This window comes from Mesorhizobium sp. WSM4845 (genome assembly GCF_055811455.1).
The window spans coordinates 40,553-97,057 of record NZ_JBVVQA010000004.1; the positions used below are offsets into that span (position 1 = coordinate 40,553).

Here is a 56,505-nt window from a genome sequence, read left to right on the forward strand (position 1 = left end):
TGGGGGGTGGTGCGCGGGCGGCGCCCCCCCCGCGGGCCCCGCCCCGGCGTTGGTCCTTGGTGGGGGGGGCCGCCGCCCCCCCCGCGGCGCCCGGCGGCCCCCCCCCTGACGGTGACGAAGACGATGACCACGTCCTGCAGCGTCGCCGGCAGGGCGCTCTCAAAAATGTCCTTCAGCACGTCGCGGCGGTGGCGCAGGCCAAGATCGTTGAGCAGCGCCTTCATGATCGCGGCGTGGCCGGGGTAGCGGATGGTGCGATAGTTCAGCGTGCGCACCTTGCCCTTCAGCGTTTCGGCCAGCGTGCCGAGCCCACCCGAGGTGTTGAACGCCTCGTAGGTGACGCCGTCGAGCGAGAATTCCTCGCGCTCCTCCAGCGGCGGCACCTCGATCAGCTCGCCTTCGACGATCGCCTCGCAAGGCTCGCAATATTCGTTGATGACGCCGTCCGTGCTCCATGTCAGATTGTAGTTCAGCGCATTCGACGGGTACTGCGGCAGCGCGCCGACCCGCATGCGCACGCTTTCCAGCGTGTCGAAGCGGCTGGCGAGATCGTTGGCGACGATCGAGATGAAGCCCGGCGCCAGCCCGCATTGCGGGATGAAGGCGCTGTCGGCGGTACGCGCCAATTGCCTGACGCGCCGGGTCGCGACGACATCCTCGGTCAGGTCGAGATAATGCACACCGGCGCTGGCCGCCGCCTCGGCGATGCGCGTGGTCAGGTGGAAGGGCGCGGCGCTGAGCACCGCGAACTTGCCGGCCAGAGCCGCTTCGAGTGTGCCGGCGGCTTCGATGTCGAGCTGCAGCGTCTCGACCGTTTCAGGCAGTTCGGCCGCGCCGAGCTGTGCGGCCAAGCGGTCGACGAGGGTTATGTGATAGTCGCCGGTGGAAGCCAGCATCTCGGCGATGGTCGAGCCGATCTTGCCGGCGCCGACAATTATGATGTCCTTCATGACAGTTCCCTCGCCTTGCCTTTCACAGAGCGGACAGAATCGCAGCTTGCCTGTCGAAAGGAAGTGTTGAACTGTTCAAAACGAAGTGCCAAATTGGACAGTATGCCGATGAGGTTCGTCGAAAGTGCTTAGCAACGCCGAACAGGCCCTGCTCTCCCTGCTGCGCGCGAATGCGCGCGCGTCGACGGCCGAACTGGCGCGGCGGCTCGGCGTGTCGCGGACGACGGTGCAGAGCCGGATCGAGCGGCTGGAACAGCGCGGCATCATCACCGGCTATGGCGTCAGGCTTTCACCCGACTACGAACAGGGACTGGTGCGGGCGCATGTCCTGCTCACCGTCACGCCCAAGCTTGCCGACAAGGTGGTGCGTAGCCTGCAGGCGTTGCCGCCGGTGCGGACGCTGCATTCGGTGAGCGGCAATTTCGACATGATCGTCGTCGTCGACGCGCCGTCGATCAAGGATCTCGACACGCTGCTTGATGAGATTGGCGCGATGGACGGGGTCGAGCGGACATCGTCGTCGATCATCCTGTCGACGCGGATCGACCGGTGAGTGCCTTGGCGGAGCATGGCACCGCTTCCCTCCTTCCAAAATGCTGCTGCCGGGCAGAACCTTGCGGAAAGTCGGCGGGACAGCGCCCCCCTCTGTCCTGCCCTCTTTGCCAAAACTTGGCATCTCCCGCACTTGGGGGGAGATCGGCAATTTTTGGCGCTACGCTTACGCTTGCGACGCTCCTGTAACAAAGCAACATGAAGTACGAAAAAATGTTGCTTTCTGACATGGCCTGTATGAGAATTGCGCGGACAGGCCGGTTGAACGAGAACAGACAGGAGCCGGACGCCGATGCAATTTGATCTCCTGCTGAAGGGCGGCCGCCTCATCGATCCGGCATCCGGCCTCGATGCGCAACGCGATCTGGCCATCGCCAACGGCCGCATCACCGCGATCGATCCCGACATTCCCTTCGAGCGCGCCGCGCGCGTCATCGATGCGACGGGGTCCATCGTCGCGCCCGGCCTCATCGACCTGCACAGCCACGTCTATTGGGGCGGCACCTCGCTTGGCGTCGATGCCGACCGCCTCGCTGCAAAAAGCGGCACCACAACCTTCATCGACGCCGGAAGCGCTGGCGCCGGCAACCTCCTCGGCTTTCGCCGCCACGTCATCGAGCGCTCGAAGCTCCGCATCCTGGCCTATGTCAACATTTCCTTTGCCGGCATTTTCGGCTTCTCGCAGACCGTTTCGGTTGGCGAGTGCAGCGATCTGCGGCTCTGCGAACCGCGCGAGACGGTGGCGGCGGTGCGCGAGCACGCAGACGTGGTCGTCGGCGTAAAGGTACGCTCGGGTCGCCATGCCGGCGGCAGCAGCGGCATCGCGCCGGTCGATCTGGCGCTCGAGGCTGCCGACCAGGCCGGCCTGCCGCTGATGGCGCATATCGACGAGCCGCCGCCAGGCCGTTCGGAAGTGCTGCCGCGGCTGCGCAAGGGCGACATCCTCACCCACTGCTTCCGGCCGTTTCCCAACGCGCCGGTCTTCGCCTCGGGCGCGGTCCGGCCCGACATGCGGCTGGCGCGCGAGCGCGGCGTCATCTTCGACATCGGCCACGGCATGGGCTCGTTCGATTTCTCGGTTGCCAGGGCGATGCTCAGCGAAGGGCTGGCGCCTGACGTGATCAGCAGCGACGTGCATCTCTACTGCGTCGACGGCCCCGCCTTCGACATTCTGGTCTGCATGTCGAAATTGATGGCGCTCGGCATGCCGCTGGTCGAGGTGCTGCGCGCGGCGACACAACGGCCGGCCGAGGCGATCGCAAGGCCCGAGCTTGGCACGCTTAAGGTCGGTGCCGTCGGCGACATCGCGGTGCTGCGGCTGCGTCCGGGCCGTTTTACCTTTGTCGACGCGGTCGGTGCCTCGCTGACCGCCGAGCAGAGACTGGTCTCGGACGGCATCGTGGTCGGCGGCACCTGGTGGCCGAACGAAGCGGCTAACGATTTTGGCGATACCGACCGCTACGAAGCGCATGCGCATCAGACGCATGTCGATGTGGTGAGCCGGCATTTCGGGCGTGGGTCTCCCACAAGGGGAGAAGGAGAGATGCGCTGCTACCCATAGACCGGCGTCGCCATTCCTTCCATCCGCGCCTTGATCTGCAGCGCCACATATTTCGAATAGAAGCGCGACAGCGCCAGATTGCCGCCGTGGAACCATAGCGCTTCCTGCGCCGTCGGCTTCCACATGTTGCGCAATTCGCCTTGCCATGGTCCGGGGTCACCTTTCACGCCCGAGCCAATCCCCCAGCACGGCCCGACCTCGTCAGCGACGTCGCGCGAGACGATCGCCGCTACGGTTTCGTTCATCGACTGATAGCCGGTGCAGGAGATAATCGCATCGGCCGCCAATTCGCTGCCGTCGTCGAACAGGATTCCGGTCGGCGTCAGCGACTTGATCTCGACGCCGCTGCGGACGCCGATCGCGCCCTCGATGATCAGATCGGAAGCGCCGACGTCGATATAGTAGCCCGAGCCGGTGCGGTAGGCCTTCATCAGCAGCCCGGTCTCGTCGTCGCCGAAATCGATGGCGAAGCCGGCACCGCGCAAGCGGTCGTAGAAGGCCGCGTCACGCGCCTTGATGATGTCGTACAGCGCCCGCTGGCTTTGCGGCAGCAGCGCGAACGGCGTCGAGGCGACGATCATGTCGGCCTTTTCGGTGGTGATGCCGCGGGCCAGCGCCTTTTCCGAAAAGATCTCGAAGCCGACTTCCATCAGCGCGTCTGACTTGACCACCGTCGTCGGCGAGCGCTGGATCATGGTCACCGCAGCGCCGCTCTCCCAGAGGTCGACGGCGACATCGTGCCCCGAACTCGCCGCGCCGATGACCGCGACGCGTCTGTCGCGGAATGTCTCGCCGCTAAAATACTGGCTGGAATGCAGGATTTCGCCCTGGAACGCAGCGGCGCCCGGCAGGTCGATCTGCCGCGGCGGGCCATAGGCGCCGGTCGCAAAGACGATGTGTTTTGGCATCAGCGTGATGCGCTCGCCGGCGCGATCGACCTCGACCGTCCAGATTTTTTTGGCTTCGTCGTAGGACGCGCTGATGCATTCTGTGGAGGTCCAGTAATTGAGCTCCATGACGCGCGTGTACATTTCCAGCCAGTCGCCCATCTTGTCCTTGGGCGTGAACACCGGCCAGTTCTCCGGAAACGGGATGTAGGGCAGATGGTCGTACCAGACCGGATCGTGCAGCACGAGCGAGCGATAGCGGTTGCGCCAGGAATCGCCGGCCTGCGCATTCTTCTCGATGACGATCGCCGGCACGCCGAGTTGCCGCAGCCGTGCGCCCAGCATGATGCCGCCCTGGCCGCCGCCGATGACCAGGCAATAGGGCTGCTCAATGGCACCGAGATCACGCGTCTCGCGCGCCCTCGCCTCGGCCCAGGTCTCGCGGTCCGGGTCGGCCTTGTGGCGGACACCCAGCGGCCGCGCCGGTCCCCTGCGCTCCTCAAAACCCCTGAGGTCGCTCATCGCCGTGAACAGCGTCCGGCATCTGCCGTCCTGCAGGCGCATGATGCCTTGGCCCCAGGCCGACAACGTCTCGAAGCTGAACCAGGCCTCTATCATGCCTTCGTGCGAGCTTGCCTCGCCACTGAGCTGCCAGGCGGTCGGCTTGGTCGCCGCCAGAGTGGCATCCAGCATGTCGCGGATCGCCGCGCGGCCTTCCATCGTCTTGATGTTCCAGGTGAAGGTCAGCAGATCGCGCCAGTAGCAGTCCTCGACGAACAGATTGGTCGCGGCCGCGGCGTCGCCCGCCTCGAGGGCGCGGGAGAGAGAGGAAAGCCAGCTGGCCGCCTGTTTTGATGGTGCCATGTCGAGCATTTTTTTCTCCTTCGAGTCGGCGCCGGTCTGTCCTTCTCCCCTTGTGGGAGATGGTGGCCGAGCGAAGCTCGGTCGGATGAGGGGTGTTCCAGAGAACACCAACGTCTCACTCCGTCCAACACCCCTCATCCGTCTTGGCACTGCGCGCCAATCCACCTTCTCCCACAAGGGGAGAAGGAAGAAGCCGCGCTGCTCAATCCCCCAGCGGCTCCATCTCCTTGCCCGTCCTGTGGATCTGGGCGTTGTATTTGATGCGGCGGACGGTTTCGCGGGCCGAGCCGTCGAGCTTGTAGGCGGCCGCCACCGCCATCAGGTCGATCGCGGCCAGAAAGGCGAAGCGCGAGGCGGTCGGCTTCAGCGTGTCGGGATATTCCGGCACCGCCACCGTCAGCCTGACGTCGCAGGCGCGGGCAAGCTCGGTGTCGGGCGCGGTCACGCCGATCGCGTTGGCGCGGTAATGCTTGGCGAGCTCGACGGCCTCGATCACTTCGCGGGTGCGTCCGGTCGCCGAAATGGCGATCACCAGGTCGCCGGGTTTCAGGGTCGAGGCGGTCATCCGCATCAGATAGGGGTCGCACTGGGCGCTGACGGTGATGCCATAGCGGAACAGCCGGTACTGGGTCTCCTGCGCCAGCGCCGAAGAGCTGCCGCCGAGGCCGAACACCGTGACCTGGCGCGCCTTGGCGATGAGCTCGGCGGCTTTCAGCAGCTGCGCCGGATCAAGCTGCCGTTCGGCCTCCTGCAGCGCCCGGCGGGCCTCGCCGAACACGGCATTCCAGAACGGCATGCCATTGTCGCTGTTCAGCGGCGGCGGCTTGCTCAGATAGAGCGCGCCGACGACCAGGCTTTGCGCCAGCTTCAGCTTGAAATCGCGAACCCCTTCGCAGCCGATGGCGCGGCAGAACCGGGTTACCGTGGGTTCGCTGACCTGGGCGCGCTGGGCGAGCACGGCATTGGAGGCGTCGACCGCGAATTTGACGTCGTCGAGCACGACATCGGCGACGCGCCGCTCCGCCGGGCGCAATTCACAGTAAGAGTCCTTCACCAGCGAAATGATGTCGGGGATGCGCCTGACATGATCGCGTCCATCGGCTTCGTCCCCCGAGGTCGGCCGTCCTTGGCCGTCTGCTTCGGTCATGACTCATCCCTGCCGTTCGTGGAACTCGACCTCTACCATGTTTGCGCGGCAGTTTGCGAAGTATGTAGGAAAGAAACAAGCTTTTCAAGAAATAGAAAAGCTAATTTAAACAACACCGTAGTCGCGGTGCAAACGATCCCGATGATTAGAGCCGTGGTCGCCGTTCGATCGCAAGTCGGAGAGTTACAGGACGCGCTTCCCCTTCTCCCCTTGTGGGAGAAGGTGTCGCCGAAGGCGACGGATGAGGGGTGCTCCAGGTTGGCACTGACGCACTCCGTCCAGCACCCCTCATCCGTCTCGGCGCTGCGCGCCGATCCACCTTCTCCCACAAGGGGAGAAGGAAAGGGCAGCGTGCGTCGATGCTGATCCGATCCGCCATCCAGCCACGCAATGTCGTCGGGCGAAAGCGCAATGTCGAGCGCCTGCAGGCTGTCCTCCAGTTCGTCGAGCGTGCGTGGTCCGATCAGCGGGACGGACGGGAACGGCTGGGCCAGGACGTAGGCGAGCGCGACATGGATCGGGCTCTTGCCCAGCCGGTTGGCGAGCTCGATCGCCCGGTCGCGGCGGTCGAAATTCTTCTCGGAGTACCAGACCCGGACCAGCTCTTCATTGTCACGCTGGTCACGCCCGGCGCGGCCGGTGAAAAAACCCCGTCCCTGGCTCGACCAGGCGAAATTGGGCATCTGCCGGGCGGTCAGCCAGGCCTTCCAGTCGTCGCTCGACGAGGTGACGCAACCCGGCCAGATCGGCACCAGCATCTCGGCCAGTGAAAAATTGTTCGAAAGCGCGCCAGGCTTCTGCTTGCCGGTCCGCTCGGCATAGGCAATCGCCTCGTCCATGCGTTCCCTCGTCCAGTTCGAGCCGCCGAACGGACCGCGGATGCGGCCAGCCCTGACCTCCCGGTCCATCGCATCGACGAATTCGTCGACCGGCACGTCGGGATCGTCGCGGTGCATGAAATAGACGTCGACATGATCGGTCTGCAGCCGGTCGAGCGACTGGGTGAGCTGCTTGCCGATCACATCGGGATAGCAGAGCGGGGTGTGCGCGCCCTTGCCGATGACTACCGCTTGCTCACGCACGCCGCGGTTTTTCAGCCATTGGCCGAGCAGCGTTTCGGTGTAGCCGCTGCCGTAGATGAAGGCGGTGTCGAAGACGTTGCCGCCGGCTTCGAAATAGGCATCGAGCAGGATCATGCCGGAGGAGAAGGTGCGAAAATCCTCGAAGCCGAGCGCCAGGCACGAGGCCGGCCGCGGCAGGCCCGGAATTTCGCGCTTCGCAATGATGGTGCCGCCGGAGCGCAGCCGCCGGCCAGAAATGGTGTCGACGCGTTTTTCGGGTTTTTCGATCTCGTATTCGAGCCCGATGGCGGCACGCCATTTGTCGAGCACACGCAGATTGCCGAGACTGTCGGCCCAGCCCATGCCCGGCCAGGCAAACTCCTGCTTTCCGGCCAGGATCGCCTCGCCGGCGGCGTCGACCTCGAAAGCGTAGAGCCAGCGGTCTTCCCTGACCTCGACCACCTCCTCACCGCCTGAACGGATGATGCGGATCTCGCCGGTGCCGCCTTCCCTGCCGCTCGCATACCAGAAGTCCGCGACCTCGATGCGGCCTTTGGTACCAAGGATGCGCAGGACATTGTCCTGGGCGAGCGAGATGCCGCAGGAGACTTCGGCGACGATGCCGTTGGGAAAATGCAGCAGCGCCGAAGCCCATTCGTCGACGCCGGACTGGCCGAGATGCGCCGCACCCGCCACCTTGTCCGGCTCGGCGAAAAGCTTTCCCGATGCGGCCCCGGCAATCAGCCGCGCCATCGAAACGGGGTAGCCGCCGACGTCGAGAATGCCGCCGCCGGCGAGATCGTTGGCATAAAGCCGGTGCTCCGGCATGAAGCCAGGCATGGCGAAGCCGAAGCTCGATTTCACCATGCGCACCTCGCCGATTGCGCCGGACCTGACGAGGTCGACCAGCTTTGCCGTCTGCGGATGCAGCCGGTACATGAAGGCCTCGCCGAGAAAGGTGCCGGCCCTGCGCGCTGCATGGATCATCGCGTCGGCCTCGAAAGCGGTGAGCCCCATCGGCTTTTCGCAAAGCACATGTTTTCCGGCCTCGGCCGCCCTGATCGCCCATTCGGCGTGGCTGGGATGCGGCGTCGAAATGTAGACTGCGTCGACGTCCGGATCGGTGAGCAGAGCCTCGTAGCCGTCGAGGATGCGGGCACCGGGGAAGTTTTCATTAAGGCCCGATTTGCCGGGATTGCGCGCACCAATGGCGACCAATGTGCCGGTGCGCGAATGGGCGACGCCGCCGGCAAAGGCCTTGGCGATGGTGCCGGGCCCGAGAATGCCCCAGCGGATTTTTTGTGGTTCGGACGTCATTCCTGGATCTCCTTGGGGTCGCCTCGGCGTTGCGAGTTGGTGAAAGAAAAATTGCGTGTCTTGGTGTGCATGGCGTTGTCCCAAACCGCTGCGCGGTTCACGCCCGAGGGCATGCTTTTGGGCACTAGCGAATGCGAGCACCTGACTTGTCGAAGAGGAGCGACCGGCCGGCCTTGATCGACACCACCATGTGGTCGCCAGTCGCCCGCTGCCGCGATGCCTCGCGCTCGATGATCAGTTCGTCTGGTCCGGCATTGGCATAGACGTAGCTCACCGATCCGAGGTGCTCGGCGACATCGGCCTTGACGGCGATGTCGCAATCGCCTTCGCCGGCCTCGAAGAAATGCTCCGGCCGCACACCGAGCACGACCTCGGCGCCGACCGCAGGCGGGGCGCCCGACAGCGGTTTCTGCAGCCGAGCGCCGCCATGGTTGGCGAGTTCGAGGAGCGTTGCATTGCCGTCGTTGCCGACCACTTGTGCCGCCAGAAAATTCATCTTCGGTGAGCCGACGAAACCGGCGACGAAGCGGTTGGCGGGGTCGTCATAGAGATCGAGCGGTGCGCCGATCTGCTCGATATTGCCGGCGTTGAGCACGACAATTCTGTCGGCCAGCGTCATTGCTTCGGTCTGGTCGTGCGTCACATAGATCATGGTGACGCCGAGCTCCTTGTGCAGGCGCGAGATCTCGACCCGCATCTGCACCCTGAGCTCGGCGTCGAGATTGCTCAGCGGTTCGTCGAACAGAAACACCTGCGGCTCGCGCACGATGGCGCGGCCGATGGCGACGCGCTGGCGCTGGCCGCCCGACAATTGCCGCGGGCGCCGCTTCATCAGCTCGGCGATGCGCAGGATCTCGGCGGCCCGCTTCACCCGCCGCTCGGTGTCAGCTTTCGGGTTGCCGTTCATTCTCAGCCCGAAGCTCAGATTCTGCTCGACGCTCATATGCGGATAGAGCGCGTAGGACTGGAACACCATGGCGATGCCGCGGTCCGCCGGCTCGACATTGTTCACTAGCTTGCCGCCGATGGCGATCTCGCCGCCGCTGATGTCCTCGAGCCCGGCGATCATCCTGAGCAGCGTGGACTTGCCGCAGCCGGAGGGGCCGACGAAGACGACGAATTCGCCGTCATCGACGTCGATGTTCGCGCCGTGAACGATCTCGAAGACGCCGAAGCGCTTGACGACTTTTTTGAGTGTGACCGCTGCCATGCTGATCCTATTTGATGGCGCCGGCGGCAATGCCGGCGACGAAATGGCGCTGCAAGAGCACGAACACGACGAGCATCGGCACGGTGAGCATCACGGCGCCCGCCATGATGCCGCCCCACGACACTTTGGTAAGGCCGATCAGCGTGCCGAGCGCCACCGGCGCCGTCATCGCGCCGGGCTTGGAATTGATCAGCAGCGGCCAGAGATAATTGTTCCAGGAGGCAAGGAAAGGATGATGGCGAGCGCCGCCAGCATCGGCCGCGCCAGCGGCAGCGCGACGAACAGGAAGATCCGCCATTCCTTGACCCCCTCGACGCGTGCGGCGTCGAACAGATCGCCCGGCATCATCGAGAAGCTCTGCCGCATGAACAGCACGCCGAGCGAATTGAACAGCGGCGGCACGATCAGCGCCACCCAGGTGTTGGCGAGCTTGAAGTCGCGCGCCACCATGATGAATTGCGGGATCAGCACGACAGCATAGGGCAGCGTGATGGTGCCGAGGATGATCGCGACGACGACGCCCTTGCCGAAGAACTGGTAGCGCGCCAGCGCCCAGCCGGCCATCGAGGTGAGCAGCACCGACAGGAACGTATAGGTCACCGCCACCGAGACCGAGATGCCGATGGCGCCGATGAAATTGGTGTCGCGCTGCAGGTTGCTGACGTTGTCGAGGAAGCTGCCGTGCGGCAAAAGCTCGATGCTGGGGCTGAAAATGCCCCTGTCGGGCATGGTCGAGAAGATCACCATCATCCACAGCGGAAACAGCCAGATCAGCGCCAGCGGCGTCAGGAAGAGATGCAGCGCGATGCTGCGTCCCAATCTGGAGGAGGAGCGGCTGGAGGAGGAACGGCTCGAAGCGGAACGTGAGCTCATTTCGGCTCCCTCGTCAGCCACAGTTGCACCAGCGGGATGGCGATCGCCAGCCCGGCCATGGTGTAGGCGATGGCCGAGGCGTAGCCGAAATTGAGCGACCTGAAACCCTGGCGGTAAAGCAGCAGCCCGAGCGTTTCGGCGCCGCCGCCTGGCCCGCCGCGCTCGGTGATCAGGAAGGGTTCGGTGAACAGCTGCATGGTGCCGATGATCGACAGCACGGCGCAGAACACGATGATCGGCTTGAGCAGCGGCAGGGTGATGTAGAAGAACTGCTTGAGCTTGCTGACGCGGTCCAGCGTCGCCGCCTCATAGACATCCTGGGGGATGGACTGCAAGCCGGCGAGCAGGATGATGGCGTTGTAGCCGGCCCAGCGCCAGGTCACCGCGATCATGATCACCGCCATCGCCGGGGTGACGTTGGAAAACCAGTCGATACGCGGCAGGCCGACGCTGTTCAGCAGCTTGTTGATGATGCCGTAGTCGAGATTGAACATCAGCCGGAACACCGCCGAATAGGCGACTTCGCCGACCACGACCGGGGCGAAAAAGGCGAAGCGGAACAGGCCACGGGCCTTGAGCAGCGGCGAATTGAGCAGCACCGCCATGACGATCGCCAAAGTGATCATCACCGGCACCTGGATGACGAGGATGAGCAGCGTGTTCTTCAAGGCGTTGAAAAAGGCCGGGTCGCCGATCAGCCGGCCCCAGTTGAAGGTCGGCGCGAACCGCCACGGCACGGTGCGCGTCGCCTGGAAGGAGATCAGGAAGGAGTTGATGATCGGCCACAGCCAGAAGATCGAGAAGATCAGCAGATAGGGCGCGAGGAAGCGGTACGCCGTGGCGTTCTGATAGCGCATCGTTGCCTCCTTCGCTTCCCGTTTCTAGGTTTACCGGCCTGCCTTGCCTTCTCCCACAAGGGGAGAAGGGGAGTCGCGTTCAGATCACTCCTCGACCGGCAGGCCGGTCGCCGAGGCGATCTGGCTTGCGGCATCGTCGAGCGCCGCCTTGGCGTCGGGGTAGCCGCCGCCGAGATATTTGGTCTGCACTGCGCGGACGATGATTTCCGCGTCGCTCTGGAACGGCGTGCCGCGGCTGGGGACGACTTTCGGCAAGGTGCCGAGAATCTCCTTCCACACCGCCTGGCCGCCCCAATAGGGCTGGCCTTCGGAGACATAGGGGTCGTCGAGCGCCGAGATCAGCGACGGCACCAGGCCAAAACCCTTCAGCATCGCTATCTGGCCCTCATTGGTCGCGAGCGCGTATTTCAGGTAGGCGTAGGCGGCTTCCTTGTTGTTCGACACCGAGGTGATGGCGAGCGAGGAACCGCCGAGATTGGCGGCGCGCGGGCCGTCGGCGGTGAGGCTCGGCATCAGGTAGACGCCCCATTTGCCGCTGCCGTCGGGCGACTCGGTGCGTATGGTGCCCTCGTACCAGCCGCCATACATCTGGCTGGCGACCTTGTCGGCGGTGTTGTTGGTGATCTTGGTGCCCCAGTCGGCCGAGGTGATGATGCCGGCGTCCTTCATCTCCTTGATCTTGGTCATTGACGCCACGCAGCCCGGCTGGTTGACGGTGATCGACTGCCCGTCGGCGGCGAAATAGGCGCAGCCCTGCTCGTTGGCGATCATGCGGAAGAATTCGGAGTCGCCGTTGAAATCGGCGTTGGTCATCGTCACGCCGGGATTGGCCTCCTGGATCTTCTTGCCGGCGGCAATGAAATCGTCCCAGGTCTTGATCGAGGTCGGGTCGACGCCGGCCTTCTCATAGAAGTCGCGGCGATAGTACATCGCCACCGGGCCGGAATCCCACGGCATCGCATAGGCCTTGTCTTCCACTTCGAGCTCGGTGCGCTTGAAATCGGGGAATTTTGCCTGGTCTTCGGCGGTATAGCCGAGCGTATGGAGGTCGACGAAGCAGTCCGGGAACTGGCTCCAGTAGTTCTCGGCCTCACCGTTCTCGATCGTCACGATGTCCGGCAGCCCCTCGCCGCCGGCGGCGCAGCCGGCGATCGACTTGTCGTAGGTCGGCTGGTTGCCGAGATCCTGGACCGTGACCTTGATGTCGGGGAACTGCTTGTTAAAACCTTCTATGGTGGCCTTCAGCGACGAAGCGGCGACGTTCCAGCTCCAGATCGTGATTTCGCCGGATTGCGCAAAGGCCGGGGCTGAGCCCAGGGCAAGCGCGAACGCGGCGCAGGTCAGTGTGATGCGCATTGAAATCCTCCCATTTCATTTGCTCTCTCTTCGCGAGCATGGCTAGACTAGGCGCCGGCGAAGGCTTGTCCGCGACAAAGGGAATAAAGAATGGGCGGAAAGTAAGATGCCGGAAAGGCCGTTTTACCAGCCCGGCGCCAGCAGCGTGGAGGGTCTGCCGCTGCTGCTGCAGATGTTTCACACCCAGCCCCTGGTGATGCTGAAGCCGCATTGGCATGCCCAGGTCGAGGTGAATTTCATCGTCCGCGGCGCCGTGCACTACCGCATGGACGAGCACGAGATCGCGCTTTCGGCCGGCGACATGTGCCTGTTCTGGGGCGGCCTGCCGCACCAGATGGACGATGCGTCGGACGATGCCGTCTATGCCGGCGCGCATCTGCCGCTGGTGCACTTCTTCCGGCTGCACCTGCCCGCCGACGTCCGCAACCGGCTGATGACCGGCGCGACATTGGTGACCAATGCCACCGACCGGTCCGACAGCGACAATTTCGAGCGCTGGAACCGCTACGTCCGCTCGGGCGATGCGGGCAAGGCCGAGCACGCCGTCAACGAACTCTTGCTGCGGCTGGAGCGGGTGCGCTTCGAACCCTACCGGCTGGTACCCGAAACGCCGATCGAGCAGGAAGCAGGCAGCCCCTTCGACCAGCAATCGCTGCGCAATGTCGGGCGCATGTGCGACTTCATCGCCGAGAGTTTTCCTCTACGACATCGACTGCGTCGACATCGCGGCGGCGGCCGACATCCATCCCAAATACGCCATGAGCGTTTTCAAGAAGTCGACCGGCATGACGCTCAACGAGTATGTCAATTTGTTGCGGCTCAGCTACGCCCAGGCGCTGCTGATGCACCAGGACGCCAACGTGCTGCGCGTCGCCATGGACTCCGGTTTCGGCTCGCTCAGCGCCTTCAACAAGTCGTTCCGCAAGCTGGCCGGCATGTCGCCGTCGGATTTTCGCAAAGGCGCCGGCGCCAGATAGCAATGCGCAGGGCATTTCGAGGTCGATGCCGGCGCGCTCGATCCATTCGCACCGGCCAACCTCCCGATCCCGTGCCCTGCCTGCTGCTCGGACAGCTGGCCACCGACGCCGGCTGGGCCGGCCGCGGCATCGGAACCGGCCTGGTCAAGCACGCGCTGCAGCGCTGCGTAATGGCTGCGGAGCTCGTCGGCGGCCGCGCGCTCCTGGTCAACGCCATCGATCCCGAAGCCGCCGCGTTCTGGCAGCGGCGTGGTTTCATTCCGCTAAGGGATGACCCGCTCGTGCTGTTCCGCTCGATTGCGGCGATTGCCGCTTCGTTGGCCAACGCGCATGGATGAAGATCGGCCGGAAACGGCCACGGCTAGCGCCAGTCGAGCCCGCGCCCCAAGAACGCACCACCGGCCCGAGGCCGGTGGTGCTCGCTGGACCGTCTGTAGGGGCAGGACCGTTCCAGGGGATCCCTTAGGATCGGACTCGAATGTCGGCTGTTTCTTGACCCACGGCATCGGCCGAACAGATGAAGCAGCCCGGCAAGTGACCAAGAATCTCGATGCTAGGATGCGCCGCCGCGCAGCGCATGATTTGCGATTTTTATTCGGCTGCGTCAGGAATTTCGCCGGAGGTATCGTCGGCCGGATCGGCCTTTCTTGCCAGGAACTTGTCCAGGGCTGCCTGCAAGGACAGGGTGGCCTGCGGCGAGGCCGGCGTCGTCGAAACGACAGCCATTGCATGAGCAATTCCCCGCGTGGACTTATCCCTAGCCGCCGCAGACGTTGCGGCTCCGTGGCCCTGCGATCCGGCTGCAGCCGAGTTTCCGCCATTGCCGTTGCTTGCGCCATTACCCTTCCCGCCACCATTGCCGCCGGGGCCGGCGAGGACTGGAGACGCGACAAGGGCGAGAGCGGCGACCGTTGCGAACAGACTGGTTCGAGTTTTCATAATTCCTCCTTCGAGCCGCCCTCCCGCCAGGATGGTTCCAGACTATAAATAGGAGGACTCTCTAATATGATGGTCCACTACTTCGCCAGTTTGGTTTAAATACACCTGTCCGCAAGGGACCTTGGTCCGAAATTGAAAAGCAAAAGTCCTAACTCTATTGGGGGTATTCCGAGCGGCGAACAAAGCGCCTGAAGGCCACAGGCAGCCGGCAAGTGACAAGCTCGCTCCGTCTGCTGGGTGATGCCGTGCTGCCCAAAAACGAAAAAGCCGCGGTGGACCGCGGCTTTTCGATGCTTGATTCCCTTAGAGGACACTGGAGCGGGTGAAGCGATTCGAACGCTCGACCCCGACCTTGGCAACCCAATGATTCCACCAAACTCATCGTCGCAAACCGTAACCTATTCAGCCAGAAAACGATTGTCCAGCGCTCCGGGAGCGGAACACTCTGTCCCACGGAGTTCCGTCGAAAACCGCGCCTTGCGGCTCCCCCTCGGAAACCCGGCAAACGATCGACTCAAGCAACCCGAACACCCAGGGGAGCAAATGGCTAGGACGAGTAAGAAGCGACTGACGAACCAGGTACTTGAACGCATGACGCCGCCCAAAACAGGGCGGCTGGAAGCCCGGCCTTGCGATTGCGTGACACGGTTCTTGCTTCTACAGCTTCAGACATGCCGGGCGGCGAAGACCCTGTTCCACATCAATACCGGCGTGTGAGGTAGGGACAATGATGTCGCGTAAGCTTCTGTTCGGCCCTCCAGCAGCGTTTTTGGCCGCCGCCCTGGGGGTAGGCCTCTTGTCGTCCGTCACCTCGTGGGAATTTTTGACTGCGACCCAATCCGATTCGGTCTTTTGTTCAAGCGGCCGATCAACCGAGACCGTATCGACGTCGGCGTCGCGGACTTTGCCACCATGTCCGCCGGCCGTCACAAGGTCATAAGGAGCGCCTCGATGGCCGCGAGACTGTGGATGTGGTCGCACATAGCATTCCTGAAAGATGCGGCCGCCGCCGGTACATCCGCGGTCGGCGGAAAAGGCGTCGTAGCGCAGACAAAAATCGGGAACGAACAGCCTCCCGCGGCGGCGGCTTGCGGTTACAGGAATCGGCTACGAGTGCGCCCAGGGAAAGTTGTCATGGATCGTTCGACTCGGTTGGCATCAGCCTTTCGCGAACCGTTGCACCGCGCTACCGGCCGGAGCTCCACTATATGCGCGGCCCGGGGCCAGCCTCCGCGCGCCGCGAGAGCGCACTGAAGGCCGGCCCTCATCCCTCCTGATCTGATCTCTTGCAGTGCCGCATGCCCCAGCAACCGCGCGCCTCGCTGACCGTGCACTGCGTCTTCCGGCTTGGCGCCCAGGCACTCGGCAAAACATTTCCGGTCCGGTCGGTCCGGTATGTCTCCAATTCTCCTGCTGCCTTCGCCACTAACGGTTCTTGGTTGCCGTTCGCGCTTAGAATTAGAAAGAGATCGGACCGACCGGACCGTTTCGAGTCCGAAAACCACGTTCCTCTGGCGCGAGTGCAGCATGGCGTGCCTGATCTGTCTGGATGACCATGGACCCGAGTGGATTAGCAAGAGACTGGTGTTGGTTCTTCCTCTAATTTTGGTCTGAGAAACCTGACCGGAGGAATCGCCATGACTGCCCCACGTCCGTCCAAGACGCATATTGGAAATCATCGGCTGCATCCGGAAACGTTGATGCTGAGCTACGGCTTCGACCCTCAGCTGTCGGAAGGTGCGGTGAAGCCGCCGGTGTTCCTCACCTCGACCTTCGTGTTCCGATCTGCCGAAGAGGGCCGCGATTTCTTCGATTTCGTATCCGGACGCAAGGAACCGCCGAGCGGAACCGGAGCCGGGCTGGTCTATTCCCGCTTCAATCATCCCAACAGCGAAATCGTCGAGGATCGCCTGGCAATCTACGAAGGGGCCGAGGCCTGCATCCTGTTCTCGTCCGGCATGTCGGCCATCGCCACCACTCTGCTTGCCTTCGCCCGCCCGGGTGACGTTATCGTGCATTCGCAACCGCTTTATGGCGGCACCGAAACTTTGTTAGCCAAGACCTTGGCCAATTTTGGCGTCGGCGCTGTGGGTTTCGCCGATGGCGTCGATGAGTCAGCCATTCGCACAGCGGCGGATGAAGGCTGCAGGAAAGGCCGCGTATCGCTCATCTTCATCGAAACGCCCTCCAACCCGACCAACTCGTTGGTCGATTTCGTGGCGGTCGACCGCATCGCCGACGAGATCGCCGCCAAACAGGGACAGCGCCCGGTCGTCGTGTGCGACAATACTTTGCTCGGACCGGTTTTTCAGCGTCCGCTTGACCACGGCGTGGACGTTTCCGTTTATTCCCTGACCAAGTATGTCGGCGGCCATTCCGATCTGATCGCCGGCGCGGCACTTGGCAGCAGGGCCGTCACCAAATCCATCAAGGCGCTAAGGGGGGCGATCGGCACGCAGCTCGATCCGCACTCGTGCTGGATGCTCGGCCGCTCACTGGAAACGCTGAGCATTCGCATGGAGAAAGCCAACGCCAATGCCCGCATCGTCGCCGAATTCCTGGCCGACCACCCGAAGGTCGCAAGGGTGGCATATCTGCCGTTCCTCGGCGACGACACTCCGGCCGCAGGCGTATTCAGGACGCAATGCACGGGCGCCGGATCGACATTTTCGTTCGACATTCGCGGTGGTCAGGTCGCGGCGTTCGCGTTTCTCAATGCCCTTCAGATATTGAAACTTGCCGTCAGCCTTGGCGGCACGGAATCGCTGGCTAGCCATCCTGCCGCCATGACCCATTCGGGCGTGCCCAAGGACGTTCGGGAACGGATCGGCGTTCTTGAGTCGACAATAAGGCTGTCGATCGGCGTCGAGCACCCCGACGATCTTGTTGCCGATATCGCCCAGGCGCTTGCCCTCGCCTGAAAATATGCCTGACCGCTGGTGGGCGGACTGGCGTCCATCTCGTCGCGATTGCCGCGTCCAGGAGTCACCCTGACCCCACCGGTTTTTTTAACCGGGAGGGGGCATCTCCGCTGAAAAAAGCGCGGCGGCTCCCCCGACGCTCCCCGCGACCGGTCCAGCGCTGGCAAGAAGCCCGCACCAACAAGCTTCGCGGCCCGGCACCCTAACCCTTGCAGGAGTATGCTGGAGCTGATTGGCGCGCAGCTCCAACCTTAAAGTCAAACGCTCCGCTCCCTGGTGTTTTCTCGTCAGTCGTGGCTTATTACAAGAACCCGCGTCCAGTAAGATTACCGGCATGCCCCCCGAGATTATTGGTTGGTCGAAGAGCCACATCTGCTGATCGCCGTTCTCTTGGTCGGCGCCTTTGGTGGTATGGCCGTCGAGCGGTTCTGTTCAAAGATACGACGGCAGGCGTGGCGGGAAAAGAACCGTTGGCGCTGGGACAGGAAGCGCGATTGGAGCAAAATAGATAACAGGCCGTTAGCGCCGAAGCCTGATCCAGTCACTCCAAAACAACCCGACGCTGCTGACCAATTACGCATCGTTATGGGGGCTCACTTCACGATACAGCCGCTCCTCAACAAGAGCGAAGCGCGCGTATTCCGGGAGCTCGACACCATAGTGATAGGCTGCAATCCCGGATGGCAGGTGATGGCACAAGTATCGTTAGGCGAAATTCTGCGCAGCAAGGACGCGGACGCCTACCGTTGCATCAACTCGAAACGGGTCGACCTGCTTCTGGTGAACGAGGACTGCCAGCCCCGACATGCGATCGAATACCAAGGCGGCGCCCATCACCAAGGTCTCGCCGCAGCGCGCGATGCTGTCAAGAAGGAGGCCCCACGAAGGGCAGGGATCGGTTATCACGAGGTTGTTGCCGGGCACACCACTCCTTCCGAGCTCAGGCGGCTGGTCGAGAAACTCGTAGACAAGCCAAAGGACGGCTGAGTATCTGCTACGCCAGGCTGAGTAGAGCTAAACACTATGTGCCCTGAAATCATTATCGCGGGAGATCGATCCGTTGCCAGCGATGCCGATCGGCGACGTACCGCCCTGTGCGTTAGCGAAGGCAGCGAGCGTCTCTATGGTTACGCCTTCCGGGACCCTAGTACGCATCAAACCGTTCAATCACACGTGCACCGTGACGTCGTGTCCCAAAGAACGCAAATACGGCCGTTGCGCGGTGGAAATTGGTTCGGCAGGGCCCAGCCTACTAGCTCGCCCATCGCGCTAATGCCGAAGTTTTCAATTCTTAACTTTGGGTCGTGCAAAGCATCCCACATGCGGCTAGGCAGTTCCTTCGCAGGGCCGCCGTAAAGTACATAATTCAAGGTCGCCACCGGTGACGGCCCACCTCTCTCTGGCTGCTTATAGATGTGTTTGGCCAAAGCGATCACTTTTTCGGACATGTTGTAAGGAGGGCCCTCCTGAAGACCCACCGCCCGGTTTGACACTCGGCGCGCGTATTCTATTGCAGCGTGGATGTGGGACAGAATCTCAGCAAATTCGCCCTCCGTAGTCGCCATGATGCGCTCGGCGCTTAGCATCTGACGAAGATATGGTGCCCACTTGTTAAGAGTGAGGTCTTCACCGTTTGGAGCTGACTTAAGAGATCGCCACCAAGACAAGGCTGTCTCTTCAGCCAAGCCGGGGTTTGTTTGGTGGCTTTTAAAATGCGTCTCTTAATCGGCTCGCCGACCATCGAACGTATTTTGATAGTAGTGCGCATGGAGAAACTGGTCAGCCTGAGCGCCCCAAGGTGCATCCTTGGCGACCCAACTTGGTCTATTCTCATCGGCGGAAACTTTTGCGGCCAGATCGCGGAGGAGTTGAAGCGTCTGCATCCACTCATTCAGAAACGCATCTCTCCTGAGGTCGAGGGCGGCTTTGCCTGAAACGTTCCCAAGCCCCTCCCATGGCTGCACGTAGTCGGTGTTCCAAAATTTCTTTGCAGCTTCGCGATCAATTGCGGCCTGTTTGTCCAAGGCGGCAGATCGTTGCTCGATCAAAGCGTAAAGCTCGTCGGTAAGTGGAGACGAGTGGGCATGAACAGCTTGGAAAAACAATTCAAGTTCCAGAGCCTTGTTGTCGCATACCAACTCGTCGCCGTGAGGAAAACACCGACTTCGACATTCTTCCACCAAGCAGACTGGCTTAGATTAGCAGAACCGATGTAGACTCCAAATCCTCTCCACCAAATCACCTTTGGATGAAACTGTCTGACGAGTCTGCAAACGTAGTTTGGGGATTTGCGATCAAGGAAACGTTTAAGGATGTGTGGACTGATCGGGACGCCCTCATCAAAGCGCCCCCAAAACCGAAGAGGAATATCTCGCTTCCAACACCACTCAAAAAGAAGATCTTGGTCTGAAACATACGCTACGGCCGCGTCCACCCGTTCGGTCAGATTGGAGCCGTTTTTCAGTTCGGCCGCCGCGCTTTCAAGAATGTTTCGCAGGTAGCTCCCGTTGAGCCCGTTTAAAACCATCTTCAATTTGTCGTCCCCCGCCATCGCTTTCGTAGGACGCTAACCTTTACAAGTATAAGTTAATGGTCCGCCCATGCGACCGACATAAGTCGGACAGCGGCTGATCGCCGAGGCGGGTATGTTCAACTTCGAGGGTGCGATACGATGCCTGTCGATTACAGATTGTCGAAAGTCGTAATCAAAAATTTTCGCGGAATCGATTATTTTGAGCTCGAACTGCAACCAGGGTTTCCAACTGTCCTAATCGGAACTAACAACGCCGGTAAAACTACAGTGCTTAACGCCATTGCTTTGGCGTTTCACCAAGCCGAGTTCTACAATTGGTCGCCCGCCGAAACTGACTACTCTGCGATTCGACGGGCAGCCGGTCAAAAGAATTTTTGGTTCAAGTCCATTTTCAAGCTGGCGGTGAACTGGCGCTGCCTGCCGTCCGGACAATCGGTGATGCAACGTTCGTTCACGGAGTCCAAGTCGTAGGTAAGACCAGCAGGGACGGCATTTTCAGCCATACTCGAACGCTGTTGGGAAAGGACGGTAAGTCCATCACGCTCAATCTTCGAACAAAGCAATCTGAGGCCGATAGGAAGGCCCTGGTCGATCAAAATGTCGGCTGGAAAACAGTGAACGCGAAGATAGACGAAGTCCGCGACCATCTGCCGGAAACCTGGTTCTTCAAGCCGGAGGACATAGAGGCTTCCCTTTACATCTGGAAGACCGGCCCGCTCGCGAAGCTGTCGAGGCATTTGGCAGAGCGGTTCATGAGCGACAGTTGGGAGATGGAGACCGTGAACGGTGATAAGCGGGAGATGCCAGCTACATTGGAGAATGGGTATCGGTTCTTCCAGCAAATTGTTGAGGCATTTCCCTTCTGGAAGGATGTCATGAAACCGGATCTGGAGAGGGTCTTCAGCGGCTACGTCGGGGGGGCAGCCCGCATTGATCTTAAGACCAGCACTCAGTCGATCAAGGATTGGCTAGCGCAGCAGCTAATGATCTCGATGGCAACGGATCCGGAGAGCGCTCCAACGCCATTGCGAAGTATGGGCGACGGTTGGCAGAGTGTTATCCGTCTCGCTGCCCTGGAAGCCTTAACTCTTTACCCCGAGCTGATCCGAGAGCGAGTAGTTCTTTTGCTCGAAGAGCCAGAGACGCACCTGCATCCGCACCTTCGTCGAAAAATACGGAAAACCCTCGGCGACCTGGCGACGAAGGGATGGACCATTATCTACACTACGCACTCTTCCGAGCTTGTGTCATTCGAGGACAAGATGGCTATAACCCGCCTCGTCCGCACCAAAGGTAGCGTGTCGATGAGGACCGTCTACACGGACAAGATTGAAGCGCCGGCCAAACTTCAGTCCAAGCTTGACGACAATGGCTCCCACGACTTCCTTTTTGGAACGGCAGCAGTGTTCTGCGAAGGTCCATCCGATACCTTCAGCTTGAAATACGGAATGGAAAAGCTGGGCTTTGATCTTGATGGCCATGCGGTAAGCATCACCTTGTGTGGCAGCTGCACCGCCATTCCCTCGTTCGCCTACATCGCGTCCGCGCTGGGGATTCGCTGGTGTGCCTTGACTGACGAGGACCGGCTGCCCGACCAAACCGTTAAGCCGCAGATGGTGCGGCAGCGCGCGAATATTGAGAAGCACCGCACATCCTCTGACGCGCAGGTCATGTGGAAAGTCGATCTTGAAACTAGCCTGGGGATACTCAAAGGCGGAGCAAACTCTCGAATATCTTCGAGAAGCTGAACCTACCTGGATGGACGACGGACTTCCCAAAGTTCAAAGCGACACTGTCTGAGATCGCGACCTGGGTCGATCCTGAAATAAGGGTGTAGCTGAGGCAGCCGCGGATAGTTGCCCTTCTGCGCAGGCTCAGGTCCAGGCTGCCGGCAAAAGGTTCGGACACAAGAGTGCGCAAAGTCGAGGCTGTCAAGAAATCCAATGTGCTAGGCAGCCATTGTTTGCGAAAGTTGGCGTAGCCTTGAGAGGGGTTAGGGATGTGGCAATGGCTGTCAGAACTACAGGGTGCGCAAGCGAGCTTGCTAGGCTCGTTTGCCGGCTTTTTGTTCGGTATCTGCGCGCTTGTCGTCGGCGCACTCGTCAATTTTCGGCTAAACCGCAGAAGGGATGCCCTGCTTCGTGGGAGGAAGCCGACTCGGTCGCTGCGGCCCTATACGGCGAGATCGTCCTCATTAGGAAGGAATTAGCACGAACGGCCAACATCGTGGCGAAGACTGAAATGAGAGGTGGTACGTTCGACAAACACTTCCTCGAGTTGACCCGACTTCAAGAGCCGTTGCTCTACAAGGCGCTCGCAAACAAATTGGGCCTGCTTGCCCCGGAGGTGGTTCTGGCAATTACCGACTTCCATGGCAATGTTGAACTCGCACGCGGCTGGCTTCCCCAGCTGGTAGAAAGTGATGATCGCAAGTTCAGCTACAGTCCGCTTACCGTCCTGGAGCCGGCAATAAAGGCGATCGATGGCGTTAAGCCGACGCTGGATCATATCGCCAAAACAATGCGAATTGGACCGCCAGAAGATGATTTCGATCTCAGCAATCCCTATGCAATCGCCGAAAATGAAAGGGAAAAATTTGTAGAGAGATAGGCGCAATCTGTGGCAAAGGCGCACTTCAGGGAGACCTGGTGACGTCGCGATCCCATACGACTTCTTAGCTTCGCGAACTCGTAACCGCGCGGTAACCATGGCCTTCTGAGCTGCCTAAGCCAACTGCGATTTCGACAACCCCGAAAACGAAAAAGCCGCGGCGAACCGCGGCTTTTCGATGGCTTGATTCCCCTTGGGGAAACTGGAGCGGGTGAAGCGATTCGAACGCTCGACCCCAACCTTGGCAAGGTTGTGCTCTACCCCTGAGCTACACCCGCTCGCGCGGCGTTTGGGCCGCAAGCCGAGCCTATATGGCTGAAGGGCGCGGCGATTGCAACAGGGAAGTCGCAGGTTTTTTGGCCGCACCCGGCGACGTAAACGAGCCTTCCCAGCGCGGATGGGAATGCAATCGGCAGCCTTGCTGCGCAATGGTCTTGTCTCGGCCGCGTCATTGGCCGTAAACGGCATGATCCAACCACGACAACAAGCCAAACCGCAACAACAAGAAAGTCCGACAAGAAACGACATGGCGAAAACCGAAGCCGAGCTTTTCGCCTTTCTCGCCGATCTCGGGATCGAGGTCTCGACGCTCCGCCATCCGCCGCTGTTCACGGTCGCCGATTCGCAGGCGCTGCGCGGGGAAATCGCCGGCGGGCATACCAAGAATCTGTTCCTCAAGGACAGGAAGGACAATTTCTTCCTGGTCAGCGTCGCTGAGGAGGCGGTGGTCGATCTCAAGCAGATCCACCAAATCATCGGCGCCGCCGGGCGCGTTTCCTTCGGCAAGCCGGAGATGCTGATGGAGCTTCTCGGCGTCGTACCGGGTGCGGTCACCGTGTTCGGCTTGATCAATGATACGCAGTTGCGGGTCAAGGTCGTTCTCGACCAGGAGTTGATGCGCCATGCCGTCATCAACGCCCATCCGCTGACCAACGAGGCAACGACATCGATCGCCGCCGCCGACCTGGTCAAATTCGTCGAGGCAACCGGGCATGATGCTGTTATCTTGAAAGTCACGGCATGATCGCCACATGGATGACGACAAACCGGCTTCTGAGTGAGAATTAAGGATGTTGCGCCGGGCTGGCGGCCGGGCGGCGACCGAAAGGGCACGAGATGAGCGACAACAATCAATTTGGCGGCCCGTTTGGCAGCAATGCCGGACAGTATGCCACCACTGAGCAGTATGGCGGCACTGACGCCACCCCCGCGAAAGTGGCGCTTGGCGACCCGCCTGTCGCTGCCGACGTCATCAAGGAGACGACGACCGCCACATTTGCCGCCGACGTCATCCAGGAATCGCGCCGTCAGCCGGTGCTCGTCGATTTCTGGGCGCCATGGTGCGGGCCCTGCAAGCAACTGACGCCGCTGCTGGAAAAGGCGGTCACCGCCGCCGGCGGCAAGGTCAAGCTGGTCAAGATGAACATCGACGACCATCCTTCGATCGCCGGACAGCTCGGCATCCAGTCGATACCGGCAGTCATCGCATTCAAGGACGGCCAGCCGGTCGACGGTTTTATGGGGGCCATTCCCGAGAGCCAGATCGCCGCCTTCATCCAGAAGGTCGGCGGCAAGGGCAATGGTGCGCCGCAGGTGGCCGAGGCGCTTGCCGCGGCCGCGGAGGCGCGCGCCGCCGGCGATGTGCATACCGCGGCGGACATTTTCGACGCGATCCTGGAACAGGCGCCGGAGACGATCGAAGCGATTGCCGGGCTGGGCGATCTGCTGTTCGAGGCCGGCGATGCCGAGGGCGCCGAAGCCGTGCTGGCGCGGGCGCCGGAAGCAAAAAAGGATGCGCCGCCGCTCGCCGCGGTGCGCGCCAAGATGGCGCTCGCCGTGCAGGCACAAGCACTTGGCAATCCGGCCGAGCTCGAGCGCCGCCTGGCTGAGAACCCCGGGGATCATCAGGCACGTTTCGAGCTTGCCATGATCCAGAACGCCAACGGCGAGCGCATGGCCGCAGCCGACAATCTGCTGGCGATCGTCAAAGCCGATCGCTCGTGGAACGACGACGGCGCCAAGACGCAGTTGCTGCAGTTCTTCGAGGCATGGGGCATGACCGACGAGGCAACGCTGGCGGCGCGGCGCAAATTGTCGTCGCTGCTGTTTTCCTGAGCGCAGCCTCAAGCTGTTTTTGCGTGACGGTCTTGCGGTCGGCGACGGCTGCGCCAGATTAGGAGGCCTGACCGATCCGTTCTTCGCCTGGTGACGATTTTGCGCCAGGTTGCTAAGGGATGGGCGGGCTTGATGCGCTTCTTGAGGGAGCGAGCGGAGGTTTGACGTGCAGGCGGGAAACGCGCATTACCGGCTCGATACGGATTTCCCGCCGACGGTGCCGATCTTCCCGCTTGAAGGCGCCTTGCTGCTGCCGGGCGGCCGCATGCCGCTCAACATTTTCGAGCCGCGCTATCTGGAGATGGTGGACGAGGCGATCGCCGGACCGCGGCTGATCGGCGTCATACAGCCCAGCCTCGACGGCGCGCGGCGTGCCGACGGCGAGCCGGCGCTTTGCAATGTCGGCTGCGCCGGACGCATCATCGCGCTTTCCGAGAGCGGCGACGGCCGCTACCTGATTTCGCTGCAAGGTGTGTGCCGGTTCCGCATCGTGCAGGAGCTTGCGGTCAAGACGCCCTTCCGCCAGTGCCGGTTTGCGCCCTTTCTCACCGATCTCGACGAAGATCAGGCGGAGGCCGAGATCGACCGGCCGGCGCTGCTCAAGGCATTTCGCGCCTATTTGCAGGCCAACGATCTTGAAGCCGACTGGGAAAGCGTCAGCCGCGCCGAAAACGCCATGCTGGTCAATGCGCTGTCGATGATGGCTCCCTACGGGCCGGCCGAGAAACAGGCGCTGCTCGAAGCGGCGGACCTGAAGACACGCGCCGAAACGCTGATCGCCATCACCGAAATGGCGCTGGCACGCGAAAACGAGGATTTCGGCTCGAGTTTGCAGTAGGCAAAGTAAAAGGAACGCTGGGACTAAGCCAATTGCGGAAGTCGGCGCCGCCCCTCATCGCCCTGCCGGGCACTTCTCCCCGTATAGGGACGGGGAGAAGGGGCTTTCGGCAGCCTTGGCGGACGTTCTGCAACGCGGGTGATTGGCGAAACCATCGATGAGAGCGTCCCTCTCCCCGTCACTATACGGGGAGAGGATGCCGGCAGGCAGGTGAGGGGCAGCGTCAACGCACGAAGACTGAGGACGAACGAGAGGACTGGCAAAAATGGTGGACGGGCGTGAGGGAAAGAAGGTCAATGTCGATCCCAAGCTGCTGGAATTGCTGGCCTGCCCGCTGACCAAGGGTCCGCTTAGCTGGGATCCGGAGCGCGGCGAGCTCATCTCGAGGGTCGCGCGGCTTGCCTATCCGGTGCGTGACGGCATTCCGATCATGCTGCCTTCGGAGGCACGCTCGCTCCCCTTCGACGACGGATTGCCGCCGCCGCGGTTGGGTGGGCCGTCCTGAAGCGTGGTGATCCTTCGCTGTCCCGCCGACACATCCCCTATTGAAAATTGCGCCCCTTGGGCATAACCCTTTCTGCCTTCCCCGCGATGTCCTGCCGGTCGTTTTGCACGACAGGGACATCGGGCTTCTCCTGCAAAAGCACGGACAGCCAGGGTGTCAGGTCCTCGACCTTCTCGGCGACGATGTGGATGACGTCCGATTCCGACTGCAGTTTGCCGGTGACGCGGACCAGCCGCGCGCCCATGACAATGGGCCGGTAGCGGTTGAAGGTTCTTTCCCAAAAAATGACGTTGGCGACCGCCTGCTCGTCTTCCAGCGTCAGGAAAATCGCTTTGGCGTTACCCGGCCGCTGCCGCACCAGGACAAGGCCGGCGACCGAAACGCGCTTGCCGTCCCGAACCTGGCCGAGGCGCGCATTGGGGGTGACGCCGGAACGGTCCAGCCGCTGGCGCAGAAAGGCCAACGGATGCGCCTTCAGCGACAGGCCGAGCGAACGGTAGTCGTGGACGACGTGCTCGCCGAGCGGCATTGTCGGCAGCCTGGTCTCGGGTTCGAGATCGCGCAAGCGGATCGCCGGCCGGTCGAACAGCGGCAGGGTCTCCGTGGCACTCCTGCCGTCGAGCGCGCGGACCGCCCACAGGGCGTCGCGGCGGTCGAGGCCGAGCGAACGGAAAGCGTCGGCTTGCGCCAGCTTCTCGATCTCGTCGACGTGGAGGCCCGAGCGCAGCCAGACATCGCGAACGGATGCGTAGCCGTCGCCACGTCTGGCGACAAACACCTCCATGCGCTCTTTCGACAGGCCCTTGACCTGGCGAAAACCCAGCCGGACGGCATGGCTGGTCCGGATGATGCCGCGCATTTCGGCATGGCGGTCGAGGATGCCGGCCGGGTCGAAAGGCACTTCCTCCAGCGCGCAATCCCAACCGGAAAAATTGACGTCGACCTCGCGGATTTCGACGCCATGGTCGCGCGCGTCGCGGACAAGCTGAGCCGGCTGATAAAACCCCATCGGCTGGGAATTCAGGATCGCGGCGCAGAACACGTCGGGATAGAAGGTCTTGAACCAGCAGGAGGCATAGACCAGCAGGGCGAAGGAGGCGGCATGGCTTTCGGGAAAGCCATATTCGCCAAAACCCTCGATCTGCTTGAAGCAGCGCTCGGCGAAGTCCTTCTCGTAACCCCGCAAAATCATGCCGTCGACCATCCGCTTGCGATAATTGCCGATCGTGCCGGTGCGCTTGAAGGTGGCCATGGCGCGGCGCAGTTCATCGGCCTCGCCCGGCCTGAAGCCGCCGGCGACAATGGCGATCTTCATCGCCTGCTCCTGGAACAGCGGCACGCCCAGCGTCCTGCCGAGTATCTCTTCCAGTTCCGGCTTGGGATATTCGGGCCTTTCCTTGCCCTGCCGGCGGCGCAGATAGGGGTGGACCATGTCGCCCTGGATCGGGCCGGGCCGCACGATCGCCACCTCGATGACGAGGTCATAGAATGTTTTCGGCCTGAGCCGCGGCAGCATCGACATCTGGGCGCGCGATTCGATCTGGAAGACGCCGATCGTGTCGGCGCGGCAGATCATGTCGTAGACATGTTTGTCCTCGGCAGGGAGGGTGGCCAGCACATAGGGCCGGCCAAAATCATCGCGCGCATCGGGATAATGATCTTCAAGCAGCGTGAAGGCGCGCTGCAGGCAGGTCAGCATGCCGAGCGCCAGCACGTCGACTTTCAGGATTTTCACCGCGTCGAGATCGTCCTTGTCCCACTCGACCATCTTGCGTTCGTCCATCGCCGTCTTGATGATGGGCACGATCTCGTCGAGCCGGTCCCTGGTGATGACGAAGCCGCCGACATGCTGCGACAGATGACGGGGAAAGCCCATGATCTCGTTGGCGCATTCGATCACCTGCCTTGTCGACGGATCGGTTTGATCTAGGCCGCCGGCCCCGGTCTCCTTTTCGCCGAGCTCCGAGGTCGACCAGCCCCAGATCGAGCTGGACAGCGCGCTCCTGACATCGTCCGACAGGCCCATCGCCTTGGCCACTTCGCGCATCGCCGAGCGGCCCCGGTAGCTGACGACGGCCGCGGCAAGCGCGGTGCGCTTGGCGCTGTATTTCGAGTAGATATACTGGATGACCTCTTCGCGCCTTTCATGCTCGAAATCGACATCGATGTCGGGCGGCTCGTTTCTTTCCTCGGAAATGAAACGCTCGAAAAGCGAATCGATCCGCTCGGGCCCCACTTCGGTGATGCCGATGCAATAGCAGACCACCGAGTTGGCCGCGGAGCCACGTCCCTGGCAGAGTATGCCCTGGCTGCGGGCGAATTTGACGATGTCGTAGACTGTCAGGAAATAGCGCGCATAATTCAGGCGCTCGATCAAAGCGAGTTCTTCGCGGATGCGCCTGGTCACATCGGCGGGAACGCCCGAGGGGTAGCGTATCGCGGCTCCCTCCAGAGCCAGCCTTTCCAGTTCGGCCTGGGGCCCGAGGCCCGATTCCGTCGGTTCGTCGGGATAGTTGTATTGGAGGTCACTGAGAGAGAAGCTCAATTCGCCGGCAAAGTGCTGGGTTTGCGCCAGTGCCTGCGGATGCCGCCGGAACAGCCGCGCCATCTCCATTGGCGGCTTCAAATGGCGCTCGGCATTGGCCGCCAGTTCCAGCCCGGCTTCGGCAACAGGCACGTTGAGGCGGATCGCCGTCAGCACGTCCTGCAACCGGCGCCGTTCGGACGTATGGTAAAGAACGTCGTTGGTCGCCATCAGCGGAATGCCTGATGCCTCGGCCATGGCAGCCGCCTGCTCGATACGGTAGCGGTCGTTGCCGTGATAATCCGGCGAAACGGCAAGCCGCAGGGTCTTGCCGAAGCGATCTTTCAGGCGGCTGATCAGCCTGAGGTGATCCTCGGCCGGCGTCGACAGATCGGGCAGGATCGCCAGCGACATGCGATCGCCCCATTCGAAAAGGTCGTCGCGATAGAGCAGCGGTGCGCCCTTTTCGCTGTCGTCGCGCATATTGGCCTGCGTCAGCATGCGGCACAGATGGCCCCAGCCCTTGCGGTCCTGCGGATAGGCGAGAACGTCGGGCGTGCCATCGCAAAAAACCAGGCGGCAGCCGGGATGACAGGAAAGACCTTCCACCTTGGCCTGCTGCCAGGCGCGCACGACGCCAGCCACCGTGTTGCGGTCGGCAAGCCCGATCGACGAAAAGCCCAAAAACTTTGCCGCGACCACCAGCTCCTCCGGTTTCGAGGCGCCGCGCAGGAACGAGAAATTCGACTGGATGCCGAATTCGGCATAGGGGACGACCGCCAGCGCATTCATGCGAAGACCCCATGCATGAACCAGCGCGGCGCCGCCTGCGAGGCGCCGTAGAGACCCTGGCGATAAAGCCAGTAACGGCGGCCGTCGCTATCCTCGATGCGGAAATAATCCCGGGTCGCTTCCTGCCCCGCTGCCTCCCGCCACCATTCCGGGGCGATGCGTTCCGGCCCTTCGGCGCGCGCCACCCGGTAGAGCGCGCGCCGCCAGCGGAAGTTCAGCGGCGGTCCTTCAGGCATTTCGGTGGCCGGCACCTCGATCGGTTCGGGCGAACGGAACAGCCGGATCGGCCGTTCCGGCCGCAAGACAGGCCTGGAAGTGTCTTGTATCTTGTCCGGCTGCTTCGGCGCAGAGACCCTTTGCGGCGCCTCCGCATAGGGAAGCATGGCGACGACGCGCTCGGGCAGATGACTCTCGACGGCGACCGGTTTCAAAACCGCGCTGTCGCCGAGCCGGGCGCGGATGCGGTCGGCGAAAAGCGCGATGTCGGCGCCGTCGTCGCGCGTCTCGCCGGTCAGATCCGCCTGCTGCATGTCGAAGGCCGCGGCCGACAGCACCGAGAGGCGCACGAGATCGAAGCCATAGCCGGCATCGATGTCCTGTTCGAGCGCGGCAAGCCTCTCGTGGAACAATTTCTGGATCAGCAACGGCTCGCGCAACGGCCGCGAGGTGCCGACGGCGATGCGGCTGACGGCCCCGTCGACGCGGAAAAGCAGCAGCGCCAGCCTTCTTGCGCCCTCGCCGCGGCGCTCGAGGTCCGCCTTCAATGTCGTCGCCAGCATTTTCACCAGCCGCTCTATTTCGTCGGTCAGCATGATCGGTTCGGCGAGATGGCGTTCGACCGAAAGCGGCGCCACCGGCAGGCGCGGCGACACCGCCTCGTCGAGGCGGCCGAGCGCCTGGTCGAGACGCAAAAGCAGCGATCTGCCGAAGCGGCGGGCGAGCGGCGCGCGCGGTGCTGCCATGACGGCGCCCGCCGTGCGCAGGCCGACGCTTTCCAGGCTGGCGCGGATGTCAGGCTCGATGCGCAGCGCCGTCAGCGGCAAGGGTGCGAGAAGCGCCTCCTCCTCGCCACCGGGGACGATGCGATCACCAGAAAACCGCGCTGCCGCCCAGGCTGCACCTGGTGTGGCGGCAAGGCCGGCGCGGACATCGAAACCCTGATGGAAAAAGCGCGACAGGATGTCGTCCAGCATCGCCCGTTCGCCGCCGAAAAGATGGGTGCAGCCGGTGACGTCGAGGAACAGGCCATCGGCTGCGTCGATCGCCACCAGCGGGGTGTAGCGGTCGCACCAGTCGGCGAGGCTTTCGAGCAGGCGGCGGTCGGCCTCGGGATCGGCTTCCACGACGTCGATCGACGGATGCATGGCGCGCGCGTCGGCTATGCCCATGCCGCGCTTCAGATGAAGCGCCTCAGCCCGCTCGTCGAGGGCGGCGATGCGCTGCGCGTTCGCCTGGCGATGGCTGATCACCAGCGGCAGGTGATCCGACGGCCGCGAACGCCAGGACCGCCCCAGACGCTGGCGCAGGATCCTTTCCGCGGCGAGATGCGGAAACCACAGGGACAGGATTCGCTGCCCGTTCTTGCCGTCTTTCCCCGGCCCTTCTTTCCTCGAAACTGCGTTCATCGGGGTTCCACTCCAGTGTGAATTGTCCTGGCAAGGCGGTGCGGCTCTTGCCGATGCTGACGGTGAAGGCGGAACGGCCGATCGAGCCGGCGAGCGGCCCGGCGATCGTCTGGCGTGGTGCCGACGGCGCCGCCGACAGGACGAGGCGGACGGGTGCCGCCGTCGGCTCGGGTTCGCCGGCCTGGCGCAGCAAAAACACCGGCCCGCCGGCGCTCTGTGCCCGGGCGTGCAGCCGCCGCGTCGCGGTGAGGTCCAGCCGCTGCGGACTGCCGCGGATTTCGAGGATGACGGCGGCGAGCGCCGTCATCCGGGCGGCCTCCTCGGCGGTCCACAGCGCATCGAGGAGCCTTGGCGCCTCGGAAAACAGCAATTGCTCCGGCTCGATGCCGAAAAGGCGATGAAGTCCTGTGGCATAGGGGAAGCCGGCCTCGCGGAAGATTTCCGCGGTGCCGATCCACAGGACCGGCAGTCGCGGCCCCTGTTTGAGGATCAGGCTGACGAGCGACAGGGCGAAGCCGGCGACGGCCCCGGCATCGCGGGTCGCGGCGCCATGGATCTCGCTCAGCGCCGCCTTCGGCAGGCCGCCGCCGAGCGCAGTATCGAGATCTTCGGCGCCGGTGCGCAGAAACGCATCGGGCGGCGCCACGGCGAGGCCGCGGCGGACGATTGTCAGATTTTTGGGCGTGATTTTTTTGGGCGTGACATCAGCTGTTGGATTCCGGGGCGCATCAACGGGGGCTGCGGCCGGCGCCTGCAGGCGCTCGGGCAGCGTTCCCTCGATCTTCGCGATCTGGCGGCGCAGGGCAAAAACAGTCTCCCGCGCCACGGCGCTTGTCGCCATGACGGTCAGCTTCCACTCACAATTGTTCCTGTTATGTTCTAATAGATTCCAGAGGGCGGCCGAAGAGTCAAGCGGAGTCATGGGGAATTTATTCCTGTCAGCGAAAGGCGGCAACCCGGCTAATTGCCGAGTCCGGCGCGAAAGCCTATATGCCGGGATCAGAAGGACAAAGCATGGCCCGCATCTACAAAACCCGTACCTGGCACGACGAGCTTTCGCCGTCGATGGAGGAAATGGAGTTCCTGGCGCTAGAAGCTTACGCCCATCTGCCGGAGGAGTTTCGCAAGCTGACCGGCGAGATCGTCATCCAGATCGCCGAATTCCCGACCGACGAAATCATGGACGACCTGTCGCTGGAAACGCCTTTCGACCTGCTCGGCCTGTTCGAGGGGCGCGGCATCGCCGAGCGCTGGAATCCGCAGACCGGCGAGGGGCCGAACCGCGTCACGCTCTACCGCCGCGCCATCCTCGACTACTGGGCCGAGAACGAGGAGACGCTGGGCGATATCGTCACCCATGTGCTGATCCACGAGATCGGCCACCATTTCGGCCTGTCGGACGATGATATGGAGCGGATCGAAGAGGCGGCCGAGTAAAGGGATCGACGTCTCATTCCTTCGCGGCCCCCCTCTGTCCTGCCGGACATCTCCCCCTCAAGGGGGGAGACTGGCAGCTTTGGCCCGCACCGCACACCCTGCAACTCTGAAGATTGGCGAAAGCCGATGCGACATCCGATCTCCCCCCTTGAGGGGGGAGATGTCCGGCAGGACAGAGGGGGTGCTGGCCCGCCGACATCTGGAAGATGTTTATGCTCGATGCGATGTCACCAATCGCTGAGCTTGGTGCCAGGGCCGTATTCCTGGCCCTCGACATCCTTCACCACGGCCTGGCCGCAGCGCATGACCTTGGTCTGCTTGTCGTAGGAATAGGTTGGCGAGCCGAACAGGTGCCAGCCCTTGTTCAGCGCCGCCGTCACCTTGTGGCAGAAGCTGGAATCGTCCGGGCCGGACAGAAAGCGGTAGAGTTTCATTTTTCATTCCTGTGATAAGTTGCCAATCATGCCGCGCTGGCGGCCGCCTTCGCCAGCAGTTTCTCGGCCTGCGCCAGATGCAGCCGCTCGAGCATTTTTCCGTTCAGCGCAATGACTTGCCTGCCGGCATTTTCGGCAAGCGCGAAGGCCTCCTTGACCGCACGCGCCTCGGCCACGGCTTCGGCAGATGGTGCAAAGGCGCGGTTTGCGGCATCGATCTGGGCCGGGTGGATCAGCGATTTGCCGTCGAACCCCATGGCGGCTGCTTCCGTGCATTCGCGCGCAAAAGCGTCCAGATCACGAAAATCGTTGAAGACACCGTCGAGCAGGTCGAGGCCACCGGCGCGTGCTGCGAGTACCATCTGCATCAGCCATGGCGTGAGATAGCGCCGGTCGGGCGTAGCGAGAATGCCGGTGTCCTTGACCAGGTCGTTCGTTCCGGCAACGAAACAGACCAGCCGCGAGGCCGGATCGCGGCAAAGCTCGGCAATCGGGCCGATGTTGAGCAGCGCCTTGGGCGTCTCGATCATCGCCCACAGCTTCACCGCGTCGGGTGAAAAATTGTCGTCGAGGACGTCGCCGGCTTCCAGGACGTCGCGCGGCGTGTCGACCTTGGGCAGCAGGATGGCGTCGGGCTCGCAGCTTGCCGCCGCCAGCAAGTCCTTGGCGCCCCATTCGCTGGAGAGCGGGTTGATGCGCACGACCATTTCGCAGCGCAGGTTTGCGCGGTGAGCGAAAATATCAGCCAGTTTTTCGCGCGCAAAAACCTTATCGGCCGGGGCGACGGCATCTTCGAGATCGATGATGACGGCATCGCAGGCCAGCGACGAGATCTTGGCCAGCGCCTTGTCATTCGAGGCCGGGACGTAAAGCACCGAGCGGCGCGGGCGGCAGGTTTCAGTCATGCCTGATCTATGCCGCCTGGAGGCGATCGAAGCAAGCACACAGGGCAATCGCTTCGGGCAGTCATAGCTTGCATTGGATGCAAGCCAATCATCGAAGTTGGCGCCGCCCCTCATCGCCCTGCCGGGCACTTCTCCCCGTATAGGGACGGGGAGAAGGGGCTGGCGCAGCCTCGACGCCATTCTTGCAACGCAGGTGATTGGCGAAACCGGCGATGAGAGCACCCCTCTCCCCGTCACTATACGGGGAGAGGATGCCGGCAGGCAGGTGAGGGCAGCGCAAGCGCCCGGAAAGGGGTGACGGGGCGGATTCAAAGCTGAAGTGATTCCTGACCCTGCACAAAAACTGCACAACATTGCGGAAAATCTCCTCGGACCCGCCTCGCTGCCTGCATTTCGGCCGGCGAAAAGGGCGCATGCAAGAGCGCGAAAAGCCCCGTTGGTCCCTGCCCCTCCGCGATGACGGTTGCTGGCTCATCGATCCGCCGCGTTCGGCGACTCTCTTTCCCTTCATCCGCAAATCTCCGCCCCCCGGCCGGATCAAAGCCGCTGAGAAAACCCGATCATGACATCGCTGCTTACCGCCGCGCCGGGCACTTGCGCGCGCTTCGGCGTTGCCGTCCTGCTTGCCGCGCTGGCCGATTTCTTCTTCTATGGACAGCCGGTCGGCATCACGCTCTTCCTGTTCGGCATGACGCTGGCCGCCGCGGCCGCGGCGCTCCAGCCGTCGATGCTCGGCGCCGGCCGGGCCTGGTTCAAACCCGTTGCCCTGCTTGTCGGGCTACTGCCGTTCCTTGAAAATGTCAGCGCGCTGTCCGTCGCGATCGGGCTTGCGGCGCTGGCCGTCTTTACGCTTTCGCTGGTCGGGCGGCTGCGGCGCGGATTTGCCCGCATTGCCGGCCAGGTCGCGCTGTTCCTGCTCGCAGCGCCGTTTCGGTTCGTCCACGATTTCGTCCGCTGGCGCAAGGCGGCGCGGCGGCTTGGCCGGCGGCGCATCGGCTTCGCGGCGATCGCCGTCTGGATCATGCCGCTGACCCTGGGCGCAGTGTTTCTGGCGCTGTTCGGCGCCGCCAATCCGGTTATCGAATACTGGCTGTCGCTGATCGATCTCCACGCACTGCTCGACCTCATCCAGCTGCCGCGGCTGGCCTTCTGGCTGGTCGTGCTTGCCGGCGTCTGGGCTTTTTTGCGCCCGCGCCTGCCGCGCTTCTTGCGCCGCATTGCGCGTCGGGTGACACCTGTCCCTGTCAGCGCGGTGACGACGACGACAAAACCCGCCAGGGCGATCGAGGACATCATCTTCGGCAAGGCCGCCATCCTTCGCGCGCTGGTCATCTTCAACATCCTGTTCGCGATGCAGACCGCGCTCGACGCCACCTATCTGTGGGGCGGCATCGCCCTGCCCGACGGGCTGACCTACGCCGCCTATGCGCACCGCGGCGCCTATCCGCTGATCGTCACGGCGCTGCTCGCCGCCGGTTTCGTGCTGGCGGCGCTCAGGCCGGGAAGTGCCACTTCCAGCGATCCGTTCATCCGCCGGCTGGTCTATGTCTGGGTGGCGCAGAACATCGTGCTGGTCATCTCGTCGATCCTGCGGCTTGAACTCTATGTCGGCATCTATGCGCTGACCTACTGGCGCGTCGCCGCCTTCGTCTGGATGGGGCTGGTGGCGGCGGGCCTTGCCCTGATCATCGCCCGCATCGCGCTCGGAAAATCCAATGAATGGCTGCTTTCCGCCAATCTTCTGACGCTATCGGCGACGCTTTATGCCTGCTCGTTAATCAATTTTGCCGCCCTGATCGCCAACTACATGTCGAGCACTCATTCGAAATGACGGGCCACGGAACCGAGCTCGATTTCTGGTACCTGCGTTCGCTCGGTCCCAGCGCCCGGCCGGCACTCGATCGCTTCCTCGAGCAGCAGGCCAGGACGAAGGCGGCCAGCTTTTCCCCCTACCGCGAACTCGCCCGTTTGCTGGGACAGGACGAGGCCCGCTACCGCGCGGCCCAGGAAAACTGGCGCGCCTGGAGCTTTCGCGACTGGCGGCTCCTTCGCACTCTCGACACGTCTATCCCGTTCGTGGTTCCTCAGGGCTCCGAACCCTTCGTGCCGGGCCGCTGATCGATGCCGCATCACATCCTGATCGCCGACGATGATCCGCACATCCGCGAGATCATCTGTTTCGCGCTTGAAAAGGCCGGCATGAAAACGGTTGCGGTAGCCGACGGCGCCGCCGCCTTGCAGGCGATCGAGCGCCGCGCGCCCGACCTTGTCGTGCTCGACATCGGCATGCCGGAGATGGACGGGCTGGAGGTCTGCCGGCGGCTGCGGCACACATCCGATGTGCCGGTGCTGTTCCTGTCCGCGCGTGATGAAGAAATCGATCGCATCCTGGGGCTCGAAATGGGTGGCGACGACTATGTCACCAAGCCGTTCAGCCCGCGCGAGCTGGTCGCCCGCGTCAACGTCATCCTGCGGCGCGCCCGCCCGGCAAAAGCCGAACAGGCCGACGACAGGCAATTCTCGCATGGCAGACTGGCTTTGCTGCCGGCCAGCCACGCCGCCAGCTTCGACGGCAGGCCGCTGGTGCTGACCTCGATCGAATTCGCCATCCTGAAGGGGTTTCTGGCGCGCCCGGCGCATGTGCTTGGGCGCGACATGGTGATGGCCAATGCCTATGCCGGCAACATCCATGTCGCCGACCGCACCGTCGACAGCCATATCCGCAACATCCGCGCCAAGCTGGCGGCGGCCGGCTGCACAGATGCGATCGAGACCGTGCATGGCGTCGGCTTCCGGCTCGGCCGGTGCGGCGCGTGACCGCGCATAAATGGCGGCCGCGCCTCGCCACCATCGTTGTCGCCATCCTGATCATGGTGATGGCGCTGCCGCTGGTCGGCCTGTTCTTCTTCAGGCTCTACGAGAACCAGCTGATCCGCCAGGCCGAGGCCGAGCTGATCGCGCAGGGCGCCGCCCTTGCCGCCATCCATGCGCAAGAGGTCCGCGACGCCGGCATCCCGGCTGAAAAGCTCGGCGCGGCCGTGCCTGCCGACAGCGACAATCCGGACTCTCCCTACCGGCCGATCGAGCCAAGCCTCGATCTTGCGTCCGACAGGGTTCTGGCGACACGGCCTGCGGCGACGGTCGCCACCGTCGATCCCGCCTTCACGGCGATCGGCGCGCGGCTGTCGGGTATTCTTGCCGAGACGCAGAAAACCACGCTTGCCGGCTTTCGGCTGCTCGACCCAAAAGGCGTCGTCATCGCCGGACGCGAGGAGATCGGCCTGTCGCTCGGCGCCGTCGGCGAGGTTCGCGCAGCACTTGCCGGCCGCTATGCCAGCGCGCTCCGGCAGAGGGTTCCGAACCAGCCTTCACCTTCGCTCTATTCGGTCAGCCGCGGCACGAGAGTCCGCGTCTTCGTCGCCATGCCGGTCGCCGTCGACGGCAAGGTCGCCGGCGTCGTCTATCTGTCGCGGACGCCGAACAACATCGTCAAGCATCTTTATGGCGAGCGCGGCAAGGTGGTGCTGGCGGCGATCGCCATCCTCGGCGGCACGCTGCTCATCGGCCTGATCTTCCTGCGCACCGTCAGCCGGCCGATCTACGCGCTGATGGAGCGGACAAAGCGGATCGCCGCCGGTGATCGAGCAGCGATCAGGCCGCTCGACCATCATGGCACGCGCGAGATGGCAGCGCTGTCCGACGCTTTCCTCGAGATGGCCGAAAAGCTGCATGCGCGCTCCGACAGCATCCAGACCTTCGCCACCCATGTCTCGCACGAGCTCAAATCGCCGCTGACGGCGATCCAGGGGGCGGCCGAACTGCTGCGCGATTCAGGTAGCGCAATGGACGAGGCCGAGCGGCGGCGGTTTTCAGACAATATCGTCACCGACGCCGGGCGGCTCAATCTGCTGGTGCGTCGTCTGCTCGACCTGGCGCGCGCCGAAAATCTTGCGCCCAGCGGCGAAAGCACGTCGCTCAGTGCGGCCCTGGCGCTGTTGCCGACCGGGGACAGGCTGGCGCTTCGTATTGAGGCGGGCGGCGAGACCGGCCTGCGCATCTCGGCCGAGAACGCAGCGATCGTGCTCGCCAATCTCATCGACAATTCGGCAAGGCATGGCGCGACGCTGGTTTCGATCACGGCGGCGAGCGCAGGCGGCAAGGCGACGATCCAGGTGAGCGACGACGGCGCCGGCATTTCGCCGAGCAACCGCGCGCGTATTTTCGAGCCATTCTTCACCACACGCCGCGATTGCGGCGGCACCGGCATGGGCCTCGGCATCGTTCTGGCCCTGCTGAAAGCGCATGATGGCACGATCCGCCTGGTTGACTCCGAGCGCGGCACGCGCTTCGAGATCATCTTGCCGGCTGTATGAATTGCAGCATGATCGTTTCAGAAAACCGGCTTCGGGATCATGCTTCAGAACTGGAGAAGCGAAAAAGTGCGCTACGACGTCGTCATCATCGGCGGAGCCATCGTCGGCTCCTCGATCGCCTATTATTTGCGCGCGGAAGGGTTTTCGGGCTCGATCGCGCTGGTCGAGCGCGACCCGCAGTTTGCCCATGCGGCAACGACGCTGTCCTGCGCTTCGATCCGCCAGCAGTTTTCGATTCCGCAAAACATCCGGCTGTCGCAGTTCACGCTGAAACTGTTCCGGCGGCTGACGGAAGAGTTCGGGGCCGACGCCGATATCGGTTTTCGCGAAGGCGGCTACCTCATCCTTGCCGGCGAGAACGGGTTGCCGATCCTTGAGGCCAACCACCAGACGCAGTTGGCCGAGGGCGCCGACATCGTGCTTGAGGATGCGGAGGCGCTCGTCCGCCGGTTTGCATGGCTGTCGGCCGAGGGCATCACCGCCGGCGCCTATGGCCGCAGCGGCGAGGGCTGGTTCGACGCGCATGCCATGCTGATGCTGTTCCGCAAGGCGCTGCGCGACAAAAAGATCGATTTCATCACCGCCGACGTGACCGGCATCGAACGGCAGGGCGACCGTGTCACCGGCGTCAGCCTCGACAATGGCGAAAGGCTCGACGCCGGCATCGTCGTCAACGCCGCCGGGCCGAATGCCGGAAAAGTCTCGGCAATGGCCGGACTGGTGCTGCCGGTGGAACCGCGCAAGCGCAATGTCTTCATCTTCGAGGCGCGCGAGAAATATGACGACATGCCGCTGCTGGTCGATCCCTCAGGCATCTATGTCCGGCCAGAAGGCTCGATCTACATCACCGGCGGCGCCGAACCGGAAGACGGCGACGGCCCCGCCGATCCCAGCGATTTCGAGCCCGACTGGCCGCTGTTCGAAGAGGTAATCTGGCCAGTGCTGGCGACCCGCATTCCGGCCTTCGAGGCGATCAAGGCGACGCGCGCCTGGGCCGGCCATTACGATTACAACACGCTCGACCAAAACGCGGTGATCGGCCCGCATCCGCAGGTGCAGAATTTTCTCTTCGCCAATGGTTTTTCCGGCCACGGCCTGCAGCAGGCGCCGGCGGTCGGCAAGGCGCTGGCCGAGCTGATCGTGCATGGCGGCTACCGCACGGTGGACTGCTCGGCGTTTGGGTACAGCCGTGTCGCTGAGGGGCGGGCTTTCAGGGAGTTGAATGTGATCTGACGCTGGCGGGCATCAAAGGGTTCCGCACCGCAAGGCCAGCCGTCAGCGCTCGCGGCCAAACCAGAACGCGTCCGCCATCCGCGTCATGCCGATCCGTTCGTAGAAGCCGACGGCGTCGGGCACGGAGATCAGTGACATGGCGACGGATGGCCCGAGCTGCCGCCGCGCTTCGTCGAGCAGGCCCTTGCCGATGCCGAGCCCTTGCGCCGATTTGCAGACGGCGAGCTCGGAAATATAGCACACCCACGAGAAGTCGGTGATGCCTCGGGCGAGGCCAATCAGCGGCTTGCCAGGCGCATCGAGGCGCGCCGTCAACACCAGATCTGCATTGGCAAGCATCGCCTTCAGACGGACGTCGTCATCGATGGGCCGAGTGACGCCGAGGCCGGATTCCACCAGCACGCGGCGGAACTCGGCTGCGTCGAGGTTCGGTTCGGTGGCGTAGAGTACTTTGGGACGTGTTGTCATGCCGGCCAAGGTGCACCATAGGGCGGCAACTTTGAAGCGGTCCGTGCTCTAGGACCAAAGCTTGCGAAAACAGCCGCCTTTTATTTGCCTGCAGCTTTGTGTAAACCGGGCGCCAATACATCCCCGCAGCGAAAAGAAGACGGGCAAGACCTATGGAAAAATTCACCAAGCTCACCGGCGTTGCCGCGCCGATGCCGATCGTCAATGTCGACACCGACATGATCATTCCCAAGGATTATCTCAAGACGATCAAGCGCACCGGGCTCGGCAGCGGACTGTTTGCCGAAATGCGCTACACGGACGACGGCTCGGAAAACCCCGACTTCGTGCTCAACAAGCCGGCCTACCGCAAGGCGCAGATCTTGGTCGCCGGCGACAATTTCGGCTGCGGCTCGTCGCGCGAGCATGCGCCGTGGGCGCTGCTCGACTTCGGCATACGCTGCGTCATCTCGACCTCGTTCGCCGACATTTTCTACAACAACTGCTTCAAGAACGGCATCCTGCCGATCACCGTCAGCCCGGAGGATCTGGACAAGCTGATGGACGACGCCTCGCGCGGGTCCAACGCAACGCTGTCGATCGACCTCGAAGCCAAGGAAATCCGCGGACCGGACGGCGGCGTGGTCAAGTTCGACCTCGACGACTTCAAGCGGCACTGCCTCTTGAACGGGCTCGACGATATCGGCTTGACCATGGAGAAGGCCGACGCCATCGCCTCGTTCGAGAAGAAGAACGCCGAGCTGCGGCCCTGGGCCTGAACGGTACGATGACCCCGGCCGCGACAGGCCGGGCTCGTGGCGGCTGAACGGAGGGACAGGCATGACACGTTCGCTGCTTGCCGGCGCCTGGGCGCTGGCGTGGACTCTGATGCCGGTGGCTGGCGCGCATGCACAGACCGACACGGTGCTCGTGCCGGCTGACGATGCGTCCGGCGGGGCCGCCGACCTGGGCGCGTCGAGCAATGCGGCCCTGGCCGAGGATGACGGCCAAGCACCGGTCCCGTTCGAGAATGGGCAGCTGACCATCACCCAGCAGGAAGACTATGGCGAGAAGGTGCTGGCCTATGACGGCAAGCAGCTGGCGCGCAATTACGATGTCTTCTTCGACAGGATTGTCGAGGTCGGCGGCGTCACGGTGGCGCTGGTCGATGTCGGCGACGGCGGCAATCAATGCGGTCCGGCCAAGGTGATCGTGTGGAAGCCGGAAGGCGGCACGATCCAAACGACCACCGTCGAGCAGGACGAATGCGGCGCCCCGCCTGCCGCGCTATCCGACGGCGCCATCTATTTCGTGCCCAATCTCTTGCCGGGCGAATCGAAGCCGGCGCTGCAATGGTCGCCGACCGGCGGGTTGTCGACCTCGGGCAACCTCGCCTACATGCCGGAGCCGGGTACAGGCTGGAAAGATGTCGACCCGGCGAAATACGACAGCATCGTCGATGCCTTCCATAACGAGGCCGTCTACAGGCAAGCCGCGTCGCTGCTCGGCAAGGAGATGCCCGACATGGCGACCAGCCTGCTGGTCGGCGGCGGCACCGAGAAAACCACCTCGGGCGTCTTCCACGCCAGCGGCTGCATCCCGCATGATTGCGGCGGCGACGACGGCTTCATGGCGATCGATCCGGCCAACCACAAGCTCTATTTCGCCCGCCGCGGCGACAAGCCCGAGCCGGATGCGTGGCCGGCGGTGAACACGTGGCCGGCCGAGGTTAGGGAAGCGATGGACAAGGCGCTCGGTTCGCCGAACTAGCTTCTCTGCTTCATGCCTTCGTTCCCGAGGCGGGGCCGAGCGGCGGCAGTCGTAACCTCAGACCATCGACAGACAAAAAAAGCCCGGCGCATGGCCGGGCTTTCCGTCGAATAGAGACTTGTATCACTCGCCGTCGATCGCCGTGGCGATGCGGGCGATGGCCTGTTGATAGTTGCTCGCGTCATTCCAGCCGGCAATTGCACCGAGATTCGCCTGTGCGCTGGCACCCGCCTGCCAACCATGAGCCTTGAGGAAGTTGGCGGTGGAAGCCAACGCAGTGGCCTTGTCGCGCAGATTTCCGCTGCCGACCCCGTATTTCAAGACATTTCCGGGCAGGAACTGCGTATGGCCAATCTCGCCATGCATGGCGCCGACCGACGAGGCGCTCAACGCGCCGCGATCAACCAGTTTCAGGGCTGCAACAGCATGCGGGTAGAAGAACTCCGGGCGGCGGCAATCATAGGCGAGCGTTACAATGGCAGAGACCGTATTCTGCTTGCCCAAGAAGGAACCGAAGCCGGTCTCCATCCCCCAGATGGCGAGCAACACACCCGGCGTCACGCCGTAGGTCCGTTCGATCTTGTCGAACAGCGCCGCGTTCGACTTCTTCAGTGAACGGCCCTTGGAAATGATCGTGGACGCGCCACGGCGCTTCATGAAAGCATCCACCGAGCCACCGAAAGCCTTGTGGATAGCGCGGTCGGCGGCGATCGTCCTTTTTGCGTAGGTCGCACTAGCCAGAGCGGCCAGACCCTTCGAGCCTACACCGCTGGCCCTTGCTTCCTGCGCGAACTCCGCCTTCCACGCTTCGAAGCCCGCGCCCGTTTTGCCGCATTGGGCGGCCTGTGCCGCTGTTGCCGCCGCAAGCATCATCGATGCCGCCGCCGCTAAAATCTTTGCCTTGGCAAAAAATGCCATGTTGCTCTCCTGGTTGCCTGGATCTTGTCCCAAATACGAATTTGCCAGCGAAACGCCCGCTTGTCACCGTTGGAGCGATTTGCGCCCACTTGGACGCAGTACGCTCCAGCACTTTACAATCTGCGCATCGTGCTTTCCGAGAATCGGAACCGACTTTCGGGGCCGATGCGCTAAGAACTCGTTTACGCATCCTCGCCGCAGCGCTGGCGAATGCCGGACAACTTGCTTACGATCAAGTAATTATTGTGGCGGGGGGCTAGAATATTCATGGAAGACGTTGACGTCGTTGTCATCGGCGCCGGCTCGGCGGGACTTTCCGCCGCCAAGACCCTGCGTGCGGCCGGCCTTTCCTTCAAGCTGGTCGAAGCGATGAACCGTATCGGCGGCCGCGCCTGGACCAGCGACCAGCATTTCGGCGTTCCTTTCGACATCGGCTGCGCCTGGCTGCACGCGGCCAACCGCAATCCCTACTTTCCCGAGGCGCAAGCTGCCCGCTGGACGCTTCATCATCACGACATGAATATCGACCATCTCTATTATCGCAACCGAAAGGCGAGCGAGGACGAAGAGGCCGCAATGAAGGCGGCCGATATCAGGCTGTTCGAGCTGCTGGCGGCGCATGAGGTCAAGGTTGGTGACGACGACCGTCTTTCGGCATTGCTCGCCAGGGGCAATGCGCCGCGCGCCGCCGCCACCTTCGCCGGGCCGATGGACTTCGGCGCCGACGAGGACGAGATATCGATCCGCGACTTTCAGGCTGCCGCCGATCTCGATCCGAACTACTTCACCAAGGAGGGGTTCGGCGCGCTGGTCGCCCGTTTCGGCGCCGACGTGCCGGTCGAGCTGTCGACGCCGGTGCGGAAAATCCTCTGGGACGTGCCCGGCGTCGCCTGCGTCACCGATCGCGGCATCATCCGCGCCAAAGCGGTCATCGTCACCGCCTCGCCGGCGGTGCTCGCCTTCGAGGAGATCGAATTCGCGCCGGCGCTGCCAGACAGGCATTTCGCTGCCTTCTTCGACCTGCCGATGGGCATGCTGACCAAGCTGCCGGTTGAGATCAGGGGCACAAGGCTCGGGCTGGCGCCGTTCGACGACCTGCTGATCGAGCGGCTGGCCAGGCACGACATCTACTTCCTTTGCTTTCCCTTCGACCTCGACCTGATGGTCGGCTTCGTTGGCGGCGATTTCGCCTGGGAGATGTCGGCGGCGGGCGAGGCGGCAGGCGTCGACTTCGTCGTCGACCGGCTGTGCGCCATCTTCGGCGGCGACGTCAGAAAACATGTCGGGCGCGCCATGATGACCAATTGGGGCTGCGAGCGGTTCGTGCGCGGCGCCTATGCGGCGGCCCGACCCGGCCGTTCGCAGGCGCGCGCCACGCTGATGCAGCCGGTGGCGGAAAAAATCTTCTTCGCCGGCGAGCATCTGGCCGGTCCGCTGATGCAGACCTGCGGCGGCGCCAGGCTATCGGGCGAGGCGGTGGCGAGAACGGTCGCCGCCCAGCTTGCGGCAAAATAGCAACAGCAGGAACGCCGGCCGTCGACAGGCGTTTGGGCGATATGCCGCTGCGCACTATATCCGGGCCACATAATTTGAGACCTGGTGATTCGAGATTGGGATGAAGCTCTTCGATTGCCCGCATTGCGGCCACCGCCTCTATTTCGAGAACGCCCAGTGCCTGAACTGCGCCAGCTCCGTGCTCTACGATCCCGGGCATGCGCGCTTCGTGCTGTCTGGCGCCGGCGGCGTTTTCCAGTGCACCAATGCCGACGAGTGCGCCTGCAACTGGATGGCGGAACCTGGCCATGCCTTCTGCGGCGCCTGCGCGCTGAACCAGCTGATCCCGGACCTTTCGGTCGATGGCAACCGCCGTCGCTGGATCCGCGTCGAAGCGGCAAAGAAGCGGGCCATCTATTCGCTGCTCGCCGCCGGACTGCCGGTCGCGCCCAAGCGGAACGCCGGCGACGAGGCCGGCCTCGCCTTCGACTTCCTTGCCGATCCGATCGGCGGTCCGGGTGGCGCGCGCATCCTGACCGGCCATGACAACGGCCTGATCACACTCAATGTCGCCGAGGCGGATTCGGCCGAGCGCGAAAGACGGCGCGTCGAGATGGGCGAGAACTATCGCACTTTGCTCGGCCATTTCCGCCATGAACTCGGCCACTATTACTGGGACCGCCTGATCCGCGACGACCCGCAACGGCTTGCCGCCTTCCGCACATTGTTCGGCGACGAGCGCGCCGATTACGAGCAGGCGCTGAAGGCCTACCATGCCAATGGCGCGCCGCCCGACTGGCAGCAGGACCACATTTCCGCCTATGCCACGTCCCATCCCTGGGAGGACTGGGCCGAGACATGGGCACACCATCTGCACATCACCGATACGCTGGAGATGGTGCATGCGCTGAATTTCCCGCTCGGCCGGCTGGAAACCATGGAGGCCAACGACCTATCGCGGGGCGACACCGGCGGCGAGCTCCAGCCGGCGCCGTCGGAACCTGCCGCCGTTCCCGAACCGTTCGAAAAGATCCTGGCCCGCTGGCTGGTGCTGTCGGAAGCGTCCAACTCGATCAACCGCTGCATGGGCCTGCCGGACCTCTATCCCTTCGTCATCTCGGAGCTGACGGCACAGAAGCTGGCCTTCGTCCATGAACTCCTGACCGGAGTCGTGAAAGAAACCGGAACAAAACGTGAGCCGGCCGAGGCGTTTTAGCCGGAACGCATGAGGTCTTGTTTCGTTTTCGTTCGCGAGGGACCATCAACACGGAGCGAAACCATGAAGCGCATACTGTTTCCTGCTGTCGCCGGAGCGCTTGTCGCCATGTCCGGCACAGCCTTGGCCGATACCGCCGTTTCGGCGGTCGCCGATCTCAACATTCGCGCCGGCCCAGGGCCGCAATACCCGGTGATCGGCGTGCTCGCCGCCGGCCAGTCGGCAACGCTCGATGGCTGCATCCAAAACAGCAAATGGTGCACCATAGCCGAGGCCAATGGCCAAGGCTGGATCTATTCCGACTATGTGACGGCCGATTTCGGCGGCAACGAGGTCGTCCTGACCCGGCGCCCGGCCGATGCAGACATTACCATCGTCGAAGCCCCCGCCGATGTCGACGATCCCGACATCTATACCGGAGCGATCGTCGCTGGCGAGCCGATCGAGCCGATCAGGCGGCCGCCGGCCGAAGTCCGCACCTACATCGAGACCAACCGGGTCGACCCGGTTTATCTCGAGGGCGAGGTGGTTACCGGCGCGACCTTGCCCGATACCGTCGAGTTGCGCGAGATTCCGGACTATGACTACCGCTATGTCTATGTGAACGGTCAGCCGGCACTGGTCGACCCCGGCACCCGACGCATCATGTACGTCGAGCGCTGACGGTGCCGAACAGGGCAATCGCCTCAGACGATTGACGGAATCCATGCTCGTTGGAGACCACTAATTGTCGAGATTGGCGCCGCCCCTCATCGTCCTGCCCGTCCTCCGCAGCAGCTGCGGAGGGTGGACCCGGCACTTCTCCCCGTATCGTGACGGGGAGAAGTGACCTTGCAATGCTGGCGGCTAGCGATTGCGCGGCACGACCCGATCGAATAGATCATGCGACCCGAAGCACCAGCCTGTGAGCCCGCGTGATAGACCCTGCCGCCTTCGACCGCTATCGGCATACTCCCAACGCCAAGACGACCCTGCCGCGGCTCCTGCTCGGAACGGCGATCGTCGTCCTGTTCTGGGTCGCGACGACCGTCGCCATGCTGTTCGGCGGCGCCTATTTCTTCGTCGTCTGGCAAGCATCGTCCGGCGCCCCGATGGAAGGAGGGGCGGTGCAGAATTTCATGGCCTCGCCCACCGGGATCCTCGCCGCGCTCGCCTCCTTTGCCGGAATCTGGCTCGGCCTGTGGGCTGCCATGCGCTGGGTCCATCGCGAGCCGCTGATGGCGCTGATCGGCACCAGCCGCCGCGTTTCGCCCTCGGCATTTTTTAGGGGATTGGCCGCGGTGCTGGTCACATCGCTGCTCTCCGAAATCCTGCTCTATCTCTTGCAGCCCGACATTGCGCGCGGTGCGATCGCCCTGTCGTCCTGGCTGCTGTTCCTGATCCCGATCGCCGCGCTGACCCTGCTGCAGACGTCGTCCGAAGAGGTGCTGTTTCGCGGCTATCTCCTCAGGGGCCTGGCCAACCGGTTTCAAAACCCCTTCATCTGGGCGCTGCTGCCAGGACTTCTGTTCACTGCGATGCATTGGAACCCAGGCTCGACGACCGCCATCAACGCCTGCGTGCTGGCCTCGATCGCCGCTTTTGCGCTGCTCCTGACGCTTGTGGTCTATGCCACGGGCAATCTCGGCGCGGCCTTCGGCGCCCACCTCGGCAACAATCTGACCGGCTTCCTGCTGATTTCGCACCAGCAAAGCTACAATTCCTTCGCCCTGTTCAACGCCAAGCCGCTCGAAGGCCCCGGCTGGACGACGCTTGATGCCGTCCTCATCGCGGCGATCGGCATCGTCTGCAGCCTGTTGACCGTTCTGCTGCTGCTGCACCCGCGCTCGCCGCTGAAGGTCGAGCCGGATTTTTCGCACCCCGGCGGCCCAAGCTGATGCGCATCACGCTGGTGGTGCTGCCATAAACCAAACCGGCCCGGTTCAGCGTATTCGGCCCCGCACCTTGACTCCGCGGCCGATTTCCTGTCTACAGCCCGCGAATTCCGCGACGAGTATCCCTCCGAGCAAGCCGACCGGGACGCCGAAGCCTGTTTGAGGCGACGTGCTGTAAATCGATCCTGGAGGCCAACATCCGGCAGCGCTGTGCGCCCCCGGGTGCTTTTTGGCTTTGGGCTTTTGCCTGGACAGCTTGGGTTGGATACTGGGCGCGAACGCATTACCTCTCGGGCATCATCCGGGTGTCAGGGAAAAGGAAGAAGAATGTTTGAATCGCTACAGGAACGTCTTGGTTCGATCCTGAACGGCCTCACCGGCCGCGGCGCCCTGTCCGAGGCCGATGTCTCGGCGGCGCTGCGCGAGGTGCGCCGTGCGCTGCTTGAGGCCGACGTTGCGCTGGAAGTGGTGCGTTCCTTCACCGACAAGGTGCGCGAGAAGGCCGTCGGCGCCGCCGTGCTGAAGTCGATCAAGCCCGGGCAGATGGTCGTCAAGATCGTCCATGACGAGCTGGTCGGGATGCTGGGCGCCGAGGGCGTCGCCATCGACCTCAATGCACCGGCTCCAGTCGTCATCATGATGGTCGGCCTGCAGGGTTCCGGCAAGACCACGACATCGGCCAAGATCGCCAAGCGCCTCACCGAGCGTCAGAACAAGAAGGTCCTGATGGCCTCGCTCGACACGCGGCGTCCCGCCGCGCAGGAGCAGCTCCGTCAGCTCGGCGAGCAGGTCAAGGTCGCCACGCTGCCGATCGTCGAGGGCCAGACGCCGGTCGACATCGCCCGCCGCGCCGTGCAGGCGGCAAAGCTCGGCGGCCATGACGTCGTCATCCTCGACACCGCCGGCCGCACCCATATAGACGAGCCGCTGATGGTCGAGATGGCCGACATCAAGAAGGTCTCGTCGCCGCACGAAATCCTTTTGGTCGCCGATTCGCTGACGGGCCAAGATGCCGTCAATCTGGCAAAAAGCTTCGATGAGCGCGTCGGCATCACCGGCCTGGTGCTGACCCGTATGGATGGCGACGGCCGTGGTGGTGCGGCACTTTCCATGCGCGCCGTCACCGGCAAGCCTATCAAGCTGATCGGCACCGGCGAGAAAATGGACGGGCTGGAGGAATTCCATCCCAAGCGCATCGCCGACCGCATTCTCGGCATGGGCGACATCATCAGCCTCGTCGAAAAGGCTGCCGAAAACATCGACGCCGAGCAGGCGGCGGCGATGGCCAAGAAGATGCAGTCGGGCAAGTTCGACCTGAACGATCTTGCCGGCCAGCTTCAGCAGATGTCGAAGATGGGCGGCATGGGCGGCATCATGGGCATGATGCCGGGCATGGGCAAGATGAAGGACCAGATGGCTGCCGCCGGTCTCGACGACAAGATGTTCGGCCGCCAGCTCGCCATCATCTCGTCGATGACCAAGGCCGAGCGCGCCAACCCCGATATTCTGAAGCACTCGCGCAAGAAGCGCATCGCCGCAGGCTCCGGCACCGATGCGGCCGAGATCAACAAGCTCCTGAAGATGCACCGCGGCATGGCCGACATGATGAAAGCGATGGGCGGCAAGGGCAAAGGCGGTGGCCTGATGCGTGGCATGATGGGCGGTCTGGCCCAGAAGATGGGACTCGGCGGCATGATGCCAGGGGGCATGGGTGGCCCGGGCGGCATGATGGGCGGCGGCATGCCGGACCTGTCCAAGATGGACCCCAAGCAGCTCGAAGCCTTGCAGAAGCAAGCACAGGCAGCCGGTCTCGGCGGCATGAAGGGTCTTCCCGGTGGCCTCCCAGGTGGCGGTGGTCTGCCTGGGCTGCCCGGCGGCATGAAGCTTCCTGGTTTGCCAGGATCCGGCGGCGGTCTGCCAATGCTCGGCAAGAACGCCCCTGGCAAGAAGAAGTGAGGGCGCGATGAACGAAGAGAAGGACATGGCCGACGCACGCGCGGCGCTGGTCGACTACCGCGCCTCGATCGACAACATCGACGCAGCGCTCATCCACATGCTGGCCGAGCGTTTCCGCTGCACCAAGGCGGTCGGCGAGCTGAAGGCATCGCATGGCCTGCCGCCGGCCGATCCGGCGCGCGAGCAGCAGCAGATCGCCCGCCTTCGCCAACTGGCGAAGGACGCCCATCTCGACCCGGATTTCGCGGAGAAATTCCTGAACTTCGTCGTCCGCGAAGTGATCCGCCATCACGAGCATATCGCCGCATCCAACGGCGGAACGAAAACCGGCTGAGGACCAGCCGTAAACCCGAAAATCAGCGTTTTAGGAGAAAAGAAATGCCATTGAAAATCCGACTGGCCCGTGCGGGCTCGAAAAAGCGTCCCTATTACCACGTCGTCGTCGCCGACGCCCGTTCGCCGCGCGACGGCCGTTTCATCGAGTCGCTCGGCTCGTGGAACCCGCTGCTGCCCAAGGACGGCGAGCGGGTCAAGGTCGACGCCGACCGCGTCAAGCATTGGCTCTCGCACGGCGCCCAGCCGACCGACCGCGTGCTGCGCTTCCTCGACGAGGCCGGCATCGCCAAGCGCGAGGCCCGCTCCAATCCCAAGAAGGCCGAACCCGGCAAGAAGGCGCAGGAACGCGCCGCACTTCTGAAGAAGGCGCAGGACGATGCAGCCGCCGCGGTTGCCGCCGCGGCAGCCGCGCCGGCCGAGGCGGAAGCCGCGACCGCCGAATAATCCGCTTTTTATCGCTTACGGAACGGCGGGCGCTTTGCCCGCCGTTTCATTTCGTCGGAGCTATGACGCGGCCCGATCAATAGCCTGCCGGGCAGCGGGCGATGTAGACGCGTCCATAGCGATCGCGATAGCGGCACCGGCCGGGTTCGGTCGCACGACCGATCAGTGCGCCGGCGACGGCGCCGACAGCACCACCAACAACAGCTCCCTCCACCGGGTCATTTGCAACGGCAGCGCCGACAGCAGCGCCTCCCAAGCCACCGACCGCGGCGCCCTGTTCTGTCCGGGAACAGGCTGCGAGCGTGGTTGCCAATATGATCAGGACCACCAATTTCTTCATCGTCGCTCCTCCCAAATGGGGTTTTCCGTCCTCGCCCCACATCGTCTAACTCGCAACCGGGCGATTTGATCCAAGGACAAGGAAGAAGGGTGGCGGCAGACAGCCGCCTCTCTGGCGGCGCGACCGCCATCGAAAGGCTTTTGACGCCGCCGCTACCGGCTGAACGGGATCAGCGAGCGCACCCCGGGATTGCGCAGGAAAAGGCCGCCCCACAGAATGAGGCCGAGATAGACGCCGAACAATGTGTGCGAGAACAGCGGGCTGCCAAGACGCGCGTGGGTCGCGATGGCGCCGCCGAGATAGGCGGTGAGCAGGACGGCGCCGAGCACCGAGGTGCGCGGCACCGCATAGAGCGCGGTCGAGACCAGCCCGACGATGCCGAGCATGCGCGAGACATCGGGATCGGCCGGCCAGCCGAGTTGCACCATGGTCTGGGTGACGATATCGAGCGGCGGCAGCTTGATGACGCCGTCGAAGGTCATGAACAGCACGATGAGGGCGCTGAGCCCGCGGCCGGTCCACAGCGCGCTCGGCGTGACGGATGCTGTTTGAGACATGGTCATTGGTCCTCCGGTTGTTTCGAGCCCTCTTGGCGAGGGTCGAACCAAGGACGCGGCGTGAGGCGGCGATCCGACACGCTTATGATTTTTCCAGCGCACGGTGCTTCGGTGAGCGCGGGAACAAACCCTAGGAAAAATAGTATTTTTTGGCGGGGATCATTTTTGGCGGCGCTTCGCCGAGCGCCTCGAACACCGAGATTTCACAGACGCGGCACAGACCGTCGAGGGCGAGATCGTTGGCCTCGGTGCCGAACGGGTCCTCGAGTTCCTCCGAAAGCGCGTCGAGGCCGAAAAAGGTGTAAGCGATCAGCGCCGTGAACAGCGGCGTCGCCCAACCGGCAGTCGAGGCCAGCCCAAACGGAAGCAGCAGGCAGAAGATATAGGCGGTGCGCTGCAACAGCAGCGTGTAAGCAAACGGAAGCGGTGTTCCCATGATGCGCTCGCAGCCGGCCTGCGCTGCGGCGATTTGCGACAGGCGCTCGTCGAGAATGCGGTAGCCCATGACATCGATTGCGCCGGCCCTGTACAACGCGGCGGCTCGCTCGCCCATCCGCCGCAGCATGGCGTCCGGCGGGTTGGCCAGCTTGGCAGCACTTTCGGCCGCTTCATCGATGAACGCGCGTGCTTCGGTCGTGGCATCGACCCGCCGAAGCAGGCCGCGCAGGAAGTGACAGAAGGCGATCGCCTCCATCAGCAGCCCGCGCAGTTCGACCCGATCCTCGATCAACCCGGTGCTGGCGCGCGCCAGATTGCGAATGTCGAACACAAGCTGGCCCCACAGCTTGCGCGCCTCCCACCAGCGGTCATAGGCGGCATTGTTACGGAAGCCGAGATAGATCGACAGCGCCACACCGAGCAAGGCGAGCGGCGCGGGCCCGGCATTGCCGAGGTCAAGCTGCAGGGCCCTGACCGCCAGCACCACCAGTGCGCCATAAATGCCGAAGCCGAAGATCTGCGGCAGGATGCGCGGCACCACCGAGCCGCGCATGATGAAGAACAGATGCAAAAATCCCGGGCGCGGGCGAACGATCATCGAAACCCCTTTCACGGACCGGCAATGATCCTGGTCGGTTCCATTGTGCGACGCAATACACGCACAAGCCCAGCCGCCAGCGACATGGCGATGTCGTCTTGCCGGTTTGAGGGCAGAGCAGGGCCAGGTGATGCCGGCCCGACGCGACCTAACTGAGGCGCCGGTGCCGCCCCTCATCCGCCTGCCGGCACCTTCTCCCCGCGAACGGGGAGAAGGGGCTAACGGCCGAAGGCCGAGCCCGCGACTGCGGGCCGCCGGTTGTCCGGCGCCCCCGCGGAGGGCCCGCCGCGCAGCGGCGATACGGCCCGTGAGCGAAAACTACGCCGCCTTCTTCTTCGGTTGGATCAGCCCGCGCTCGATCAGCAATTCGGCGATCTGCACCGCGTTGAGTGCCGCGCCCTTGCGCAGATTGTCGGAGACGATCCACATCGACAGGCCGTTGTCGACGGTCGAATCCTCGCGGATGCGCGAGATGAAGGTCGCGTCCTCGCCGGCCGAGTCCAGCGGCGTGATGTAGCCGCCGTCCTCGCGCTTGTCGAGAACCTGGCAGCCCGGCGCTTCGCGCAGGATCTCACGCGCTTCCTCGGCGGTGATCGGCTTTTCGAACTCGATGTTGACTGCTTCCGAATGGCCGATGAACACCGGCACGCGCACGCAGGTCGCCGTCAGCTTGATTTTGGGGTCGAGCATTTTCTTGGTCTCGGCGACCATCTTCCATTCTTCCTTGGTGAAGCCGTCGTCGAGGAAGACGTCGATGTGCGGGATGACGTTGAAGGCGATGCGCTTGGTGAACTTCTTGACGTCGACCTGATCGGCGACGAACACCGCGCGGGTCTGCGTGAACAGTTCGTCCATGCCTTCCTTGCCGGCGCCGGACACCGATTGATAGGTGGCGACGACGACACGCTTGATGGTGGCGAGGTCATGCAGCGGCTTCAGCGCCACGACCAGTTGCGCCGTCGAGCAGTTCGGGTTGGCGATGATGTTCTTGCGCGTGAACAGCGAAATCGCGTCCGGGTTCACTTCCGGCACGATCAGCGGCACGTCCTGGTCATAGCGGAAGGCCGACGAATTATCGATGACGACGCAGCCCTGCTTGCCGATCTTCGGCGACCATTCCTTCGAAACGTTGCCGCCGGCCGACATGATGCAGATGTCGGTATCGGAAAAATCATATTGGTCGAGCGCCCTGACCTTCAGCGTGCGATCCCCGAACGACACTTCCGTGCCCTGGCTGCGCCGCGAGGCCAGCGCCACCACCTCGCTCACCGGAAAGCCGCGCTCTTCCAGTATGTTGAGCATTTCCCGACCCACATTGCCCGTGGCGCCGACGATTGCAACCTTGAAACTCATCGAAATCTCCTGTCCTCTCCGCTCGGTTTTTTGGAGAAAACCCGCCGGCCGATGCGGGTTTCAACCCCCGGGCCGGACCCGGGAGAGGGTGGTTAGGCCAAGGGAATCAGACCGTTTTAGTGGTCGCTTTACCGGTTTTTTTGGCCAAGAACGTGGTTTTGCTGGAACGAGCAGACGCGCCGAAACACCCGGCCCAATGGTTCGCATTGCGGCCCGGGACGTCGAAGGCAAGAAGCGCCATCAAAAGGCCGCGCATCGAAACTACCCCATTCGGTGCCGGCTTTTACGCGGTTTGCGTAAAGAGTCAATCGCGACGCAGCCAGGCGGCTTGCCCTGTACAATGGCGGCGGCGCGAAGTACGAACGATTGGATCGTTTGGCTCGTGGCGCTCCTGGCGCTCGCCGACGGATGACCCATTGCCGGGCATAAAAGAATCCGAATTCCGAAAGAGTGAAATGTCCAATTTCGAAGCACTTGTCCCCGCGCTGGCAAAGGCGCTGGAAAAACGCGGCTATGTCGAGCTGACGCCGGTGCAGAAGGCGGTACTCGAGCTCGGACAGGCCGATGCGCTGGTTTCCGCCCAGACCGGCTCCGGCAAGACCGTCGCCTTCGGGCTGGCTCTGGCGCCGACCCTTCTCGACGGCGCCGAGCGCTTTTCCCAAGCCGCAGCACCGCTGGCGCTGGCCGTGGCACCGACGCGGGAGCTCGCTTTGCAGGTGACGCGCGAGCTCGAATGGCTCTACGAACTGACCGGCGCAGCGATAGCGTCCTGCGTCGGCGGCATGGACATGCGCACCGAGCGCCGCACGTTGGAGCGCGGCGCCCATATCGTCGTCGGCACGCCCGGCCGGCTGCGCGACCACATTACCCGCAATTCGCTCGACATGTCCGAGCTGAAGGCAGTGGTGCTCGACGAGGCCGACGAGATGCTCGATCTCGGCTTTCGCGAGGATCTGGAATTCATCCTCGACGCCGCGCCGGCCGAGCGCCGCACCTTGATGTTTTCGGCCACCGTGCCGCGCTCCATCGCGACGCTGGCCAAGGGCTACCAGCGCGATGCGGTGCGCATCTCGGCCGCCGGCGAGGAGAAGCAGCATCTCGACATCGAATACCGGGCGCTGAGCGTAGCCCAGGCCGACCGGGAAAATGCCATCATCAACGTGCTGCGCTATTACGAGGCGAAGAACGCACTGGTGTTCTGCAATACACGCGCTGCCGTCAATCACCTGACCGCGCGCTTCAACAACCGCAACTTTTCCGTCGTCGCGCTTTCGGGCGAGCTGAGCCAGAACGAGCGCAGCCACGCGCTGCAGGCGATGCGCGACGGCCGCGCAAGAGTCTGCATCGCCACCGACGTGGCGGCGCGCGGCATCGACCTGCCCAACCTCGTACTGGTGATCCATGCCGACCTGCCGACCAATCCGGAGACGCTGCTGCACCGAAGCGGGCGGACGGGACGGGCGGGACGCAAGGGTGTCAGCGCGCTGATCGTGCCCAACAATGCTCGCAGGCGCACCGAACGGCTGCTGCAAAGCGCTGGCCTTGCGGCGACATGGGCAAGCCCGCCTTCGGCCGACGACGTGCTGCGCCGCGACGACGAGCGCATCCTCGCTGACCCGGTTTTCAGCGAGCCTGTGACGGATGATGAACGCGGCTTCATCAATGCCCTTCTTGAGCAGCACGGCCCCGATCAGGTGGCCGCCGCCTTCGTGCGTCTGTGCCGTTCCAGCCGTTCGGCGCCCGAGGATCTTTTAGACGTCGCTCCGTTCACGCCGTCGGGCGACAGGCCCTCTGGCGATAGATCCGCCCGTCGCGGCGAGGCGCCAAGCCGCCGCGACGATTTCGGCGACAGCGTCTGGTTCTCGCTGTCGGTGGGGCGCAGGCAGAATGCCGAGCCGCGCTGGCTGATCCCGATGCTGTGCCGGACCGGCGGCATCTCCAAGCGCGAGATCGGCGTCATCAAGATGCAGCCGGAGGAAACCTTCGTGCAGATCGCGGCGGATTGGGCCGACCGGTTTTTCCAGGCGATCGGCCCGGACCGCAAGCTGCAGAACAACATCGCGGTGAAGCGGCTGGACGGCACGCCCGACCTGTCGCGAGCCGGCTATCAGGAGCCACGGCCGGACAAGAAGCCGCACCGCGGCAAGCGGGCGTTCGACCAGAACGCGCCCAAATTCGAGAAGCGCGCACCGTCAGCCGATCAGCGCCCCGCCGCATTCGAGGCAAAACCCTGGGCCGGGAAGGCAGGCAAGCCGAAATTCGACAAGGCCGGACCCGCCAAGAGCAAGAAAGCGAAGAAGGGGCCGGCTTAGCGATTTGCTGGCATCGTTGGCTAGTCATGGCCTGCAAGGGCTAGCCCTCGCCAAGGCAATCGATTCAGGTCTGCGCCGCCCCTCATCCGCCTGCCGGCACCTTCTCCCCGTAAACGGGGAGAAGCCCGCTGGCCGCAGCCTCCGCGTTCTTTCCGCGACGCCCGCGATTGGCGAAACCGGCGATGACAGCGTCCTTCTCCCCGTCACTATACGGGGAGTGCCCGGCAGGGCGATGAGGGGCGGCGCAGACTTCGACGATTGGTCGTCTCCAACACGAGTGGCGCGCTATCTTTTGTCTGGAGCGATGCTCCCGCGCACGCACCCCTTGCGGTCTGCCGCAACTTTGAACAGTCTGGCCAGCGGGACGAGGGGCAGGACATGCGCGGCGAAGTGCTTCACTATGACGAGGACCAGGGTTTTGGTTTCATCTCCGGGGCCGACGGCAACCGCTGCACGTTCGCGCGCGAGGATCTGCGCCGAGAGGCGACGATAGGCAGGGGCACGGCCATCGAGTTCCAGCCGGCTGGCGGACGGGCACGCGAGGTTTTTTCGATCCGTGTCCAGGCTGCCAGTCCGACGGACGCAACCGTGGCCCCGTCTCAGGCCGGCAATGCGCCCGTGGCGCCGCAACATTTCGGCCGTTTCGCTGAAAATGCTCCCGCCACCGACCTTTGGAGCTACTTCCGGCGGGGCCTGACTGAAAATTACTTCAATTTCGCCGGCCGTGCCCGCCGCAAGGAATATTGGGGCTATTGCCTGTTCTGGGCGATCGCGCTGATCGTGGTCGTCGGCGTCGGCCTTTTCATCGACGACGCGATGGGCGATCTTGACGAATTGCCGGCAGTGACGGTCGGTCTTTGCGGCGCGTTTGTGCTGGCGACAATCCCGCCTTGGATCGGACTGAACGTGCGTCGCCTGCACGACATCGGCCTGACCGGCTGGCTTTTTCTGGCGGTGCTCATCCCGACCATCGGCTGGCTGATCATCCTGGTCTTCGCGCTGATCCCAACGCAGGCCCGTGAAAACCAGTGGGGCCCGGTGCCGGCGGGCGTCAGG

The 56,505-nt window shown here is 63.3% G+C and carries 49 protein-coding genes, 1 tRNA gene and 3 pseudogenes (1 of these 53 running past the window's edge); 30 read left to right on the forward strand and 23 right to left on the reverse strand.

Annotated features, from left to right (window positions below):
* Positions 1–950: saccharopine dehydrogenase family protein (locus tag AC0L2C_RS06145; protein ID WP_473522977.1), on the reverse strand; the 950-nt coding region annotated here is incomplete at its 3' end.
* Positions 951–1,074: 124 nt separating this feature from the next.
* Here AC0L2C_RS06145 and AC0L2C_RS06150 point away from each other — a divergent pair.
* Positions 1,075–1,503: an Lrp/AsnC family transcriptional regulator gene (locus tag AC0L2C_RS06150; protein WP_128175259.1), complete on the forward strand. Its 429-nt coding sequence runs from the start codon at positions 1,075–1,077 to the stop codon at positions 1,501–1,503.
* A 291-nt stretch (positions 1,504–1,794) separates the two neighbouring features.
* Positions 1,795–3,063: an amidohydrolase/deacetylase family metallohydrolase gene (locus AC0L2C_RS06155; RefSeq protein WP_287225104.1), complete on the forward strand. Its 1,269-nt coding sequence runs from the start codon at positions 1,795–1,797 to the stop codon at positions 3,061–3,063.
* Here the strand turns inward: AC0L2C_RS06155 and AC0L2C_RS06160 are convergent.
* From AC0L2C_RS06160 to AC0L2C_RS06190, 7 genes and pseudogenes are all read right to left on the reverse strand, one after another.
* Complete coding sequence (locus AC0L2C_RS06160) at positions 3,054–4,823, reverse strand: flavin-containing monooxygenase (RefSeq protein ID WP_473522978.1); 1,770 nt, start codon at positions 4,821–4,823, stop codon at positions 3,054–3,056. The two genes, AC0L2C_RS06155 and AC0L2C_RS06160, sit on opposite strands and share 10 nt — an antisense overlap.
* A 193-nt stretch (positions 4,824–5,016) precedes the next feature.
* Positions 5,017–5,961 (reverse strand): MurR/RpiR family transcriptional regulator, encoded by a 945-nt coding sequence (locus tag AC0L2C_RS06165; RefSeq protein ID WP_287225102.1) that lies wholly within the window; start codon positions 5,959–5,961, stop codon positions 5,017–5,019.
* A 368-nt stretch (positions 5,962–6,329) separates the two neighbouring features.
* Positions 6,330–8,339, reverse strand: a pseudogene (locus AC0L2C_RS06170) (aldo/keto reductase); the annotation flags it as partial.
* Positions 8,340–8,463: 124 nt separating this feature from the next.
* Entirely contained in the window at positions 8,464–9,549 is a 1,086-nt protein-coding gene (locus AC0L2C_RS06175) for an ABC transporter ATP-binding protein (protein ID WP_473522979.1), read from the reverse strand.
* 7 nt (positions 9,550–9,556) lie between these two features.
* Positions 9,557–10,422 (reverse strand): annotated as a pseudogene (locus AC0L2C_RS06180) (carbohydrate ABC transporter permease).
* Positions 10,419–11,279, reverse strand: a complete 861-nt coding sequence (locus AC0L2C_RS06185) for a carbohydrate ABC transporter permease (RefSeq protein ID WP_473522980.1) — start codon at positions 11,277–11,279, stop codon at positions 10,419–10,421. The pseudogene AC0L2C_RS06180 and the gene AC0L2C_RS06185 overlap by 4 nt, the downstream one beginning before the upstream one ends.
* A gap of 84 nt (positions 11,280–11,363) precedes the next feature.
* The gene (locus AC0L2C_RS06190; RefSeq protein WP_473522981.1) at positions 11,364–12,635 is read right to left on the reverse strand and encodes an ABC transporter substrate-binding protein; all 1,272 of its coding nucleotides are present in this window, start codon (positions 12,633–12,635) and stop codon (positions 11,364–11,366) included.
* A 106-nt stretch (positions 12,636–12,741) separates the two neighbouring features.
* Between AC0L2C_RS06190 and AC0L2C_RS06195 the strand changes: the two are divergent.
* Together AC0L2C_RS06195 and AC0L2C_RS06200 are read left to right on the forward strand one after the other, a co-directional pair.
* Positions 12,742–13,612, forward strand: a pseudogene (locus AC0L2C_RS06195) (helix-turn-helix domain-containing protein).
* Positions 13,613–13,683: 71 nt separating this feature from the next.
* Positions 13,684–13,950, forward strand: a complete 267-nt coding sequence (locus AC0L2C_RS06200) for a GNAT family N-acetyltransferase (RefSeq protein WP_287068149.1) — start codon at positions 13,684–13,686, stop codon at positions 13,948–13,950.
* A gap of 253 nt (positions 13,951–14,203) precedes the next feature.
* Here AC0L2C_RS06200 and AC0L2C_RS06205 read toward each other — a convergent pair whose 3' ends face one another.
* A complete protein-coding gene (locus tag AC0L2C_RS06205) occupies positions 14,204–14,338 on the reverse strand; it encodes a hypothetical protein (RefSeq protein ID WP_287068147.1) in 135 nt (44 codons plus the stop codon).
* Between the two features lie 1,850 nt (positions 14,339–16,188).
* Here AC0L2C_RS06205 and AC0L2C_RS06210 point away from each other — a divergent pair.
* Positions 16,189–17,472: a cystathionine gamma-synthase family protein gene (locus AC0L2C_RS06210; RefSeq protein ID WP_287123496.1), complete on the forward strand. Its 1,284-nt coding sequence runs from the start codon at positions 16,189–16,191 to the stop codon at positions 17,470–17,472.
* A gap of 411 nt (positions 17,473–17,883) precedes the next feature.
* A complete protein-coding gene (locus AC0L2C_RS06215; RefSeq protein WP_473523087.1) occupies positions 17,884–18,459 on the forward strand; it encodes a DUF2726 domain-containing protein in 576 nt (191 codons plus the stop codon).
* 734 nt (positions 18,460–19,193) lie between these two features.
* Here AC0L2C_RS06215 and AC0L2C_RS06220 read toward each other — a convergent pair.
* Together AC0L2C_RS06220 and AC0L2C_RS06225 are read right to left on the reverse strand one after the other, a co-directional pair.
* On the reverse strand, positions 19,194–19,520 hold the full coding sequence (locus AC0L2C_RS06220) for a hypothetical protein (RefSeq protein WP_473522982.1): 327 nt from the start codon (positions 19,518–19,520) through the stop codon (positions 19,194–19,196).
* Positions 19,517–20,005: a phospholipase D family protein gene (locus AC0L2C_RS06225; protein WP_473522983.1), complete on the reverse strand. Its 489-nt coding sequence runs from the start codon at positions 20,003–20,005 to the stop codon at positions 19,517–19,519. The genes AC0L2C_RS06220 and AC0L2C_RS06225 overlap by 4 nt, the downstream gene beginning before the upstream one ends.
* Before the next feature lie 138 nt (positions 20,006–20,143).
* Here AC0L2C_RS06225 and AC0L2C_RS06230 point away from each other — a divergent pair, with 138 nt between their 5' ends.
* The 3 genes from AC0L2C_RS06230 to AC0L2C_RS06240 all read left to right on the forward strand — a co-directional run bounded on the left by AC0L2C_RS06230 (position 20,144) and on the right by AC0L2C_RS06240 (position 22,615).
* Entirely contained in the window at positions 20,144–20,476 is a 333-nt protein-coding gene (locus tag AC0L2C_RS06230) for an AAA family ATPase (protein WP_473522984.1), read from the forward strand.
* A gap of 44 nt (positions 20,477–20,520) precedes the next feature.
* Positions 20,521–21,753, forward strand: a complete 1,233-nt coding sequence (locus AC0L2C_RS06235) for an ATP-dependent nuclease (RefSeq protein WP_473522985.1) — start codon at positions 20,521–20,523, stop codon at positions 21,751–21,753.
* A gap of 478 nt (positions 21,754–22,231) precedes the next feature.
* Positions 22,232–22,615: a hypothetical protein gene (locus AC0L2C_RS06240; protein ID WP_473522986.1), complete on the forward strand. Its 384-nt coding sequence runs from the start codon at positions 22,232–22,234 to the stop codon at positions 22,613–22,615.
* A gap of 203 nt (positions 22,616–22,818) precedes the next feature.
* Here the strand turns inward: AC0L2C_RS06240 and AC0L2C_RS06245 are convergent.
* Positions 22,819–22,893 (reverse strand) — tRNA-Gly (locus AC0L2C_RS06245).
* Positions 22,894–23,141: 248 nt separating this feature from the next.
* On the opposite strand from AC0L2C_RS06245, the gene AC0L2C_RS06250 reads away from it, so the two are divergent.
* The 4 genes from AC0L2C_RS06250 (at position 23,142) to AC0L2C_RS06265 (ending at position 26,073) form a co-directional block, all read left to right on the forward strand.
* A complete protein-coding gene (locus AC0L2C_RS06250) occupies positions 23,142–23,639 on the forward strand; it encodes a prolyl-tRNA synthetase associated domain-containing protein (RefSeq protein WP_473522987.1) in 498 nt (165 codons plus the stop codon).
* 92 nt (positions 23,640–23,731) lie between these two features.
* A complete protein-coding gene (gene trxA / locus AC0L2C_RS06255; protein ID WP_473522988.1) occupies positions 23,732–24,730 on the forward strand; it encodes a thioredoxin in 999 nt (332 codons plus the stop codon).
* Positions 24,731–24,896: 166 nt separating this feature from the next.
* On the forward strand, positions 24,897–25,568 hold the full coding sequence (locus tag AC0L2C_RS06260) for an LON peptidase substrate-binding domain-containing protein (protein WP_023802714.1): 672 nt from the start codon (positions 24,897–24,899) through the stop codon (positions 25,566–25,568).
* Between the two features lie 265 nt (positions 25,569–25,833).
* A complete protein-coding gene (locus tag AC0L2C_RS06265) occupies positions 25,834–26,073 on the forward strand; it encodes a Trm112 family protein (RefSeq protein WP_023802715.1) in 240 nt (79 codons plus the stop codon).
* Between the two features lie 37 nt (positions 26,074–26,110).
* Here the strand turns inward: AC0L2C_RS06265 and AC0L2C_RS06270 are convergent, their stop codons facing one another.
* Genes AC0L2C_RS06270 through AC0L2C_RS06280 form a run of 3 tightly spaced genes read right to left on the reverse strand, consistent with a single transcriptional unit; the run spans position 26,111 to position 31,855 of the window.
* The gene (locus tag AC0L2C_RS06270) at positions 26,111–29,389 is read right to left on the reverse strand and encodes an error-prone DNA polymerase (protein WP_473522989.1); all 3,279 of its coding nucleotides are present in this window, start codon (positions 29,387–29,389) and stop codon (positions 26,111–26,113) included.
* Positions 29,386–30,858 (reverse strand): DUF6504 family protein, encoded by a 1,473-nt coding sequence (locus AC0L2C_RS06275; protein WP_128170055.1) that lies wholly within the window; start codon positions 30,856–30,858, stop codon positions 29,386–29,388. The genes AC0L2C_RS06270 and AC0L2C_RS06275 overlap by 4 nt, the downstream gene beginning before the upstream one ends.
* A complete protein-coding gene (locus tag AC0L2C_RS06280) occupies positions 30,800–31,855 on the reverse strand; it encodes an ImuA family protein (protein ID WP_128170056.1) in 1,056 nt (351 codons plus the stop codon). Before AC0L2C_RS06280 ends, AC0L2C_RS06275 begins: the two co-directional genes overlap by 59 nt.
* A 173-nt stretch (positions 31,856–32,028) precedes the next feature.
* Between AC0L2C_RS06280 and AC0L2C_RS06285 the strand changes: the two genes are divergently transcribed.
* Entirely contained in the window at positions 32,029–32,451 is a 423-nt protein-coding gene (locus AC0L2C_RS06285) for a metallopeptidase family protein (RefSeq protein WP_023802719.1), read from the forward strand.
* 227 nt (positions 32,452–32,678) lie between these two features.
* Here the strand turns inward: AC0L2C_RS06285 and AC0L2C_RS06290 are convergent, their stop codons facing one another.
* Both AC0L2C_RS06290 and AC0L2C_RS06295 read right to left on the reverse strand, forming a co-directional pair.
* A complete protein-coding gene (locus tag AC0L2C_RS06290; protein WP_023804277.1) occupies positions 32,679–32,885 on the reverse strand; it encodes a DUF1737 domain-containing protein in 207 nt (68 codons plus the stop codon).
* A 26-nt stretch (positions 32,886–32,911) separates the two neighbouring features.
* Positions 32,912–33,790, reverse strand: coding sequence for an HpcH/HpaI aldolase/citrate lyase family protein (locus AC0L2C_RS06295; RefSeq protein WP_031257179.1), 879 nt, complete (start codon positions 33,788–33,790; stop codon positions 32,912–32,914).
* Positions 33,791–34,352: 562 nt separating this feature from the next.
* Here AC0L2C_RS06295 and AC0L2C_RS06300 point away from each other — a divergent pair.
* The 5 genes from AC0L2C_RS06300 to AC0L2C_RS06320 all read left to right on the forward strand — a co-directional run bounded on the left by AC0L2C_RS06300 (position 34,353) and on the right by AC0L2C_RS06320 (position 39,396).
* Entirely contained in the window at positions 34,353–35,621 is a 1,269-nt protein-coding gene (locus AC0L2C_RS06300; RefSeq protein ID WP_473522990.1) for a DUF4153 domain-containing protein, read from the forward strand.
* Entirely contained in the window at positions 35,618–35,908 is a 291-nt protein-coding gene (locus AC0L2C_RS06305) for a hypothetical protein (RefSeq protein ID WP_473522991.1), read from the forward strand. The genes AC0L2C_RS06300 and AC0L2C_RS06305 overlap by 4 nt, the downstream gene beginning before the upstream one ends.
* A gap of 3 nt (positions 35,909–35,911) precedes the next feature.
* A complete protein-coding gene (locus AC0L2C_RS06310; RefSeq protein ID WP_128170058.1) occupies positions 35,912–36,607 on the forward strand; it encodes a response regulator transcription factor in 696 nt (231 codons plus the stop codon).
* 59 nt (positions 36,608–36,666) lie between these two features.
* Positions 36,667–38,163: an ATP-binding protein gene (locus AC0L2C_RS06315; RefSeq protein ID WP_287225293.1), complete on the forward strand. Its 1,497-nt coding sequence runs from the start codon at positions 36,667–36,669 to the stop codon at positions 38,161–38,163.
* 66 nt (positions 38,164–38,229) lie between these two features.
* Complete coding sequence (locus AC0L2C_RS06320) at positions 38,230–39,396, forward strand: NAD(P)/FAD-dependent oxidoreductase (protein ID WP_128170059.1); 1,167 nt, start codon at positions 38,230–38,232, stop codon at positions 39,394–39,396.
* Between the two features lie 42 nt (positions 39,397–39,438).
* Here the strand turns inward: AC0L2C_RS06320 and AC0L2C_RS06325 are convergent, their stop codons facing one another.
* The gene (locus tag AC0L2C_RS06325) at positions 39,439–39,864 is read right to left on the reverse strand and encodes a GNAT family N-acetyltransferase (protein WP_023803775.1); all 426 of its coding nucleotides are present in this window, start codon (positions 39,862–39,864) and stop codon (positions 39,439–39,441) included.
* 152 nt (positions 39,865–40,016) lie between these two features.
* On the opposite strand from AC0L2C_RS06325, the gene leuD reads away from it, so the two are divergent.
* Both leuD and AC0L2C_RS06335 read left to right on the forward strand, forming a co-directional pair.
* A complete protein-coding gene (leuD, locus tag AC0L2C_RS06330; protein WP_023803774.1) occupies positions 40,017–40,622 on the forward strand; it encodes a 3-isopropylmalate dehydratase small subunit in 606 nt (201 codons plus the stop codon).
* A gap of 61 nt (positions 40,623–40,683) precedes the next feature.
* Positions 40,684–41,613: a hypothetical protein gene (locus tag AC0L2C_RS06335; RefSeq protein WP_023803773.1), complete on the forward strand. Its 930-nt coding sequence runs from the start codon at positions 40,684–40,686 to the stop codon at positions 41,611–41,613.
* Between the two features lie 123 nt (positions 41,614–41,736).
* On the opposite strand, the gene AC0L2C_RS06340 is transcribed toward AC0L2C_RS06335, so the two are convergent.
* Entirely contained in the window at positions 41,737–42,531 is a 795-nt protein-coding gene (locus tag AC0L2C_RS06340; RefSeq protein ID WP_023803772.1) for a lytic murein transglycosylase, read from the reverse strand.
* Positions 42,532–42,798: 267 nt separating this feature from the next.
* On the opposite strand from AC0L2C_RS06340, the gene AC0L2C_RS06345 reads away from it, so the two are divergent.
* The 7 genes from AC0L2C_RS06345 (at position 42,799) to rpsP (ending at position 49,851) form a co-directional block, all read left to right on the forward strand.
* Entirely contained in the window at positions 42,799–44,046 is a 1,248-nt protein-coding gene (locus AC0L2C_RS06345; RefSeq protein ID WP_128170062.1) for a flavin monoamine oxidase family protein, read from the forward strand.
* A 100-nt stretch (positions 44,047–44,146) separates the two neighbouring features.
* Positions 44,147–45,241: a zinc-binding metallopeptidase family protein gene (locus AC0L2C_RS06350; RefSeq protein WP_023803770.1), complete on the forward strand. Its 1,095-nt coding sequence runs from the start codon at positions 44,147–44,149 to the stop codon at positions 45,239–45,241.
* A gap of 63 nt (positions 45,242–45,304) precedes the next feature.
* On the forward strand, positions 45,305–45,904 hold the full coding sequence (locus AC0L2C_RS06355) for a DUF1236 domain-containing protein (RefSeq protein WP_023803769.1): 600 nt from the start codon (positions 45,305–45,307) through the stop codon (positions 45,902–45,904).
* A gap of 251 nt (positions 45,905–46,155) precedes the next feature.
* On the forward strand, positions 46,156–47,118 hold the full coding sequence (locus tag AC0L2C_RS06360; RefSeq protein ID WP_473522992.1) for a lysostaphin resistance A-like protein: 963 nt from the start codon (positions 46,156–46,158) through the stop codon (positions 47,116–47,118).
* A 324-nt stretch (positions 47,119–47,442) separates the two neighbouring features.
* Entirely contained in the window at positions 47,443–49,071 is a 1,629-nt protein-coding gene (gene ffh, locus AC0L2C_RS06365) for a signal recognition particle protein (protein ID WP_023803767.1), read from the forward strand.
* A gap of 7 nt (positions 49,072–49,078) precedes the next feature.
* Positions 49,079–49,405 carry a chorismate mutase gene (locus tag AC0L2C_RS06370; RefSeq protein ID WP_023803766.1) on the forward strand — a complete coding sequence of 109 codons (327 nt, stop codon included), beginning with the start codon at positions 49,079–49,081 and terminating at the stop codon, positions 49,403–49,405.
* 44 nt (positions 49,406–49,449) lie between these two features.
* A complete protein-coding gene (gene rpsP, locus AC0L2C_RS06375; protein ID WP_027153676.1) occupies positions 49,450–49,851 on the forward strand; it encodes a 30S ribosomal protein S16 in 402 nt (133 codons plus the stop codon).
* A gap of 76 nt (positions 49,852–49,927) precedes the next feature.
* On the opposite strand, the gene AC0L2C_RS06380 is transcribed toward rpsP, so the two are convergent.
* The 4 genes from AC0L2C_RS06380 to AC0L2C_RS06395 all read right to left on the reverse strand — a co-directional run bounded on the left by AC0L2C_RS06380 (position 49,928) and on the right by AC0L2C_RS06395 (position 53,137).
* Positions 49,928–50,191: a YMGG-like glycine zipper-containing protein gene (locus AC0L2C_RS06380; protein ID WP_128170064.1), complete on the reverse strand. Its 264-nt coding sequence runs from the start codon at positions 50,189–50,191 to the stop codon at positions 49,928–49,930.
* 152 nt (positions 50,192–50,343) lie between these two features.
* Complete coding sequence (locus AC0L2C_RS06385) at positions 50,344–50,754, reverse strand: DoxX family protein (RefSeq protein ID WP_023803763.1); 411 nt, start codon at positions 50,752–50,754, stop codon at positions 50,344–50,346.
* A 124-nt stretch (positions 50,755–50,878) separates the two neighbouring features.
* Positions 50,879–51,784, reverse strand: coding sequence for a bestrophin family protein (locus tag AC0L2C_RS06390; RefSeq protein WP_023803762.1), 906 nt, complete (start codon positions 51,782–51,784; stop codon positions 50,879–50,881).
* A 318-nt stretch (positions 51,785–52,102) separates the two neighbouring features.
* The gene (locus AC0L2C_RS06395) at positions 52,103–53,137 is read right to left on the reverse strand and encodes an aspartate-semialdehyde dehydrogenase (protein ID WP_091592145.1); all 1,035 of its coding nucleotides are present in this window, start codon (positions 53,135–53,137) and stop codon (positions 52,103–52,105) included.
* Between the two features lie 455 nt (positions 53,138–53,592).
* Between AC0L2C_RS06395 and AC0L2C_RS06400 the strand changes: the two genes are divergently transcribed.
* Together AC0L2C_RS06400 and AC0L2C_RS06405 are read left to right on the forward strand one after the other, a co-directional pair.
* Positions 53,593–55,449: a DEAD/DEAH box helicase gene (locus tag AC0L2C_RS06400; RefSeq protein ID WP_473522993.1), complete on the forward strand. Its 1,857-nt coding sequence runs from the start codon at positions 53,593–53,595 to the stop codon at positions 55,447–55,449.
* Positions 55,450–55,827: 378 nt separating this feature from the next.
* A protein-coding gene (locus AC0L2C_RS06405) for a DUF805 domain-containing protein (RefSeq protein WP_473522994.1) crosses the window boundary here: on the forward strand, positions 55,828–56,505 show its 5' portion. Its footprint extends 6 nt past the window's final position; the window shows 678 of its 684 coding nt (coding positions 1–678); the start codon lies at positions 55,828–55,830; its stop codon lies off the right edge, out of view.

Excerpts from the sequence above, each read along its gene's own strand:
- AC0L2C_RS06155 (WP_287225104.1), top strand. The coding sequence starts at position 1,795 with ATGCAATTTGATCTCCTGCTGAAGGGCGGCCGCCTCATCGATCCGGCA.
- AC0L2C_RS06160 (WP_473522978.1), bottom strand. The coding sequence starts at position 4,823 with ATGCTCGACATGGCACCATCAAAACAGGCGGCCAGCTGGCTTTCCTCT.
- AC0L2C_RS06165 (WP_287225102.1), bottom strand. The coding sequence starts at position 5,961 with ATGACCGAAGCAGACGGCCAAGGACGGCCGACCTCGGGGGACGAAGCC.
- AC0L2C_RS06175 (WP_473522979.1), bottom strand. The coding sequence starts at position 9,549 with ATGGCAGCGGTCACACTCAAAAAAGTCGTCAAGCGCTTCGGCGTCTTC.
- AC0L2C_RS06185 (WP_473522980.1), bottom strand. The coding sequence starts at position 11,279 with ATGCGCTATCAGAACGCCACGGCGTACCGCTTCCTCGCGCCCTATCTG.
- AC0L2C_RS06190 (WP_473522981.1), bottom strand. The coding sequence starts at position 12,635 with ATGCGCATCACACTGACCTGCGCCGCGTTCGCGCTTGCCCTGGGCTCA.
- AC0L2C_RS06205 (WP_287068147.1), bottom strand. The coding sequence starts at position 14,338 with ATGGCTGTCGTTTCGACGACGCCGGCCTCGCCGCAGGCCACCCTGTCC.
- AC0L2C_RS06210 (WP_287123496.1), top strand. The coding sequence starts at position 16,189 with ATGACTGCCCCACGTCCGTCCAAGACGCATATTGGAAATCATCGGCTG.
- AC0L2C_RS06215 (WP_473523087.1), top strand. The coding sequence starts at position 17,884 with ATGGCCGTCGAGCGGTTCTGTTCAAAGATACGACGGCAGGCGTGGCGG.
- AC0L2C_RS06230 (WP_473522984.1), top strand. The coding sequence starts at position 20,144 with ATGCCTGTCGATTACAGATTGTCGAAAGTCGTAATCAAAAATTTTCGC.
- AC0L2C_RS06250 (WP_473522987.1), top strand. The coding sequence starts at position 23,142 with ATGGCGAAAACCGAAGCCGAGCTTTTCGCCTTTCTCGCCGATCTCGGG.
- trxA (WP_473522988.1), top strand. The coding sequence starts at position 23,732 with ATGAGCGACAACAATCAATTTGGCGGCCCGTTTGGCAGCAATGCCGGA.
- AC0L2C_RS06265 (WP_023802715.1), top strand. The coding sequence starts at position 25,834 with ATGGTGGACGGGCGTGAGGGAAAGAAGGTCAATGTCGATCCCAAGCTG.
- AC0L2C_RS06270 (WP_473522989.1), bottom strand. The coding sequence starts at position 29,389 with ATGAATGCGCTGGCGGTCGTCCCCTATGCCGAATTCGGCATCCAGTCG.
- AC0L2C_RS06280 (WP_128170056.1), bottom strand. The coding sequence starts at position 31,855 with ATGGCGACAAGCGCCGTGGCGCGGGAGACTGTTTTTGCCCTGCGCCGC.
- AC0L2C_RS06285 (WP_023802719.1), top strand. The coding sequence starts at position 32,029 with ATGGCCCGCATCTACAAAACCCGTACCTGGCACGACGAGCTTTCGCCG.
- AC0L2C_RS06290 (WP_023804277.1), bottom strand. The coding sequence starts at position 32,885 with ATGAAACTCTACCGCTTTCTGTCCGGCCCGGACGATTCCAGCTTCTGC.
- AC0L2C_RS06295 (WP_031257179.1), bottom strand. The coding sequence starts at position 33,790 with ATGACTGAAACCTGCCGCCCGCGCCGCTCGGTGCTTTACGTCCCGGCC.
- AC0L2C_RS06300 (WP_473522990.1), top strand. The coding sequence starts at position 34,353 with ATGACATCGCTGCTTACCGCCGCGCCGGGCACTTGCGCGCGCTTCGGC.
- AC0L2C_RS06305 (WP_473522991.1), top strand. The coding sequence starts at position 35,618 with ATGACGGGCCACGGAACCGAGCTCGATTTCTGGTACCTGCGTTCGCTC.
- AC0L2C_RS06310 (WP_128170058.1), top strand. The coding sequence starts at position 35,912 with ATGCCGCATCACATCCTGATCGCCGACGATGATCCGCACATCCGCGAG.
- AC0L2C_RS06315 (WP_287225293.1), top strand. The coding sequence starts at position 36,667 with ATGGCGCTGCCGCTGGTCGGCCTGTTCTTCTTCAGGCTCTACGAGAAC.
- AC0L2C_RS06325 (WP_023803775.1), bottom strand. The coding sequence starts at position 39,864 with ATGACAACACGTCCCAAAGTACTCTACGCCACCGAACCGAACCTCGAC.
- leuD (WP_023803774.1), top strand. The coding sequence starts at position 40,017 with ATGGAAAAATTCACCAAGCTCACCGGCGTTGCCGCGCCGATGCCGATC.
- AC0L2C_RS06335 (WP_023803773.1), top strand. The coding sequence starts at position 40,684 with ATGACACGTTCGCTGCTTGCCGGCGCCTGGGCGCTGGCGTGGACTCTG.
- AC0L2C_RS06340 (WP_023803772.1), bottom strand. The coding sequence starts at position 42,531 with ATGGCATTTTTTGCCAAGGCAAAGATTTTAGCGGCGGCGGCATCGATG.
- AC0L2C_RS06345 (WP_128170062.1), top strand. The coding sequence starts at position 42,799 with ATGGAAGACGTTGACGTCGTTGTCATCGGCGCCGGCTCGGCGGGACTT.
- AC0L2C_RS06350 (WP_023803770.1), top strand. The coding sequence starts at position 44,147 with ATGAAGCTCTTCGATTGCCCGCATTGCGGCCACCGCCTCTATTTCGAG.
- AC0L2C_RS06355 (WP_023803769.1), top strand. The coding sequence starts at position 45,305 with ATGAAGCGCATACTGTTTCCTGCTGTCGCCGGAGCGCTTGTCGCCATG.
- ffh (WP_023803767.1), top strand. The coding sequence starts at position 47,443 with ATGTTTGAATCGCTACAGGAACGTCTTGGTTCGATCCTGAACGGCCTC.
- AC0L2C_RS06370 (WP_023803766.1), top strand. The coding sequence starts at position 49,079 with ATGAACGAAGAGAAGGACATGGCCGACGCACGCGCGGCGCTGGTCGAC.
- rpsP (WP_027153676.1), top strand. The coding sequence starts at position 49,450 with ATGCCATTGAAAATCCGACTGGCCCGTGCGGGCTCGAAAAAGCGTCCC.
- AC0L2C_RS06380 (WP_128170064.1), bottom strand. The coding sequence starts at position 50,191 with ATGAAGAAATTGGTGGTCCTGATCATATTGGCAACCACGCTCGCAGCC.
- AC0L2C_RS06385 (WP_023803763.1), bottom strand. The coding sequence starts at position 50,754 with ATGACCATGTCTCAAACAGCATCCGTCACGCCGAGCGCGCTGTGGACC.
- AC0L2C_RS06390 (WP_023803762.1), bottom strand. The coding sequence starts at position 51,784 with ATGATCGTTCGCCCGCGCCCGGGATTTTTGCATCTGTTCTTCATCATG.
- AC0L2C_RS06395 (WP_091592145.1), bottom strand. The coding sequence starts at position 53,137 with ATGAGTTTCAAGGTTGCAATCGTCGGCGCCACGGGCAATGTGGGTCGG.
- AC0L2C_RS06400 (WP_473522993.1), top strand. The coding sequence starts at position 53,593 with ATGTCCAATTTCGAAGCACTTGTCCCCGCGCTGGCAAAGGCGCTGGAA.